The 57,011-nt window shown below is 66.1% G+C and carries 53 protein-coding genes and 1 pseudogene (2 of these 54 only partly in view); 32 read left to right on the forward strand and 22 right to left on the reverse strand.

Annotated features, from left to right (window positions below):
* The 6 genes from parE to queE form a co-directional block, all read left to right on the forward strand.
* Positions 1-1,617, forward strand: partial view of a DNA topoisomerase IV subunit B gene (gene parE / locus ACLBWL_RS13995; RefSeq protein ID WP_447794027.1) — the 3' portion only. 393 nt of this gene lie to the left of the window's left edge; 1,617 of the gene's 2,010 nt are visible here — the last part of the coding sequence; its start codon lies off the left edge, out of view; the stop codon is at positions 1,615-1,617.
* Positions 1,618-1,703: 86 nt separating this feature from the next.
* Entirely contained in the window at positions 1,704-2,894 is a 1,191-nt protein-coding gene (locus tag ACLBWL_RS14000) for an acetylornithine transaminase (RefSeq protein WP_447794029.1), read from the forward strand.
* A 141-nt stretch (positions 2,895-3,035) separates the two neighbouring features.
* Entirely contained in the window at positions 3,036-3,956 is a 921-nt protein-coding gene (gene argF, locus ACLBWL_RS14005) for an ornithine carbamoyltransferase (protein ID WP_447794031.1), read from the forward strand.
* 193 nt (positions 3,957-4,149) lie between these two features.
* On the forward strand, positions 4,150-5,052 hold the full coding sequence (gene hslO / locus ACLBWL_RS14010) for an Hsp33 family molecular chaperone HslO (RefSeq protein WP_447794033.1): 903 nt from the start codon (positions 4,150-4,152) through the stop codon (positions 5,050-5,052).
* 183 nt (positions 5,053-5,235) lie between these two features.
* Positions 5,236-5,940: a 7-cyano-7-deazaguanine synthase QueC gene (gene queC / locus ACLBWL_RS14015; protein ID WP_447794035.1), complete on the forward strand. Its 705-nt coding sequence runs from the start codon at positions 5,236-5,238 to the stop codon at positions 5,938-5,940.
* A 1-nt stretch (position 5,941) separates the two neighbouring features.
* Positions 5,942-6,574, forward strand: coding sequence for a 7-carboxy-7-deazaguanine synthase (queE, locus tag ACLBWL_RS14020; protein WP_447794037.1), 633 nt, complete (start codon positions 5,942-5,944; stop codon positions 6,572-6,574).
* Between the two features lie 131 nt (positions 6,575-6,705).
* Here the strand turns inward: queE and ACLBWL_RS14025 are convergent, their stop codons facing one another.
* From ACLBWL_RS14025 to lipB, 3 genes are all read right to left on the reverse strand, one after another.
* A complete protein-coding gene (locus ACLBWL_RS14025) occupies positions 6,706-7,410 on the reverse strand; it encodes a hypothetical protein (protein ID WP_447794039.1) in 705 nt (234 codons plus the stop codon).
* Between the two features lie 297 nt (positions 7,411-7,707).
* Entirely contained in the window at positions 7,708-7,974 is a 267-nt protein-coding gene (locus ACLBWL_RS14030; protein WP_447794041.1) for a hypothetical protein, read from the reverse strand.
* 88 nt (positions 7,975-8,062) lie between these two features.
* On the reverse strand, positions 8,063-8,728 hold the full coding sequence (gene lipB / locus ACLBWL_RS14035) for a lipoyl(octanoyl) transferase LipB (protein WP_447794410.1): 666 nt from the start codon (positions 8,726-8,728) through the stop codon (positions 8,063-8,065).
* Positions 8,729-8,842: 114 nt separating this feature from the next.
* On the opposite strand from lipB, the gene ACLBWL_RS14040 reads away from it, so the two are divergent.
* Complete coding sequence (locus tag ACLBWL_RS14040) at positions 8,843-9,664, forward strand: hypothetical protein (protein WP_447794043.1); 822 nt, start codon at positions 8,843-8,845, stop codon at positions 9,662-9,664.
* Positions 9,661-10,401 carry a hypothetical protein gene (locus ACLBWL_RS14045; protein WP_447794045.1) on the forward strand — a complete coding sequence of 247 codons (741 nt, stop codon included), beginning with the start codon at positions 9,661-9,663 and terminating at the stop codon, positions 10,399-10,401. Before ACLBWL_RS14040 ends, ACLBWL_RS14045 begins: the two co-directional genes overlap by 4 nt.
* Positions 10,402-10,525: 124 nt before the next feature.
* On the opposite strand, the gene ACLBWL_RS14050 is transcribed toward ACLBWL_RS14045, so the two are convergent.
* From ACLBWL_RS14050 to ACLBWL_RS14060, 3 genes are all read right to left on the reverse strand, one after another.
* Positions 10,526-11,119 (reverse strand): GNAT family N-acetyltransferase, encoded by a 594-nt coding sequence (locus ACLBWL_RS14050; protein WP_447794047.1) that lies wholly within the window; start codon positions 11,117-11,119, stop codon positions 10,526-10,528.
* A gap of 1 nt (position 11,120) precedes the next feature.
* Entirely contained in the window at positions 11,121-11,963 is an 843-nt protein-coding gene (gene hemF, locus ACLBWL_RS14055) for an oxygen-dependent coproporphyrinogen oxidase (protein WP_447794049.1), read from the reverse strand.
* A 181-nt stretch (positions 11,964-12,144) separates the two neighbouring features.
* On the reverse strand, positions 12,145-12,594 hold the full coding sequence (locus ACLBWL_RS14060) for a tRNA (cytidine(34)-2'-O)-methyltransferase (RefSeq protein ID WP_447794051.1): 450 nt from the start codon (positions 12,592-12,594) through the stop codon (positions 12,145-12,147).
* 192 nt (positions 12,595-12,786) lie between these two features.
* Between ACLBWL_RS14060 and petA the strand changes: the two genes are divergently transcribed.
* The 5 genes from petA to ACLBWL_RS14085 all read left to right on the forward strand — a co-directional run bounded on the left by petA (position 12,787) and on the right by ACLBWL_RS14085 (position 17,203).
* A complete protein-coding gene (gene petA, locus ACLBWL_RS14065; protein WP_447794053.1) occupies positions 12,787-13,353 on the forward strand; it encodes a ubiquinol-cytochrome c reductase iron-sulfur subunit in 567 nt (188 codons plus the stop codon).
* Between the two features lie 10 nt (positions 13,354-13,363).
* Entirely contained in the window at positions 13,364-14,674 is a 1,311-nt protein-coding gene (locus ACLBWL_RS14070) for a cytochrome b (RefSeq protein ID WP_447794055.1), read from the forward strand.
* A gap of 21 nt (positions 14,675-14,695) precedes the next feature.
* Entirely contained in the window at positions 14,696-15,538 is an 843-nt protein-coding gene (locus tag ACLBWL_RS14075; RefSeq protein WP_447794057.1) for a cytochrome c1, read from the forward strand.
* A 139-nt stretch (positions 15,539-15,677) separates the two neighbouring features.
* Positions 15,678-16,226 (forward strand): adenine phosphoribosyltransferase, encoded by a 549-nt coding sequence (locus tag ACLBWL_RS14080; protein ID WP_447794059.1) that lies wholly within the window; start codon positions 15,678-15,680, stop codon positions 16,224-16,226.
* A 281-nt stretch (positions 16,227-16,507) separates the two neighbouring features.
* Positions 16,508-17,203: a hypothetical protein gene (locus tag ACLBWL_RS14085; RefSeq protein ID WP_447794061.1), complete on the forward strand. Its 696-nt coding sequence runs from the start codon at positions 16,508-16,510 to the stop codon at positions 17,201-17,203.
* Between the two features lie 47 nt (positions 17,204-17,250).
* On the opposite strand, the gene ACLBWL_RS14090 is transcribed toward ACLBWL_RS14085, so the two are convergent.
* From ACLBWL_RS14090 to ACLBWL_RS14105, 4 genes are all read right to left on the reverse strand, one after another.
* A complete protein-coding gene (locus ACLBWL_RS14090) occupies positions 17,251-17,712 on the reverse strand; it encodes a MaoC family dehydratase (RefSeq protein ID WP_447794063.1) in 462 nt (153 codons plus the stop codon).
* Positions 17,713-17,725: 13 nt separating this feature from the next.
* The gene (locus tag ACLBWL_RS14095) at positions 17,726-19,027 is read right to left on the reverse strand and encodes an alkaline phosphatase family protein (protein ID WP_447794412.1); all 1,302 of its coding nucleotides are present in this window, start codon (positions 19,025-19,027) and stop codon (positions 17,726-17,728) included.
* Positions 19,028-19,301: 274 nt separating this feature from the next.
* Complete coding sequence (locus ACLBWL_RS14100; protein ID WP_447794065.1) at positions 19,302-20,900, reverse strand: hypothetical protein; 1,599 nt, start codon at positions 20,898-20,900, stop codon at positions 19,302-19,304.
* A 52-nt stretch (positions 20,901-20,952) separates the two neighbouring features.
* On the reverse strand, positions 20,953-21,267 hold the full coding sequence (locus ACLBWL_RS14105; RefSeq protein ID WP_447794067.1) for a hypothetical protein: 315 nt from the start codon (positions 21,265-21,267) through the stop codon (positions 20,953-20,955).
* A 319-nt stretch (positions 21,268-21,586) separates the two neighbouring features.
* Between ACLBWL_RS14105 and ACLBWL_RS14110 the strand changes: the two genes are divergently transcribed.
* From ACLBWL_RS14110 to ACLBWL_RS14135, 6 genes are all read left to right on the forward strand, one after another.
* Complete coding sequence (locus ACLBWL_RS14110) at positions 21,587-21,913, forward strand: hypothetical protein (RefSeq protein WP_447794068.1); 327 nt, start codon at positions 21,587-21,589, stop codon at positions 21,911-21,913.
* A 383-nt stretch (positions 21,914-22,296) separates the two neighbouring features.
* The gene (locus ACLBWL_RS14115) at positions 22,297-22,641 is read left to right on the forward strand and encodes a hypothetical protein (RefSeq protein WP_447794070.1); all 345 of its coding nucleotides are present in this window, start codon (positions 22,297-22,299) and stop codon (positions 22,639-22,641) included.
* Between the two features lie 7 nt (positions 22,642-22,648).
* Positions 22,649-23,833, forward strand: a complete 1,185-nt coding sequence (gene uxuA, locus ACLBWL_RS14120; protein WP_447794072.1) for a mannonate dehydratase — start codon at positions 22,649-22,651, stop codon at positions 23,831-23,833.
* Positions 23,830-25,242 (forward strand): glucuronate isomerase, encoded by a 1,413-nt coding sequence (gene uxaC / locus ACLBWL_RS14125; protein ID WP_447794074.1) that lies wholly within the window; start codon positions 23,830-23,832, stop codon positions 25,240-25,242. The genes uxuA and uxaC overlap by 4 nt, the downstream gene beginning before the upstream one ends.
* Positions 25,239-26,693, forward strand: a complete 1,455-nt coding sequence (locus ACLBWL_RS14130; RefSeq protein WP_447794077.1) for a mannitol dehydrogenase family protein — start codon at positions 25,239-25,241, stop codon at positions 26,691-26,693. Before uxaC ends, ACLBWL_RS14130 begins: the two co-directional genes overlap by 4 nt.
* On the forward strand, positions 26,690-27,694 hold the full coding sequence (locus ACLBWL_RS14135; protein ID WP_447794079.1) for a sugar kinase: 1,005 nt from the start codon (positions 26,690-26,692) through the stop codon (positions 27,692-27,694). The genes ACLBWL_RS14130 and ACLBWL_RS14135 overlap by 4 nt, the downstream gene beginning before the upstream one ends.
* 2 nt (positions 27,695-27,696) lie before the next feature.
* Here the strand turns inward: ACLBWL_RS14135 and ACLBWL_RS14140 are convergent, their stop codons facing one another.
* From ACLBWL_RS14140 to ACLBWL_RS14150, 3 genes are all read right to left on the reverse strand, one after another.
* Entirely contained in the window at positions 27,697-28,659 is a 963-nt protein-coding gene (locus ACLBWL_RS14140) for a 2-hydroxyacid dehydrogenase (protein ID WP_447794081.1), read from the reverse strand.
* Positions 28,660-28,757: 98 nt separating this feature from the next.
* Entirely contained in the window at positions 28,758-28,979 is a 222-nt protein-coding gene (locus ACLBWL_RS14145; protein WP_447794083.1) for a hypothetical protein, read from the reverse strand.
* A gap of 72 nt (positions 28,980-29,051) precedes the next feature.
* Entirely contained in the window at positions 29,052-30,695 is a 1,644-nt protein-coding gene (locus ACLBWL_RS14150) for a Na+/H+ antiporter (RefSeq protein WP_447794085.1), read from the reverse strand.
* A 169-nt stretch (positions 30,696-30,864) separates the two neighbouring features.
* On the opposite strand from ACLBWL_RS14150, the gene ACLBWL_RS14155 reads away from it, so the two are divergent.
* Complete coding sequence (locus ACLBWL_RS14155) at positions 30,865-31,920, forward strand: CaiB/BaiF CoA transferase family protein (protein WP_447794087.1); 1,056 nt, start codon at positions 30,865-30,867, stop codon at positions 31,918-31,920.
* Positions 31,921-32,156: 236 nt separating this feature from the next.
* Here ACLBWL_RS14155 and uraH read toward each other — a convergent pair whose 3' ends face one another.
* Both uraH and ACLBWL_RS14165 read right to left on the reverse strand, forming a co-directional pair.
* Positions 32,157-32,549, reverse strand: coding sequence for a hydroxyisourate hydrolase (gene uraH / locus ACLBWL_RS14160; RefSeq protein ID WP_447794088.1), 393 nt, complete (start codon positions 32,547-32,549; stop codon positions 32,157-32,159).
* On the reverse strand, positions 32,546-33,781 hold the full coding sequence (locus ACLBWL_RS14165) for an amidohydrolase (RefSeq protein WP_447794090.1): 1,236 nt from the start codon (positions 33,779-33,781) through the stop codon (positions 32,546-32,548). Before ACLBWL_RS14165 ends, uraH begins: the two co-directional genes overlap by 4 nt.
* Positions 33,782-33,882: 101 nt before the next feature.
* On the opposite strand from ACLBWL_RS14165, the gene ACLBWL_RS14170 reads away from it, so the two are divergent.
* Positions 33,883-34,737, forward strand: coding sequence for a LysR family transcriptional regulator (locus ACLBWL_RS14170; protein WP_447794092.1), 855 nt, complete (start codon positions 33,883-33,885; stop codon positions 34,735-34,737).
* Positions 34,738-34,772: 35 nt separating this feature from the next.
* Here ACLBWL_RS14170 and ACLBWL_RS14175 read toward each other — a convergent pair.
* Positions 34,773-35,117, reverse strand: a pseudogene (locus ACLBWL_RS14175) (chromate transporter); the annotation flags it as partial.
* A gap of 201 nt (positions 35,118-35,318) precedes the next feature.
* Between ACLBWL_RS14175 and ACLBWL_RS14180 the strand changes: the two are divergent.
* Genes ACLBWL_RS14180 through ACLBWL_RS14190 form a run of 3 tightly spaced genes read left to right on the forward strand, consistent with a single transcriptional unit; the run spans position 35,319 to position 41,501 of the window.
* A complete protein-coding gene (locus tag ACLBWL_RS14180; RefSeq protein ID WP_447794094.1) occupies positions 35,319-37,925 on the forward strand; it encodes a TonB-dependent receptor in 2,607 nt (868 codons plus the stop codon).
* Between the two features lie 55 nt (positions 37,926-37,980).
* A complete protein-coding gene (locus ACLBWL_RS14185) occupies positions 37,981-40,011 on the forward strand; it encodes a hypothetical protein (RefSeq protein ID WP_447794096.1) in 2,031 nt (676 codons plus the stop codon).
* 2 nt (positions 40,012-40,013) lie between these two features.
* On the forward strand, positions 40,014-41,501 hold the full coding sequence (locus ACLBWL_RS14190) for a tryptophan halogenase family protein (protein WP_447794098.1): 1,488 nt from the start codon (positions 40,014-40,016) through the stop codon (positions 41,499-41,501).
* Between the two features lie 4 nt (positions 41,502-41,505).
* On the opposite strand, the gene ACLBWL_RS14195 is transcribed toward ACLBWL_RS14190, so the two are convergent.
* A complete protein-coding gene (locus tag ACLBWL_RS14195; RefSeq protein WP_447794100.1) occupies positions 41,506-42,144 on the reverse strand; it encodes a DUF6445 family protein in 639 nt (212 codons plus the stop codon).
* Positions 42,145-42,162: 18 nt separating this feature from the next.
* On the opposite strand from ACLBWL_RS14195, the gene ACLBWL_RS14200 reads away from it, so the two are divergent.
* Complete coding sequence (locus ACLBWL_RS14200) at positions 42,163-42,405, forward strand: hypothetical protein (RefSeq protein WP_447794102.1); 243 nt, start codon at positions 42,163-42,165, stop codon at positions 42,403-42,405.
* On the opposite strand, the gene ACLBWL_RS14205 is transcribed toward ACLBWL_RS14200, so the two are convergent.
* A complete protein-coding gene (locus tag ACLBWL_RS14205; protein ID WP_447794104.1) occupies positions 42,402-43,430 on the reverse strand; it encodes a LacI family DNA-binding transcriptional regulator in 1,029 nt (342 codons plus the stop codon). The two genes, ACLBWL_RS14200 and ACLBWL_RS14205, sit on opposite strands and share 4 nt — an antisense overlap.
* Before the next feature lie 217 nt (positions 43,431-43,647).
* Between ACLBWL_RS14205 and ACLBWL_RS14210 the strand changes: the two genes are divergently transcribed.
* The 7 genes from ACLBWL_RS14210 (at position 43,648) to ACLBWL_RS14240 (ending at position 51,443) form a co-directional block, all read left to right on the forward strand.
* Positions 43,648-46,803 (forward strand): glycoside hydrolase family 2 TIM barrel-domain containing protein, encoded by a 3,156-nt coding sequence (locus ACLBWL_RS14210; protein WP_447794105.1) that lies wholly within the window; start codon positions 43,648-43,650, stop codon positions 46,801-46,803.
* 21 nt (positions 46,804-46,824) lie between these two features.
* The gene (locus tag ACLBWL_RS14215) at positions 46,825-48,057 is read left to right on the forward strand and encodes a glycoside hydrolase family 27 protein (protein ID WP_447794107.1); all 1,233 of its coding nucleotides are present in this window, start codon (positions 46,825-46,827) and stop codon (positions 48,055-48,057) included.
* Between the two features lie 159 nt (positions 48,058-48,216).
* Positions 48,217-48,471, forward strand: coding sequence for a GCG_CRPN prefix-to-repeats domain-containing protein (locus ACLBWL_RS14220; RefSeq protein ID WP_447794109.1), 255 nt, complete (start codon positions 48,217-48,219; stop codon positions 48,469-48,471).
* A gap of 150 nt (positions 48,472-48,621) precedes the next feature.
* Positions 48,622-49,224 (forward strand): RNA polymerase sigma factor, encoded by a 603-nt coding sequence (locus ACLBWL_RS14225; RefSeq protein ID WP_447794414.1) that lies wholly within the window; start codon positions 48,622-48,624, stop codon positions 49,222-49,224.
* Complete coding sequence (locus ACLBWL_RS14230; protein ID WP_447794110.1) at positions 49,217-49,651, forward strand: hypothetical protein; 435 nt, start codon at positions 49,217-49,219, stop codon at positions 49,649-49,651. The genes ACLBWL_RS14225 and ACLBWL_RS14230 overlap by 8 nt, the downstream gene beginning before the upstream one ends.
* Positions 49,652-50,101, forward strand: a complete 450-nt coding sequence (locus tag ACLBWL_RS14235) for a periplasmic heavy metal sensor (protein ID WP_447794112.1) — start codon at positions 49,652-49,654, stop codon at positions 50,099-50,101.
* Positions 50,102-50,279: 178 nt separating this feature from the next.
* Entirely contained in the window at positions 50,280-51,443 is a 1,164-nt protein-coding gene (locus tag ACLBWL_RS14240; protein WP_447794114.1) for an acyltransferase family protein, read from the forward strand.
* Between the two features lie 1,816 nt (positions 51,444-53,259).
* Here ACLBWL_RS14240 and ACLBWL_RS14245 read toward each other — a convergent pair.
* The 4 genes from ACLBWL_RS14245 to ACLBWL_RS14260 all read right to left on the reverse strand — a co-directional run.
* Complete coding sequence (locus ACLBWL_RS14245) at positions 53,260-53,721, reverse strand: DUF6527 family protein (RefSeq protein ID WP_447794116.1); 462 nt, start codon at positions 53,719-53,721, stop codon at positions 53,260-53,262.
* Positions 53,718-54,899, reverse strand: a complete 1,182-nt coding sequence (locus ACLBWL_RS14250; protein ID WP_447794117.1) for a ThiF family adenylyltransferase — start codon at positions 54,897-54,899, stop codon at positions 53,718-53,720. Before ACLBWL_RS14250 ends, ACLBWL_RS14245 begins: the two co-directional genes overlap by 4 nt.
* On the reverse strand, positions 54,874-55,626 hold the full coding sequence (locus ACLBWL_RS14255) for a multiubiquitin domain-containing protein (protein WP_137898427.1): 753 nt from the start codon (positions 55,624-55,626) through the stop codon (positions 54,874-54,876). Before ACLBWL_RS14255 ends, ACLBWL_RS14250 begins: the two co-directional genes overlap by 26 nt.
* A gap of 82 nt (positions 55,627-55,708) precedes the next feature.
* A protein-coding gene (locus tag ACLBWL_RS14260) for a UvrD-helicase domain-containing protein (protein ID WP_447794119.1) crosses the window boundary here: on the reverse strand, positions 55,709-57,011 show its 3' portion. 2,102 nt of this gene lie beyond the right edge of the window; 1,303 of the gene's 3,405 nt are visible here — the last part of the coding sequence; its start codon lies off the right edge, out of view — the gene reads right to left on this strand; it ends in the stop codon at positions 55,709-55,711.

Genomic DNA, 57,011 nt, shown 5'->3' on the forward strand with positions numbered 1-57,011 from the left:
CTGCACGGCGTCGGCATCAGCGTCGTCAACGCACTATCGTCCGACACCGTCGTCGAGGTAGCACGCGATCGGCAGCTCTACCGCCAGCGCTTCGCCAAGGGTCAGACGCTCGGCCCGATCGAGCGTCTCGGCCCGACGCCAAACCGCCGCGGGACGAGCGTCGCGTTCACGCCGGATACCGAAATCTTCGGCAGCGAACTGAACTTCAAGCCGCAGCGACTCTACAAGCTGGTCCGCTCTAAAGCGTATCTGTTCGCCGGCGTCGAGATTCGCTGGCACTGCGCACCCGAACTGATTGCGGACGACACCCCTCCGCAGGCCGTGTTCCAGTTCCCCGGCGGCCTCGCCGATCACTTGCGCGACCAGATCGCCGGCCGCGAATGCGCGACGTCCGACTTCTTTTCCGGTTCGCAAGATTTCCCGAGCGCGAACGGCGAAACGCAGGGTCGCGTCGAATGGGCGGTCGCGTGGCCGCTCTGGAGCGACGGCTCGTACAGCTGGTATTGCAACACCATCCCGACCCCTGACGGCGGCACGCACGAACAGGGCCTGCGCCAGGCGCTGGTCCGCGGCCTGCGCGCATTCGGCGATCTCGTCGGCAACAAGAAGACAAAGGATATCAGCGCGGACGACGTCATGGTCGGCAGCGAGCTGATGCTGTCGGTGTTCATCCGCGAACCACAGTTCCAGAGCCAGACCAAGGATCGCCTGACCAGCCCCGAAGCCGCCGGCCTCGTCGAAAAGGCCATTCGCGATCATTTCGACCATTTCCTCAGCCACAACATGGAGCGCGGCAAGGCGCTGCTGAACTATGTGCTCGAACGGATGGACGAACGCCTGCGCCGCAAGCAGGAGCGCGACGTCAAGCGCAAGACCGCGACCTCCGCGCGCAAGCTGCGTCTGCCGGGCAAGCTCACCGACTGCTCCGCCAACTCGCCCGAGGGCACCGAGCTGTTCATCGTCGAGGGTGATTCGGCCGGCGGCTCCGCCAAGCAGGCGCGCGATCGGAAGACGCAGGCGATTCTCCCGATCCGCGGCAAGATCCTCAACGTCGCGTCTGCCACCAGCGCGAAGATCTTCGCCAACCAGGAAATCGCCGACCTGACGCTCGCGCTGGGCTGTGGCACCCGGAAGGACTGCACGCCGGATACGCTGCGCTACGAACGCATCGTCATCATGACCGACGCCGACGTCGACGGTGCGCACATCGCGACGCTGCTGATGACGTTCTTCTTCCAGGAGATGCCCGAACTCGTCCGCCGCGGGCACCTCTACCTTGCGCAACCGCCGCTCTACCGCCTGACCGTCGGCACCAAGAGCGTCTACGCGCGCGACGACGCCCACCGCGCCGAGCTGGAACGCACCGTCTTCAAGGGCAAGAAGGTCGATGTCGGCCGCTTCAAGGGCCTTGGCGAGATGAACCCGAGCCAGCTCCGCGAAACCACGATGGACCCCGCCACGCGCGGCATGCTCCGCATCACGCTCCCCCAGGAATACGAAGAGCGCGCACAGGTGAAGGACCTCGTCGACCGCCTGATGGGCAACAACCCCGCGCACCGCTTCGCCTTCATCCAGGAGAATGCGGGCCGCATGGACGAGGAAGCAATCGACGCATGAGGTGTTGATTCGCGAGGCCGTCCGCTCGTATTAGGCCTTTCGGGCGGCCAGTGGGTCGCCCTTCTCGTTTCGAAGAGGAAGCGCTTGTGACCATCACCCCGCTCATGCCCGTCTACCCGCGGTGTGGCGTGCGTCCGGTCCGAGGCGAGGGCGCGTACCTCTATGGCGAGGACGGCCAGCAATATCTCGATTTCGCCAGCGGCATCGCGGTCAACGCGCTTGGCCACGCGCACCCGCATCTGACCAAGGCGATCGCCGAGCAGGCGGCGACGCTGATGCACGTGTCGAACCTGTACGGGTCGCCGCAGGGCGAGCATCTTGCGCAGCGGCTGGTCGATCACACTTTCGCGGATACGGTGTTCTTCACCAATTCCGGCGCGGAAGCGGTCGAGTGCGCGATCAAGACCGCGCGGCGTTATCACTTCGCCAACGGCAATCCGCAGCGGCATACGCTGATCACGTTCGACACCGCGTTCCACGGGCGTACGCTCGGCGCGATCTCGGCGACCAACCAGGCCAAGATGCGCGACGGGTTCGAGCCGCTGCTTCCCGGTTTTGCCTATGCGAAGTTCAACGATCTCGACGGTGCGCTTGCGCTGATCGACGACAACACGGCTGGGTTCCTGGTCGAGCCGATCCAGGGCGAGGGCGGCATCCGCCAGGCGAGCCACGAGTTCCTGACCGGCCTGCGGAAAGCGTGCGACGAGCATGGCCTGTTGCTGGTGCTGGACGAGGTCCAGTGCGGCTACGGCCGGACAGGGAAATTCTTCGCGCACGAGCTGTACGGCATCACGCCCGACATCATGTCGGTCGCCAAGGGCATCGGCGGCGGCTTCCCGCTCGGCGCATGCCTAGCGACCGAGGAGGCGGCCAAGGGCATGGTCGCGGGGACGCACGGCTCGACCTATGGCGGCAATCCGCTCGGGATGGCAGCGGGCGAGGCGATCCTCGACGTGATCCTCGAGGAGGGCTTTCTGGAGCACGTCACCGCAATGGGCGATCGGTTGCGGCAGGGGCTCGAGCAGATGATCCCGAACCACGATCATCTGTTCGACAGCGTCCGCGGGACCGGGCTGATGCTCGGGCTGAAGCTCAAGAGCGACAGCCGCGCGTTCGTCGCGTTCGCGCGCGACAACCACAATCTGTTGCTGGTGTCGGCGGGCGAGAACGTCATCCGCATCCTGCCGCCGCTGGTGATCGACGAGAGCCACATCGCCGAGTGCATCGACAAGCTGTCGGCAGCGGCGCGCGTCTACGTGCCGGCGGCCGACGACTGAAACTGATCCTCCCCGGTACGGGGAGGGGACCATGCGAAGCATGGTGGAGGGGGATCGCCTCGAAGTGTTGCGTTCGTGGAGGCCCCCCCTCCACCATTCGCTAATGCGAACGGTCCCCCTCCCCGTGCCGGGGAGGATATTATGACCCGCCATTTCCTGAATCTGACCGACGCCGGCCCTGACGGCATCGCCGCGATGCTGGCCGACTCGCTCGATCGCAAGGCCGCGCGCGCCGGTTTCCCCAAGGGCCGCGTCGATCCAGATGCGCCGCTCGCCGGTCACACCCTTGCGATGGTGTTCGAGAAGAACTCTACCCGTACGCGCTTCTCGTTCGACATGGCGATCCGCCAGCTCGGCGGCACGTCGATCGTGTCCGACGCCGGCTCGATGCAGCTCGGGCGTGGCGAGTCGGTCGCCGATACGGCGCGCATCCTGTCGGGCTATGTCGATGCAATCATGATCCGTACCGACGATCACGCGAAGATCGAGGAGATGGCGCACTACGCCTCGGTTCCGGTCATCAACGGCCTGACCGATGCGTCGCACCCGTGCCAGATCATGGCCGACCTGCTGACGATCGTCGAAAGCGGCAAAGCGCTGCCCGGCCTGAAGGTCGCGTGGCTCGGCGACGGCAACAACGTGCTCGCCTCGATCGTCGAGGCGGCCGGGCTGATGCAGTTCGACGTCGTCGCAGCGTGTCCGCAGGGGTATCAGCCCACCGACGCCGACGTCGCGCTCGGCAAAGGGCGCGCGAAGGTCGTCGCGACGCCGCGGGAGGCGGTCGAGGGCGCGGACATCGTCGTCACCGACACGTGGATCTCGATGGGGCAGGCACACGCAGAGACCAAGCTGGCGGCGCTCACCCCGTATCAGGTCGACGCCGCGCTGATGGCGATGGCCAAGTCCGACGCGAAGTTCCTGCATTGCCTGCCCGCGCATCGCGGCGAGGAGGTCACACCCGAGGTCATCGACGGGCCGCAGTCGCTGATCTGGCAGGAAGCGGAGAACCGACTGCACGCGCAGAAATCGGTATTGCGCTGGTGCTTCGGGCAGATCGGGTGAGGAACAGGCGTTAACGCGCCGTCTACGCCACCTCGGCCCTCGTCCGTCATCCTTTTCCCTGTCCGTCATCCCAGCGAAAGCTGGTATCTCCCGGTTCGAGCCGCGCTGCTCGCCAATGGGATACCTCAGCTTCCGCTGGGGTGACGGATGGGAATCGGGTTGACCCGCCGCCGCCGCTCCCCATCTTCCCCCGATGCACGATCCCAACATGACCGATCTCGACCGCGCGCTGGCCTTTGCAATCCCGACGCGCAACGCGCGCGGGCGGGTCGTCAGGCTCGGGACGTCGCTCGACCAGGTGCTCGCCGCGCACGCCTATCCGCCGGCAATCGAGAAACTGCTCGCCGAGGCGTTGACGCTGGCCGCGCTGATCGGCTCGACCTTGAAGGATGCGAGCGGCCAGCTCACCATGCAGACGCGGACCGACAACGGCGTCGTCCAGCTGCTGGTGTGCGATTATCGCGGCGGCGAGGTGCGCGGTTATATCGAATACGACGCGGACAAGCTTGCCGAGGCGCCCGCCGAGCCGAGCTTGTTTGCGCTGTTCGGCGCAGGATATCTGGCGATCACGTTCGATATGGCGACCAGCAACGAGCGCTATCAGGGGATCGTGCCCTTGGACGGCGACACGTTGTCGGAAGCCGCGCAAAGCTATTTCACGCAGTCGGAGCAGATCCCGACGATGGTTCGCACCGCCATGGCCAAGGGTCCGGACGGGCGTTGCGTGGCCGGCGGGCTGTTCCTCCAGCATCTGCCCGAAGGCGAGGACGGGCGCGAGCGTCTCCACACGAAGCTTGATCATCCGGAGTGGGAGCATGTCGCGATCCTGGGGGCGACGATGCGCGCTGACGAACTGACCGATGCGATATTGCCGCTCGATACTTTGGTGTGGAGGCTGTTCAACGAGGAACAGGATCTCCACGTGTTCGCCGATATCCCGATCTCCCGCGGGTGCCGCTGCGACGGCGCGTATATCGAAAGCGTGATCTCGAAGTTCCCGCTCGACGAGCGACGCGCGATGGCCGACGAAACCGGCTCGATCGTCGTCGATTGCGCGTTCTGTGCGAAGAAATTCCCTGTCCCGGTCGAGGCTTAGCCCGGATCGTTATAAAACAGGTAAGGAATTAACCGCTCATTTATCCTCGCGCGGTATAGGTAGGTTCGTGCTCGTATTCAGCACGTTTTTCTCCCTTGTGGCGCGACCACGCGTCAACCTCAGGGCCGCTCCACCGGGCGGCCCTTTCTTTTTGCCCGCCGCTGGCCTAGCGGACTCCGCATCATGACATCTCCTGCTCCCTTTGCGGTCGCGCTCGTTTCGGGCGGGCTAGACTCGATGATATCCGCCGCGATCGCGCGTGAATCCGGCCAACGCCTGCTCGCGCTGTCGTTCGACTATAACCAGCGCCACCGCGTCGAACTCGCCGCCGCACGGCGAATTGCCGAAGCGCTCGGCGCCGAACGCCACATCGTCCTGCCGATGGATCTGTCGGCGTTTGGCGGCTCCGCGCTGACCGCCGATATCGACGTGCCGAAAGACGGTGTCGGTACCGAAGACGGCGGCGGCATCCCGGTCACCTACGTACCTGCGCGCAATACCATCTTCCTCAGCCTCGCGCTCGGCTGGGCCGAGGCGGCTGGCGCGCGCGACATCTATATCGGCGTCAACGCGCTCGATTATTCGGGCTATCCCGATTGTCGTCCCGAGTTCATCGCCGCGTTCGAGGGGCTGGCCGAACTCGCCACCAAGGCCGGTGTCGAGGGCCAGCCGTTCCGTATCCAGGCGCCGCTCCAGCACATGACCAAGGCGGATATCGTCCGCGAGGGGACTCGGCTGGGGCTCGACCTGGGGTTGAGTTGGTCGTGCTACGATCCGGCGCCGGGAGGGCTGCATTGCGGTGAATGCGACAGCTGCCGTCTGCGGTCGCGCGGCTTCGACGAGGCCGGGATCGCCGACCCGACGCTCTATGCCGTAAAGCCGATTTGAGATGAGCTACGCCGTCAAGGAGATGTTCCTGACGCTGCAGGGCGAGGGCGTGAACGCGGGCCGCCGCGCGGTGTTCGTCCGCTTCGCCGGCTGCAACCTGTGGTCCGGCCGCGAGCAGGATCGCGCGACCGCGGTGTGCAAGTTCTGCGACACCGAGTTCGTCGGCACCGATGGGCTCGGCGGCGGAAAGTTCGCCGATGCGCAGGACTTGGCGGCGGCGGTCGCGGGATTCTGGGGCGAGGGGGAGCGGGACCGGTTCGTGGTGCTGACCGGGGGCGAGCCGATGCTCCAGATCGACGATGCCATCGTCGACGCGTTGCATGCCCAGGGCTTTCGGATCGCGATGGAGAGCAACGGGACGATCGCCGCGCATCCCGGCATTGACTGGGTGTGCATCAGTCCGAAGGCGGGCAGCGTCGTCGTGCAGCGGACCGGGGACGAGCTGAAGCTGGTCTGGCCGCAGCCGGGCACCGATCTCGACGATGTCGAGACCTGGGATTTCGCGAACCTGCTGCTCCAGCCGCTCGACGACCCGCGGGCGGACGCGAACCGCGAGGCGTGCGTGGAGATGGTGATGGCGCGGCCGCAGTGGCGGTTGTCGTTGCAAACGCACAAGTTGCTCGGGCTGCGCTGAGGAGAGCGCTACCAGCGGGTGATGAAAGTCGGGAAGTCCGGCGGCGAAAGCCGGGGGAACGCAGATCGGCATGACGCAAATCACAGCAGCGGGAGCGGGCCGCCAGTATCGGTGGTGCCCGCTCGTCCGTTTTACTGCCCGGCGATCCCGACACCCGCGGGCGGCCAGTTCTGCGCGCCGCACTTCTTGGTGACCCACTCACCCTTCTTGTTCCAGCAGATCGGGTCGAGCCGCGGCATCGTCGCGCGGTCGCGGCCGATATAGCGCGGGAAGCGCTGTTCGCCCCACGGGATCAGGCTGTTGCGGAGCTCGCGCGAGCGCGCCAGTGCGACCTCGAACAGGTGACCACGCGGCGCGAAGACCGCATCGCGGCCGATCGAGGCAGCGGTCTGGCAGAATCCGAACTGCGCAGCGACCGTGGCGAAGCTCGAATAGGTGCGCGTACCGAACTGGTCGAGCGCGGTCTGACCGGCCTTGACCCCGGCAGCCTTGTTGACGCGCGCGAAATATTTGGTGAGCGTGGTGAACGAGTTCTTCAGTTCCTCGCTGTGGTCTGCGATCATCGCGTTGTAGTTGGGCACGGTCAGCAGCGTCGGCTCGAACTGGCATTGCAGTGCCGCCACGTTGAGCGCGGCGCGCATGTGCCATACCAGTGCTGCGCGCACCTCATCCTGCGTCGCGCCGGGCAGGACCTGGCCGAGATCGGCCTCGTCCCCGGTCACCGCTGCGCCCGAAAAATCGCGCGACTGCAAAAAGAACTGCGCCGATGCCGACTGGGCTACGGCCAGTCCACTCGCCGCCACGCATAGCGCAAGCGCGGTACGCAACACCTTCATTCCAACCTCCCCGGGATCTTCAAGCCGTCGATTCTAAAGCGTTTCGACGCCGCCCCCAAGTGAATTTACCTATCGAAGCCGGCCACCAGGGTCCAGCGACACCGACCGCGGCGGATTTTCGTCGCAGCCGAAATGATTATGGCACGCTGGGGCGCTTTCAGGTCACGACCCGACGCACGTCGGACATCGCCACTGCGGCCGAAACGCAAAGGGCCGCCCGGTCGCCCGGACGGCCCTTTCGCAGCACGACATCCCTTTCGGAAATGCCGGGCCGCAGCAGTAATTTCCTTGCGGAAATTACATCGCGTTGTTGGTCATCATGGTGTCGTTCGACATCATCGTGTCGTTCGCCATCATGGTGTCGTTGGCCATCATGCCACCGTTCGACGCGCCGTCGACTGCGGTCATGTTGTCGGTCATCGTGTCCATGCCTTCGCTGGCATTCATGTCGGTGACCATCGTGTTGTCGGTCGTCGTCTCGGTCTTCGGACCGCACGCCGAAACGGCGAGCGCTGCGCTGGCGATCAGCGAACCGGTCAGAACCTTGGAAATGAGTGAACGCATGTGGAAGCTCCCTAGATAGAGGATTTGGCTGGCTGCTCGCCCTTAATACCCAAATCGTAGTGGACATTAATCCGATAACGGTTTGTCCTCAAGCCTCGTTTTCTCGAGGACAAGAAACTGTTTCAAGGAAAGCATCGGTCGTCAACGTCAGAGCGGCGTCGAAGGTTGCAAGGTCGGCGGAAATGCCGAGGGATTGCAGGCTGGTAACGCCATATTCGGACAGGCCGCAGGGGACGATACCGCCAAAATGGGCCAGATCGGGGGCCACGTTCACCGAAAAGCCGTGGAGCGTGACCCAGCGCTTCACCCGCACGCCGATCGCGCCGATCTTGGCTTCGCTGCCCCTATCGAGCGTCCAGATGCCGACGCGACCATCGACCGCGAACGCCTCGACGCCGAGTTCGCGGAGTGCCGCGATCACCCAGGATTCGAGCGCGTGAACGTAGCGACGCACGTCGCGACCACGTTTGGTCAGGTCGAGCACGACATAGCCGATCCGCTGGCCGGGCCCGTGATAGGTGTATTTGCCGCCGCGCCCGGTCGCGATCACCGGGAAGCGCGCGTCGATCAGGTCGCCGGCCTCGGCGCTGGTGCCCGCGGTGTAGACCGGGGGGTGTTCGAGCATCCACAGCAGTTCGCGCGCCTCGCCCGCGCCGACCGCGGCCGCGCGCGCCTCCATCTCGGCCAGCGCGTCGGCATAGGGCGTGAGGCCGGCGCTGGTCCGCCATTCGATGTCGGAAGAGGGAGAGTTAATCACGGCTCCCAATTGCGCACCCGAGCGGCGACTTGCAAGCCGACCCGCAACCTGTGGTCAAGCGCAGGGGCTTGGGCTAGTCCGCGCGGAACACGGAACCGGGGAGCGTGACACATGGTGAGAATGGGAACGGTCTGGGATCGCACGGTCGAGGTGCTCAACGGGCGCACCGGCATGATCGCGCCGATCGCGCTGCTCGGGATAGTGCTGCCGAGCGTCGTCCGGGACGGCTTCGTCGCGTTCTCGACGCCGGGGACCGCGATGTTCGCGCTGGTCGGCGGCGTGCTGGCGATCGTCGCGCTGGTCGCGATGCTGTGGGCGCAGCTCGCGATCGTCGCGATCGCCACTGATCCGGCGACCGATGCGGCCGAGGCGCGTCGCCAGGCCGGCGCGCGCCTGTTGCCGGCGTTCGGGATCACCGTGCTGCTGTCGATCGTCGCGGTAATCCTCGCGGTGCCGCCGGTGCTCGTGCTGATCCAGTCCGGCTTCGACATCACCGCCGCGGCCAACGGGTCGAGCGCGCAGATGACGCCGCCCAGCGCCGGGGCCGCCGGGTTCGTCGGCCTCTACAGCCTCGTCTACATGCTGGTGCTGGTCTGGATCGGGGCGCGACTGATCCTGCTCAATCCCGTCATTCTCAATGAGCGCCTCGGGTTCGGCGCGCTGCTGCGCTCGGTGCGGCTGACTAAGGGGCTGACGTGGCGGATCATCGGCGTGCTGCTGCTGTTCGGGATCGTCCTGATCGTTACCAGCTGGGCGGCGCAGTCGGTCACCGGGGTCGTGTTCCGCCTCGCGCTCGGCGCCGACGGGCTGGCACTCGCGACCTTCCTCGCCGGGATCTTCGCCACGATCGTTTCCACCGCCTTCACCGTGCTCGCCGCCGTCTTCACCACGCAGTTGTACGTCGCCGTCAGAGAGAGCCCCGACACCCTATGAAGCTCGATTTCGCGACTGTCCTCACCGATGCCTGGACCCTGTTCAAGCGTGACCGCGACCTGTTGCTGCGGATCGCCGCGCCGTTCCTGTTCCTGCCCGCGTTCGCGCTCGCCTTGGTCGTGCCCGATCCGCCGATGCCGGTGGCGGGGGCGGGCGACAACGAAGCACAGGCGATGGCCTGGGCCGACGCGGTGCAGACGTGGGCGTCGGCGCATGGCGGCTGGTACCTGCTCGCCTATGTGACGAGCTTTTTCGGGACGTCGCTGTTCTACGCGCTGTATCTCGACCGCGATCAGCTCGATCTGCGCGGGGCGTTGTCGCGCTGCCTCAAGCTGTTTCCGCGCTTCCTGCTGGCGATGGTGATCGTGTCGCTGCCGGCAGGCGCGGGGCTGCTGCTCTACGCGATTCCCGGCCTCTACATCCTCGGCCGGACGATGATGACCGGTCCGGCCCTTTTCGCCGAGGCGCCGCTCGGCGCGCTCGGTGCGATCCGGCGTAGCCTGACGCTCAGCCGCGGATCGGGACTGCCGCTGATGGGACTGGCGGCCTTCAGCTATATCAGCGGCTGGATCGTCGGTGCGCCGTTCATGATGGCGGACAAGGCGCTGCGCGACGGCGGCGAGGCGAACCCGGTCGCGCTGGTGATCGTCGATGCGGGCGCGGCGGCGGCGGCGATGGCGTCGGGAATCGCGATGGCGCTGATCGCGATCTCTGCCTACCGCCGACTGGCGCGGTAGGGCCAACCCCACCACCTCCGTCATGCCGGGCTCGTTCCGGCATCCACCGTTCCGCACGCTCGATAGAATTTGGTTTGCGGAAGGGTGGACCCCGGAACTAGTCCGGGGTGACGGAGTGGGCGAATTAGCCCCGCTTCCCCAGGTAAGGAACTTGCGGCGCTGTCTCCGGCGGCAGCAACCCGGAAGCTCGCGGATCGGGGAAGGTTTCGATCGTCCGCTTGATCGCCGTGAATCCCTGCGCGCGGTAGAACCCTAGCGCGCTCGGATGGTCGAGCGTGCAGGTGTGCAGCCACACCCGCCCGATCCCCTTGGCCCAGGCTCGTGCGGTCGCTTCGGCCATCAGCCAGCGGCCATGACCCTGTCCGGCGAGTTCGGGGATCAACCCGAAATACGAGATCTCGCACGCGCCGCCCGCGCGGAAGTCGAGTTCGAGCATGCCGACCTCGATCCCCGCGGGATCGAGCACCGCATACACCGCGATCCCCGGATCATGGACGATCGCCGCCAGCACGTCGTCCGCCATCACCAGCCGCGAGTACCAGAGCCATGGGCTCCCCACCCGCCGGAACAGCGCACGGTATTTCGCCAGCGCCGGCCGCTCCCAGCGCACCAGCCGCAACCGCGACCCTGGGCTCGGCCGCAGCGGTGGCCGCTTGCGCATTTCCAGCGTGGTGACGATCGTGGCCAGCGTGTCGTCCGCGACCGGGATCAGCGCCATCTCACGACCACGTCGCGCGCGGCGGCAGGCTCATCAGGATCGCGTCGATGTTGCCGCCGGTCTTGAGGCCGAACAACGTGCCGCGATCGTAGACTAGGTTGAACTCGGCATAGCGCCCGCGCCATTCGAGCATCCGGGCCTCGTCGGCCGCATCGAACGGCGTATCCATCCGCCGCCGCACGATCCGTGGATAGGAGTCGAGGAACGCCTCGCCGACATCGCGCGTAAACGCGAAATTCGTCTCGAAATCGCCGTCGAGATGATCGAAGAAAATCCCGCCGACGCCGCGATGGACCTTGCGATGGGGAAGGTAGAAATAGGTTTCCGCCCATTCCTTGAAGCGGGGGTAGTGCGCCGGGTCATGCGCGTCGCACGCCGCCTTCATGGTGGCGTGAAAGTCTGTGGTGTCCTCCTCGATCGGCAGCGGCGGATTGAGATCGCCGCCGCCGCCGAACCAGCGCTTGGTGGTGTTGAGGAAGCGGCAGTTCATGTGCACGGCCGGCACGTGCGGGTTGGTCATGTGCGCGACCAGGCTGATCCCGGTCGCGAAGAACCGCGGGTCGTCGCCCGCACCGTGGATCGACTTGGCGAAATCGCCCTCTAACGTGCCGCCGACGGTCGAGACGTTGACGCCGACCTTCTCGAAGATCTTGCCCTTCATCACCCCGCGGACCCCGCCGCCGCCGGGTTCGCCCGACGGGTCGACACGGTCCCAGGGGGTGTACTCGAAGCTCGCGTCCGAGCCTGCCTCGCGCTCGATCGCTTCGAACTCGGCGCAGATCCGGTCGCGGAGCGATTCGAACCAGTGGCGGGCGGCGGCTTGCTGGGGGTCGAGATCGGTCATGCGCGGGTCTCTACCAAATCCTCCCCGGAACGGGGAGGGGGCAGGCCAACCCGGAAGCGCGATCGTTCCCGAATTTCCGTCATCCTGACGAAAGTCAGGATCCAGAGCCACGAAAAGGCGGCGTTCGTTACCCTGGATCCTGACTTTCGTCAGGATGACGGGGAAGTACCACGCGCCATCGCTAAGCCGGCCAACCGCCCGTCTGGCGCAACGCCTCCGCCGCGACGATTCCGGTTGCGACGGAGATGTTCATTGACCGCAACCCTGGCCGCATCGGGATCAGCACGCGCACGTCGGCCCGCGCGTGGACCTCCTTGGGAACCCCAGCGCCCTCGCTGCCCATCAGCAAGACGTCGTCCTCGCGAAATTCGGCCACATCCAGCCGCACCGCGCCCTTCGTCGTCAGCAACACGATCCGCCCGCTCACCTGAGCCAGAAACGTCTCCCAATCGACATGCCGCACCACGTCGACCGCGCCGACATAGTCCATCCCCGAGCGCGCGACGGCCTTTTCGCTCCAGGTGAATCCCATCGGTTCGATCAGGTCGACGCCGATCCCCATGCACGCGGCGGTCCGCAGGATGGCACCGACATTTCCGGCAATATCGGGCTGGTAGAGGGCAATACGCATGCTGCGCGCTCTACGCTGCGAGTAACACAAAGCAAAATCCAGTTGGCAAACCGTCGTCCTGCCGTCTATCAGATCGCAGCCTCCGTGGGGACGGTCGGGCGGAATGGGGAGATGGTTTCGCGAAACCGCAAGCCCGGACCGCCACGAAAAAAATAACGTGCAAGGGCGAGATGAATGGCGACAGTGGACGATATGGTTCCCCCAGGCGAATCGCCAGAGCCGTTCCATGAGGACGCGCAAGATCCTCGCCGCCGTGATTTCATCAACATCGCCGCCGTCTCGTTCGCCGGGGTAGGCGCGGTCGCGATCGTTCTGCCGCTGATCAACCAGATGAACCCCTCGGCCGACGTGCTCGCGCAGTCGACCACCGAAATCGACCTATCGAAGATTCTGCCAGGCCAGGCGATCAAGACGTCGTTCCGCAAGCAGCCGCTGTTCGTGCGCAACCTGACGCCGAAGGAAATCTCGGAAGCCGACGCGGTCGATATCTCGACGCTGCGCGATCCGCAGACGCTGGAACAGCGCACCAAGGCGGGCAAGAAGAACTGGCTGATCACGCTGGGCGTCTGCACGCATCTCGGTTGCGTCCCGCTCGGCGCGGGCGAGGGCGAGAACAAGGGCCCGTTCGGGGGCTATTTCTGCCCGTGCCACGGCTCGGCCTACGACACCGCCGCGCGCATCCGCAAAGGCCCCGCTCCGTCGAACCTCCACGTTCCGGACTATGCCTTCAACTCCGACACCGTCGTCACGGTAGGCTGAGGAAAACGACATGAGCTTTCCCTGGGCCAAGCAATACGAACCGAAGCTGCCGCTGACGCGGTGGCTGGACGAGCGGCTTCCCGTTCCCCGGCTCGTCTATAACTCACTTGGCGGCGGCTACCCCGTCCCGCGCAACCTCAATTACTTCTGGAACTTCGGCGTCCTCGCCGGCGCTGCATTGGCGATCCAGATCATCACCGGCATCGTGCTCGCGATGCACTACGCCGCCAACGGCGCGGTCGCGTTCGACTCGGTCGAAAGCATCATGCGAGACGTCAACGCGGGCTGGTTCTTGCGCTACGCCCACGCCAACGGCGCCTCGATGTTCTTCATCGTCGTCTACACGCACATCTTCCGCGGGCTTTATTACGGCTCGTACAAGGCGCCGCGCGAGATGGTGTGGCTGCTCGGCGTGGTCATCTTCCTGCTGATGATGGCGACCGCGTTCATGGGCTACGTGCTTCCCTGGGGCCAGATGAGCTTCTGGGGTGCGCAGGTCATCACCGGGTTCTTCTCGGCGATCCCGCTGGTCGGCGACACCATCCGCATCTGGCTGCTCGGCGGATTTGCACCGGATAACGCCGCGCTCAACCGCTTCTTCTCGTTGCATTACCTGCTGCCGTTCGTGATCGCGGGTGTCATCATCCTGCACATCTGGGCGCTGCACATTCCGGGTTCGAACAACCCGACCGGCGTCGACGTGAAGGGCGAGCAGGACACCGTTCCGTTCCATCCTTACTACACCGCGAAGGACGGCTTCGGGCTCGGCATCTTCATGCTGATCTTCGCCAGCCTGTTGTTCTTCTTCCCGAACTATCTCGGCCACCCGGACAACTACATCCCGGCGAACCCGCTCTCGACGCCCGCGCACATCGTCCCCGAATGGTATTTCTGGCCATTCTACGCGATCCTGCGCGCCTTCACCGCGGACTTCATCCTGCCGGCCAAGCTCTGGGGCGTGCTGGCGATGTTCGGCTCGATCCTGCTGCTGTTCTTCCTGCCCTGGCTCGACAGCTCGCCGGTGCGCTCGATGAACTATCGTCCCAAGGCGCGGATCGCGTTCTGGGTGCTGGTCGCCGACATCTTCGTGCTCGGCTATTGCGGTGGCGCGCCGGCGAACGCGTTCTACGTGATCCTCAGCCAGATCTGCGCGGCCTATTACTTCGCGCATTTCCTGATCATCCTGCCGCTGATCTCGCGCTCCGAGCGTCCGCGGCCACTGCCCAACTCGATCACCGAGGCGGTGCTGAGCAAGCATGGCGGGACGAGCCCGGCGCACACTGCATTGTCGACGGGGTCCACTCCCGCCGCTGCGCATTGATACGAACTCGAGGATACACACATGGTTCGTCTCATCGCATCCTTCGTCGGCGCGGCTTTCGTGCTGGTGCTCGGCATAGCGCTCTTCGGCAGCATCTCGGGGGCGATCACCGACCCGGTCGCGCCGTCGGCCGAGAGCGTCGCACACAAGCACCCCAAGGAACTCGAACTCGCCTCCAACGGCGTCTTTGGCAAGTTCGACCGTCGCCAGCTCCAGCGCGGTTTTCAGGTCTACAAGGAAGTCTGTTCCGCCTGCCACTCGCTGCGCCTGGTCTCGTTCCGCGACCTGACCAAGATCGGCTATACCGAGCCCGAGGTTAAGGCGATCGCCAACCAGTGGGTCATCGAGCAGCCGACGATCAATCCGGAGACGGGCGAGCCCGCGACGCGGAAAAACATCCCGTCGGATCGCTTCCCGTCGCCGTTCGCCAACGAGATCGCCGCCCGCGCCGCGAACAACAACGCGCTGCCGCCCGATCTCTCGCTGATCACCAAGGCGCGCGAGGACGGCACCGCGTACGTCCACTCGCTGCTGACCGGCTATACGACGCAGCCGGCCGCGTTGCTGAAGCAATTCCCGGACATCAAGACGCCCGAGGGACTCCATTACAACCCGTATTTCGCGAACCTGAACATCGCGATGCCACCGCCGCTGACGTCGGATGATCAGGTCGCGTATGCGGATGGGACCAAGGCGACGAAGGAGCAGATGTCGACCGATGTGGCCGCGTTCCTGACCTGGACCGCCGAGCCCAACCTCGAGGCGCGCCATGCCGCCGGGTTCGCGTCGATCATCTTCATCCTGATCTTCTGCGGCCTCGCCTGGGGCGCGTACCAGAACGTCTGGCGCGACGTTAAGCATTGATGACGGCCGGGCTCCCGCGGTAAGGGCGCACGGATAGAGGGAGCGGCGGACGGGCGGACAGCCCGATCCGCCGCTTTCGTTTTGGCCGTAGCGCGGTGTCGCGATACGTCTGCCTCCCCGTGCGAAGAAGGGACCGTCCATGGCCGATACCGAAGAGCGCAACGCCGACCTCAAGGCGCTGATCCGCACCATCCCGGACTTCCCGAAGCCCGGTATCCAGTTCCGCGACATCACCACGTTGTTGCTCGACCCGAACGGCTGGGCGACCGCGATCGAGCGCATGGTCGAAGCCGTCTCCGGTCCCGTCGATCTCGTCGCCGGCATCGAAGCCCGCGGCTTCCTGTTCGCCGCTGCGCTCGCCGCGCCGCTCAAGGCCGGCGTCCTGCTGATCCGCAAGGACGGCAAGCTTCCCGGCGCCACCATCGCCGAGGATTACGCGCTCGAATACGGCACCGACCGGATCGCGATCCACGCCGATGCTTTCACCCCCGGTGCGCGCGTCCTGCTGGTCGACGACCTGATCGCCACCGGCGGCACCGCGCGCGCCGCCGTGCGCCTGCTCCACAAGGCGGGCGCGATCGTCACGCAGGCGCAGTTCCTGGTCGACCTGCCGGATCTGGGCGGTACAGCGGCGTTGCGCGAGGACGGCATCGCGGCGACCGCGCTGATCCACTTCCCGGGTCACTGATGATCGCGCGGTGGTAGGCAGCGCGACGTCCCAAGGCGTTCCCTCGCAGACGCAGACGCAGACGCAGACGCAGACGTAGACGCAGGGGCCGGGCTGGATAGCGCAGCGTCGCGGTACCCTGGGCCCCCGCGTTCGCGGGGGAACGCTCGCTCGGTCCGCTTATCGAGACGGACACCTCCCGGTGCGTCAGACCCCATTCATGGAACTTGCGATATACCGACTCCGTTATACGATGAATGGCGGCGCGTTTTGACCGCCCTCCACGTGTGGGAGGATTTTCCATGTTTTTGAAGCGCTTCGGCATTATCGGCCTAGCCCTTGGTCTCGGACTTGGCGTCGCGGGTTGCACCGACGGCTATGGATATGGCGGCGTCGGCGTAGGCTATGCCAGCGATCCCTATTATGGCGGCTATGGCGACGGCTATTACGGCGCGGGCTATGACGGCTTCGGCGGCGGCTATGGCGGCTTCGGATCGTATTACGGCTGGAACAGCGGGTATTATTATCCGGGTTCGGGCATCTACGTCTACGATCGCTATCGCCGTCCTCACCGCTGGAACGGCAGCCAGCAGCGCTATTGGCAGGGTCGGCAGCACTTTCGCGGTACCGTCAACGACGGTGGTCGCGGCAACTGGGGCGGGTTCGACCGCAACCGTGGCAACGACGGCAATCGCGGCTGGCGTGGCAATCGCCCGGGGTATCAGGGCAATCCCGGCACGCCCGGCACACCCGGCACCGTCCCGGGCCAGTTCGGCAACCGCGGGCGCAACTGGGGCGGGGGCCGTCCCGATGGCCAGGTCGGCCAGCCCGGCGCTACGCCGCCGCAGCAGCAGGGCAACCCGGCCTTCACCGGCGCTCGCCCGACCGGCGCCAACCAGGCGTACCGCGGCGGTGGCCAGCGCTTCGGCGGTGGCGGTCGCGGCGGCAACCACTGGGGCGGCGGCAATCGCGGCGGCCGCGGCCAACCGCGCCGGTGACGTCCGGACCAGCCTGATCCCCGGCTAGGACGATCAGGCTAGGACGATCAGGGTGCGGGCGCGTCGATCGGGCGCGTCCGCACCAGTCCGTTCGAGATGAACGTCATGACGACGACATCGTCCTGGTTGAGCACGGTCATACGGCTCTTGAAGATGCCCATGTCCGGGCGCTTGGCCGAGACGCGCTTTTCGAGGATCTCGGTCTCGCACCGTAGCGTATCACCGGGATAGACCGGCTTCACCCATTTCAGTTCGTCGATACCGGGCGACCCGAGCGCGGCCTGTCGGTTCGCCTTCAGGTGCGCGACCAGCATCGCCATCGTCATTGCGCAGGTATGCCAGCCGCTCGCCGACAGCCGCCCGAAATGCGTCTGTGCCGCTGCCTCGTCGGAGAGGTGGAACGGCTGCGGATCGTATTTCGCGGCGAACTCCATCACCTCTTCCCGCGTGACGGCATAGCGGCCGAACGACGCGGTCGCGCCGACCGCGATGTCTTCGAAATACTGCATGCGCGCTCTCCTCTTATCGGTGCAGCACCTTCTGGAAGGGCGCGTCGGTGCCGTCCAGCCCTGCCTCCGCCGGCAAGCCGATCAGGTCGCGCAGCAGCGGCTCGATCGCGACATTGTCGAAGCTCTGGATCGTCTTGCCGCGCGCGAACGCCGGCCCGTTGGCGAGGAACAGCGCGCGCATCTCCGGCGCCATGTTGTCGTAGCCGTGCATCCCGCCGACCGACGCCCTGGTCGGTGTGGTGAGTTCGACCTTCCAGCCGACATCGGCCAGACACAGGTAGCTCGGCACGCGCGGGTTGCGACCATAATGGAAGCGCGCGGGGATCTCGCTTTTCCGCCAGCATTGCAGGTGATCGTGCGGCGTCAGCAGCCGCGCCTCCAGCGCCGCCTCATGCCCCGGCACCGCGAACAGGCTGGCATAGGGCCCGCTCTCGATCACGCGATAGTTCGCCTTGTCCGCAATCGTATCGAGCGCGACGACGCGGGTGCTGCTGGTCGCCGCCATGCCGTGATCGGCGACGATGACGAGGTTGGCGGGCTGCCCCAGCGCGGCGAGGCCGTCGACCAGCGTGCCGATGCTCGCATCGACATCGGCCACCGCCTGCGTCACGCCCGCGCTGTCGGGGCCGCCCGCATGGCCGGCGCTGTCGACCGTGTCGAAATACAGCGTCACCAGCTTCGGGCGGATCGCTGCCGGACGCCGCATCCAATCGAGCACCGCATTGACCCGCTGCGTGCCCGACACCTGCTGGTTGAACTGCTGCCAGTCCTCGGGTCGCGTCCCGCCGTCGATCGCGCCGTGGCTGTCGGGTTTCAGCGTGCCGCCGACCGCGACGTTCGCACCCGGCCAGAACATCGTTGCGGTGCGGATCCCGGCCTTCTCGGCATCGACCCAGATCGGCGAACTCTCGTTCCACCAGAACGGATCGTCGGTCGCCATCGTGAAGGTCTCGCCCGGCCGTGCCGGATCCTCCATCTTGTTGCCGACGATCCCGCTGCGATCGGGGCGAAGCCCGGTGACGAGCGTCCAGTGATTGGGAAAGGTGATGCTCGGGAACGACGGCCGCATGCTCGCGAAGACGCCGCTGGTGCGCAGCCGGTTGAGATTCGGCGTTACGCCGCGATCGAGATAATCCGGGCGAAACCCGTCGATCGATACGAGGATCGTCACGGGCGCACGTGCCTCGCTGGGCATCGCCGCCGCGGCCGTCGATGTCGGGGCAGGGGCCGTGATCGGTGAAAGGGCAGGGGGCGTGGCCGGATAGGCGCACCCGGCCAGCGTCAGCCCAAGGAGTCCGAGCACCGTCATCTTCATCATAACCGTTCGTCCCGAGCAGGTACCGACTTCGCGCGACCCCTACTCGGCACGACCGGGGAGGGAAACCCGTTCGCGTTGTAGATCTGATCGCCCAACGAGCAGCACCATCCCGGCGAAGGCCGGGGCCCAGTTGGGGGACATCGCCGATACGCGTTGCGCGTCGTTACTCCAATCTAACCAACTGGACCCGGCCTCCGCCGGGGAGGTAAAGAAGGTGCCGGGGCAGTAAAAAAGGAGGTGGCCGCCCGCAGCACTCAGCGCCAGTCGTCCTCTACAACCCCACTGCCAGCTTGCTGAACAGCGTCCAGCTCACTGGCGTCTTGCCGTACGCCGCCTCCAGCGCCGCGGGTTTGTCATACGCCGCGACCGTCCCGCCCAGCGCCAGCCCGAGCGGCCCGACGATCTGGAGCCGATAGGCATAGCCGATCTCCGCCTTGGTCACGCGGAACTTGGTGTCGTGCAGCGGGTCCGCCTCGTCGGGAAACAGCTCGTCGTTGGCGACGTTCTCGACCCGGCCGAACACCGCGTGATGCGCCGACAGCTCATAGGTCGCCTCGGCGAGGAACGCGCTCAGCTTCGGTCCCGGCACGCGGTCCTTCAGGCTGTACGCGAACGTCGTCGCCAGCCCGCCCCGCGCGTACTGTACGCTGGCGGTGGTGCGGTTCTCGTCCTCGCCGGGATGCTGCGCCTCGGGCTCGGTCAGGTGGCCATGGCTGACCTGCACCGCCCAGACCGGCGACGGCGTCCACGTGCCCCGCACGCTCCACGAGTCGAGCTTGGGCGTTTCGATATTCCAGCGATGCTCGTCGGGCTCGCGGCCCTTGAATGCCGATGCCTCGAGCTGGAACGCGGACGTCGCATAGCCCCCGGTCACCACGCCGTAGGTGATGTGCGTCGAATCGAACCAGTGATGCGTGATCGGCGACATCGGCTGATAGCGCGCCGACCCGCGGTGCATGAACGCGCTCGGCCCCAGCGCCGGCTCGCCGACCGGGCCGCCATAGACGAACAGCGTCGCGCCGTTCCCCAGCCGGTAATCGACCTTCGCGGCCAGCTCCATGAACAGGTCGTGCGGGTGCTGCCGATCGACCAGCGGACGGTTATCGGCCAGCTCGCCGGTCGCGAATAAATTCGTGTAGCCACGCGCACCCATCAGCGGTTCGAGGCTGTTCATCGTCCGCAACTGGATATGAAACCGGTCCCCGAGATCGCGATCCGCCATCAGCATCGCCATCGACTGGACGAACGCCTCGCTTCGCCCACGCGGGCCGCCCTGGTCGGTCGCGACGCCCCAGGCATAGCCATGCGCCATCAGCATCCACTTGCCTGCTTGCGTCATATAGCCGCGCATCGGCCCCTCTGCCGCGGGGAGTCGCGAAGTCCCGCTACCCTGACTGTAAAAGCCGCCGGAAGTGCCCATCGCCATCGCCGCCATCGCCGCGCCTGTGGGAGCCCTGGCGAGCGCGGCGTCGGACGCCGCGCGATAGGCAGGGTCGGCGATCGTTACATGGCCTATCGCGGCTTGGCCCATCGAAGCGTGGTCCATCGCCGAATGGTCCATCGCCGCATGATCCGTTGGGGCACCGGGCAATGGCCTCTGGTCCATCTCCATTGCGGGCATCGCGGAGGGTGAGGCAGGCGTCGCAATGGGGGCGCTTGCGGTCGGCGTGCGATGGCGGTCGACAGCGCCCTGTTCGCCGGCCGCGCCGGACTCCGGTGCGTGCGCCGCTTTCTTGGTCTTGGTCTTGGCCGGTTGCGCGGGGTGATCCGGCATCGGCATCGGCATGGTCATCCCCGCATGTTGGGCGGTGGCGGCATAAGGCAGGCACATTGCCGCGGCGCTCGCCGCGAGCAGCATCGATCGTGTCATCGTCTGAAATCCCGAATACGCGTGAAAGACAGGGTGCGGATGCACCCGACGATCACGCGGTTCGGGGTGGTCGCAGCGCGGGTGCCGCAGTCCTGCCAAGGTCGAACACGGCGGCCCGCCCGATCGGCATCGCGATCTTGGCCGGCAGTACGTCGTCGATCCGTACCGCGGTCCAGGCCGAGGGCGGGATACAGCCGATACAGCCGTGCAGCGCGACCGCCTTGCGATCCGGAGCCGCATCCCCATGATTCGCAGCGCTTTCCGGCATCGCTTTCATCGCATGCGGAGTCGAGCCGCCATGACACGCCGCCGGTGCCGCAGCAGGCAGCGCGAACGCGGCAAGCAGAAGCGCGAGGAGGAACCGCATGAGCATATACTGCGGTTTAGAGCGGATTCGCGCACGATCAACCTCGTTGGATGGTGGCGGTGCCAAGGTGTGCCGGATCGTCGCGCGGCCTGGTCTTCAGTCGTGCACAGGAGGTGGTCCAGGCCCGCCGAGAGATGCGCGCGCTCCGCGTCCAGGATCGCGCGATGTTCGGCGACGACCCCGGACATCCGCGCTGCGTGCCTTTGTGTGGAGCAACGCACAGTCGTGCGAAGTCGCACGAATCCGCCAAAATCCCACGGCCGCAATCCCACGACCGCCGTTGGGTCGCGGCGTTGCGTGTCGCTACGGCGATCAGGAAATGGAAGTCGCGGTCGGCGTCCTCCGGCACCTCGGCCAGAAGGTTTCCCTGGTCGATCCGTTCGGCCAGCAGCGCCATTTAGGCGCGTTCGTCGCCGGAGACAGGGAGTGCGGCCATTGCAGCCGACCACATATCGCCCCGACGGCATTGGTCGACGAGCACGCCGCCCACGCGCTGGGACAGCCACCCCCCGGCCTTTGGCGAAGGATCGGCCAACGTATCGAAACCAACCGTCATCACAGCGATCTGCCTGACCAAAGCTTCAACTATGCAGAAAACCGTCAAGCAGGATTGGTCATTATCGGCTTACGCTTTCGCCTTCTATGATCATGCCAGTCACCGCATGAAGTCGACCCGTGCTGGCGTTTGGAACGGACGACGCTGACAGTCGAAGTGTAAAATTAACTGGTAAGGCCGATTTTGCGCCGCTAATCTCAGAGAATGACAGGGAGAGGGTTATGCAGGCCGGATATGTCGCGGCTGCGCTCGTCGGGGGGCATCGCCGCGCCCGCGACGCGGCAGGCCGAATCGCTCTGCCCTGGGGGAGTTCAAGCGCGGCGGCGAGGTCGATCCGGTACAGGCCGCGTAGGTCGCCAGATCCCGGGAGTCGCACATCTGTAACCGGGCCGCCTATTACTATCCACAACCCCCACACGCATCTGAACCACGTCGACACGATCGACGAATATCGGGGCGTCGGCTGGTACCGCATGATGTTCACGCCGATCGCGGCCTTCACCGTCAGGCGCGCCTGGCTGCAGTCCGATGCCGCCAGCCGCACCGCCGAGGTCTGGCTCGACGGACAGCAGATCGGCGAGCGTAGGGGCGGCTTTTCGCGGTTCCGGCTCGATGCCACGGCGAGCGTGATGGCGGGGACGTCGGCCTGGATCGGCGGGATGCTGTTCACGCTGCTGATCGGGCAAAGCGCGGACGCATGGGGATACGGCCCATTGTTCGCGGCGTTGGCGGCGCTCGACTTGGTCGCGGCGGTCGTGTTGGGGAGTTGCTGCACGGTACGCCGCGAACGGTTTCGAGGGTTTGAGAGAGATGAATAGCGTGGTGATGTCCCAGACCCTGATGACGCAGACGATGCGGTGGTTCGGGCCGAACGATCCCGTCACCTTGCAGGGTATCCGGCAGGCCGGTGCGACCGAGGTGGTGACCGCGCTGCACGAGGTCCCGAACGGCGCGGTCTGGACGCGCGATGCGATCGCGGCGCGCAAGCAGCTGGTGCAGGACGCCGGGCTCGACTGGACGGTGGTCGAGAGCCTGCCGGTCGACGAGCGCATCAAGACGCGCTCGGGCGAGTGGGACAGGCTGATCGAGGCGTACCGCGAGAGCCTGCGCAATCTGGCGGCGTGCGGCATCCGCGTCGTCACCTATAATTTCATGCCGCTGCTCGACTGGACGCGGACCGATCTCGCCTGGGAACTGCCCGACGGATCGCGCGCGCTGCGCTTCGAGGCGATCGCGGTGGCGGCGTACGACCTGTTCATCCTCAACCGGCCGGGCGCCGAACTCGACTATGATGCTGGCGTGCGCGCGGCCGCGGCGGCGCGTTTCGAGGGCATGGATGCGGCGGCGCGCGTGGATCTCGAACGGACGATCATCGCAGGCCTGCCGGGCAGCGAGGAGGGTTTCACGTCCGCGGCGTTTCTCGAGGCGATCGGCAGCTATGCCGACATCGATGCCGCTCGCCTGCGCGACAACCATGTCGCGTTTCTCGAGGCGGTGTGCCCGCTCGCCGATGAACTCGGGATCGCGCTGGTCGTCCATCCCGACGATCCGCCGTTCCCGATCTTCGGCTTGCCGCGCGTCGTCAGCACCGAGGCGGACGTGACCGATCTGTTCGCGCGCGTGCCGAACGTATCGAACGGTCTGTGCCTGTGCACCGGATCGTTCGGGGTGCGCGCCGACAACGACCTGCCCGGCATGGTCGACCGGCTCGGGTCGCGGATCGGCTTCCTCCATCTCCGCTCGGTCCAGCGCGAGGCGAATGGCGCGTTCCACGAGGCCGATCATCTCGAGGGTGATGCCGACATGGCGGCGGTGATGGCGGCGGTCCACCGCCTGTCGGTCCGCGAGGGGCGGAGCATCCCGATGCGGCCCGATCACGGGCACCAGATGCTCGACGACCTGACTCGCACGACCAACCCCGGCTATTCGCTGCTCGGCCGGATGCGCGGCCTCGCCGAACTGCGCGGACTTGAACGCGGCATAGCGTATGCGGCAGGAGTATCGGCATGACGCGTCCTCTCGAACTGCATCCGGACCGGCTGTTCCCGGCCGATCCGACCACCCGGAATATCGCCCGCGCGCTATATGCGGAGATCGCCGACCTGCCGATCGTCAGCCCGCACGGCCATACCGATCCGACCTGGTTCGCCGACAACCGCCACTGGACCGACGCGAGCTCGCTGTTGCTCGCGCCCGATCATTACCTGTTCCGGATGCTCTACAGCCAGGGCGTCGATCTCGATGCGCTGATGATCCCGCGCAAGGATGGCGCGCCGACCGCCGATCCGCGATCGGCATGGCGGACGCTCGCCGCGCATTACCCGCTGTTCCGCGGCACGCCGTCGCGGATGTGGCTCGATCATGTGTTTGCCGAGGTGTTCGGGTTCGACGTCGCGTTCGAGCCGGCCACCGCGGACCTGTATTTTGACACGATCGGCGAGAAGCTCGCGACCGAGGCATTCCGGCCGCGCGCGCTGTTCGACCGGTTCCGGATCGATTTCCTCGCCACCACCGAAGGCGCGCACGACAGCCTCGATGCACACCACCGCATCCAGGCCAGCGACTGGAACGGTCGCGTCGTCACGACCTATCGGCCCGATGGCGTGATCGACGTCGAGCACGAGCAATTCGCGGGCGCGCTGCGGCGCTTCGGTGAAATCACGGGGGAGGACGTGTATCACTGGCAGGGCTATCTCGCCGCGCACCGCAAGCGTCGGGCCGATTTCCGCGCGGCCGGCGCGACCGCGACCGATCACGGCCACCCGACCGCCGCGACCGCGAACCTGTCGACGGCCGAGTGCGAAGCTCTGTTCGCGCGGATCGTCGGCAACACGTGGACCGCCGCCGACGCCGAACTCTTCCGCGCGCAGATGCTGACCGAGATGGCGGCGCTGAGCATCGACGACGGCATGGTCATGCAGATCCATCCCGGCTCGGTCCGCAACCACAATGCCGGGCTGTTCGCAAGCCACGGCCGCGACAAGGGCGCGGATATCCCCGGGCGCACCGATTACGTCCATGCGTTGAAGCCGCTGCTCGATCGGTTCGGCACCTCGACCGAGTTGTCGATCATCCTCTTCACGCTCGACGAGAGCGTCTACGCGCGAGAGCTGGCGCCGCTCGCGGGCCATTATCCGTGCCTGAAGCTGGGGCCGAGCTGGTGGTTCCACGACAGTCCGGAGGGGATGCGGCGGTTCCGCGAGATGACCACCGAGACCGCGGGCTTCTACAACACCGTCGGCTTCAACGACGATACGCGGGCGTTCCTGTCGATCCCGGCGCGGCACGATGTCGCGCGGCGGGTCGATTGCGGCTTCCTCGCGCGGCTGGTCGCCGAGCACCGGCTGGAGGATTGGGAGGCGGCCGAACTCGCGCACCAGTTGACCAGCGACCTCGTGCGCAAGGCGTACCGGCTGTGAGGCTGTCCCGCGCCACTCTGGCCGCACTCGCCGACGACGTCGCGCAGCCCGCTGCGTCGGATGCGCCGGTGCGGCGGATCGTCCATCTCGGGATCGGCGCGTTCCACCGCGCGCATCAGGCGGTCTACACGCAGGATGCGATGACGCCCGACGATGGCTGGCGGATCACCGGCGTCTCGCTGCGATCGCCGCAGGTCCGCGATACGCTCGCGCCGCAGGACGGTCTGTACACTGTGACCGAGCGGGCGAACGGTGCGACCTCGACCCGGCTGATCACCGCGATCGACACGGTGCTGGTCGCGGCCGAGGAACCGCAAGCGGTGATCGCTGCGCTCGCGGACCCAGACACGCATGTCGTCACGCTGACCGTGACCGAGAAAGGCTATTACCGGCACCCGGCAAGTGGCGCGCTGCTGAGCGACGATCCCGCGATCGCCAACGATCTCGGCGGCGGCGTGCCACGGACTATCTTCGGCTATCTCGCGGCGGCACTCGAGCGGCGGCGCAACGCCGGGGCAGGGGGGCTGACGCTCGTCTCGTGCGACAATCTGTCGGGCAACGGCGCGCTGTTGATGAGCCTGCTGACCGCATTCGTCGACCACCGCGATCCCGATCTGGGCGCGTGGGTCCGCGCGCATGTTGCCGCCCCCGATACGATGATCGACCGGATCGTGCCGGCATCTACGCAAGCCGAGCGCGCAAGCGTGGCGGCGGCGATCGGCGTCGACGATGCCGCGGCGATCGTCACCGAGCCGTTCCGCCAATGGGTGATCGAGGACCGCTTCGCCGGCCCGCGCCCGGCCTGGGAGACCGCGGGCGCGCAGATCGTCGACGACGTCGCGCCGTTCGAACTCGCCAAGCTGCGGCTGTTGAACGCGAGCCATTCGACACTTGCCTATGTCGGTCTCCAGCTCGGCCACGCGTTCGTCCACGAGGCGATCGCCGACCCGGTGCTGCGCGCGTTCGTCATGGCGCAGATGCAGGAGGAGGCGGTGCCGAGCCTGACCGCCGCGGCGGGGCTCGATCCAGACGCGTATATCCACGCGATCCTCGATCGCTTCGGCAACGCCGACCTGCATCACCGGCTCGATCAGATCGCGATGGATGGATCGCAGAAGCTGCCGCAACGCTGGATCGCGACGGTGACCGACCGGCTGGCACAAGGGCTGGACAGCCCGCGGCACAGCCTGAGCCTCGCCGCGTGGATCGCCTACACCGCCGACGCCCCAGGTATCTCGGACGATCCGTTGCGCGATCGCTTCGCCGCGATCTGGGCGGAGGCCGCAGGCGATCCGCGGCAGGTCGTTACGCGCTTCGTCATCGAGCTCGGCATATTCCCCGCACAGTTCGACGACGCGATCGTCGATTCGCTCGCCCAGTCCGTTGCAACATGGCGTGCGGAAGGTCCACGGGCCGCGCTGCAAGCCGCGGTAGGGGAGTTTGGCGCATGACCGGCACGGTGCTCTGTTTCGGCGAGATGCTGTTGCGCCTCGCTGCCCCTGATCGCGGGCATCTGTTCCAGGAAGCCCGGCTCGACGCGCATTTCGGTGGCGCGGAGGCCAATGTCGCGGTCGCGCTCGCGCGGCTCGGCGAATCCGCCGCGGTGATCACGACGCTGCCGCACGGATCGCTCGGCGACGCTGCGCTCGAATCGGTCCGCGCCGCCGGTGTGGATGTCGCGCGGGTCAAGCGCACCGACGGTCGGTTGGGGCTGTATTTCCTGTCGCCGCCGAGCGGTCCGCGCGGCGCGCACATCGTCTACGACCGCCTAGACAGCAGTTTCGCGGTGGCGCCATCCGACGCCTATGACTGGCCCGCGCTGCTCCAGGGCATGGAATGGCTGCACCTGTCGGGGATCATTCCCGCGATCGCCCCCGAGGCGGCACGGCTGTCGCTCGACGCGATCGCTGCGGCTAAGGCGGCGGGCGTGAAGGTTTCGTTCGACGGCAATTTCCGCGCGAGCATGTGGGCGCGCTGGTGCGTCGATCCACAACAGATCCTGCTCGACCATGTCGCCGGCGCGGACCTGCTGTTCGGCAGTCACCGCGACATCTCGCTGCTGCTCGGCGAGGATTTGGCCGGCGACACGCCGGACACCCGGCGGCGCGCGTGCGAGGCGGCGTTCGCGCGGCTCCCGGCGCTGACCTGCATCGCTTCCACCGCGCGCCGTGTCATCGATGCCGACACGCACGAACTGTCCGCGCGAGTCGATCGCCGTGACGTCGCGTTCGAGACCGAGACGATCCTCGTCACCCAGATCGTCGACCGGATCGGCACCGGCGACGCCTTTGCTGCGGGCGTGCTGTCGCGCCTGGACGAGGGTTGCGAAGCCGCGGCTCGCTGCGGCCTGGCGATGGCGGCGCTCAAGCATGCGACCGCCGGCGATCACAGCCGGACCACGCGCGCCGACCTCGCCGCCTTCACCGGAGCGCCCGCCGACGTGCGCCGCTGACCTCAGCCCGGGTTCGGCGTTTCCGCAACCGGCGTGAGCGCCTTGCCGGTCTCGAACCAAGCGCACAGATTGTCGACGACCAGCGTCCCCATCGCCGCGCGCGTATGCTGCGAGCCCGAGCCGATATGCGGCAGCAACACCGTGTTGGGCAGGTCGCGCAGGCTGTCGGGGACGTTGGGCTCGTCGGCATAGACGTCGAGGCCGGCCGCCAGAATCGTCCCGTCCTGCAATGCCGCGATCAGCGCGTCCTGATCGACCACGCTGCCACGCGCGACGTTGATGAAGATACCGTCCGGGCCGAGCGCGGCGAGAACGGCGGCATCGACCAGATGCTGCGTCCCCTGACCGCCGGGCACGATCGCGATCAGCACGTCGCAGGCGGCGGCCAGCGCAACAGGTGTCGCGTGATAGTCATAGCCGATGTCCGACTGCCGCGAGCGGCCGTGATAGGCGACCGCGACGCCGAACGCCTCGAGCCGCCGTGCCACCGCCTTGCCGATCGCGCCGAGTCCGAGGATGCCGATCCGCCGTCCGCGCAACGTCGGCGACAGCGGAAACGGCTTGTCCGCCCAGGCGCCAGTGCGGACGTGGCGATCGGCCTGCGGGAGGCGGCGCAGCGTTGCGAGCAACAGCCCGACGGTCAGGTCGGCGACCTCCTCGTCCAGCACGCCCGGCGTGTTGGTGACGACGATCCCGCGCTCGGCGGCGGCCTGCGCATCGATCCCGTCATAGCCGACGCCGAAGTTGGCGACGATTTCGAGCGCGGGCAGCCGGTCGAACCAGTCACTGCCGATCCGGCCGGCCAGCGAACTCGCGGCCAGGCCGCGGACGCGCGGGGCCACGGTCGCGAGGAGGGCGTCGGGATCGGCCTGCTCCCATAACCGGTGGACGATAAACCGCTCGCTCAACGCGGCGGCGACGCCCGGAAGCATGGGCGCGGGGATCACTATTTCTGGTCGGGTCATGCCGGGCCTCTAGCAATAAAGCGGCCGACAGGCATCCCTTGCGCCGGATCGGTCACCGCAGGGAGCGCGCAACGTCGTGAGTATCGAGCGTCGACGGCTCAGCCCGGAATGCCCCAGTTCGCCTCTTCGTTGGCCGCCTTCGCGGTCCGGACGAGGTGCTCGACATAGTTCTGGAAGACCGGGACGGTAAACGTGACCAGGGTCGGCTCGCCCTTGGGCTCCTTGAAGGTCAGGACGACGAACCGCTGGCCATCCTCGTCGAGCACGAGGCCGGCTTCCATCGCGCCGGGGCCGCTGGGGGTGATGACGGTCGCTGCCATGTGTTTTGCCTTTTCCGAAAAATCCGTGATCGTTCCAGAGCCCTTAGCGACGCTTGCCGCCGAGCAGAAGGATCACACCCGGTAGCGCGCTTCGAGCAGGTCCAGTTCGCGCATCATCTTCTGCGCGGTGGCGCTGCCGATGCTGCGGTCGCGTACCCTTTCGACGACCGTGGCGCGTTCGGCCTTGATGCCCGCCAGCCTGAACGTGCGCTCGAGCCGGTCCTGCAGCCTCGCCTCCGCCGATGCCTTGGCGGACCCGCTGCGGCTCTCGATCCGCTCGCGGTACAGGTCCATCACGCGTGTCCCCGCAGCGGAGTAGAAATCGGCGTTGCCGTCGCGCTCGGCCAGTTCGTGTTGGGAGGCCTCGATCGCGCCGATCGCGGCTTCGGCGGCCGCCACCCGCGCGGCATCCTCCTCGGCCTGCAACGACGGCTCGGGCGGCATGGTGAGGCCGTTCAACAGGATCGGCAACGCGATGCTGGCGATCGCGAGCGATACGATGATGACCCCGGCGGCAAGGAAGATCGCGAGGTCACGCGCCGGGAACGCGGTGCCGTCGGTCATCGTCAGCGGGATCGTCAGGACACCGGCGAGAGTGATCGCGCCGCGCACGCCGGCCAGCGACATCGCCGCCACCAGCCGCCAGTCGGGGCTGTATTCGGGCTTCTCCGAGCCGCGGTGGCGGCGGCGCAGCAACGTCAGCCGCAGCGAGATCCACACCCAGCCGAACCGGAGCGTCGCGAGCCCGGCGACGATCGCCAGCACGTACAGCCCGAGCCACCACGGACCGCGATGCCCGGTCAGCAGCACCGTCGCTTTTGCCCCGGCGAGAATCGCGGGAAGCTGTTCGCCGAGCAGCACGAAGATGATGCCGTTCAGCGCGAACTGGATCGTGTCCCACACCGAATTCCGGCGCATCCGCGTCGCCGCGAGTGCTTGGCGCGAGATCTCCGCGAAGGTCATCGTCACACCCGCCGACACCGCCGCGAGAATGCCAGAGGCATGGAGGTGTTCGGCCATCAGATAGGAGCCGAACGGGATCAGCAGGCTGACCAGGATCTGCGAGCCGGGCTCTTCGCCGAAGCGTTGCGATACCCAGGCTTTCGCGCGCGTCGCCGCGAGCGTGACGAGGACGCCGACCGCGAGGCCCACGCCCGCGACCCACGCGAAATTGGTCGCCGCCGCGGATGCGGAGAACGTGCCCGTCAGCGCCGCGGCGATCGCGAAGCGCAGGCACACCAGCCCCGAGGCATCGTTGAGCAGCGACTCGCCTTCGAGGATATGCATCATCCGCTTGGGGATCGGTACGCGCGCGGCGATTGCCGACACCGCGATCGGATCGGTCGGCGACACGACCGCAGCCAGCGCGAACGCGACCGCCAGCGGCATCGCCGGGATCATCCAGTGGATGAAGAACCCCATCCCGACCACGGTCAGCAGGACGAGCCCGAGCGCGAGTTCGACGACGGTCGACAGATCCTTGAGTAGTTCGTCCTTGGGGATGCGCCAGCCATCGAGAAACAGCAGCGGCGGCAGGAACAGCAGCAGGAACAGCTCGGGATCGAGCACCACGCGGTAGGAGGTCGAAAGGCCGATGACCGCGCCGAGCAGGATCTGCACCAGCGGGGTCGGCACCGCGACGGGGATGATGCGCGACACCGTGCCGCTCATCACGACGGCGAGCAACAGGAACAGGACGATCGATACGGCTTCCAAACGGCACTCCCAGGGTAAGCCAGGTCGTCACTACCGGGCGCGAGCGGGACAGAACAACCCTGCGCGCGATTGTTCGGGCAAAAGGAACGCTTGGCGTTCGCGGGGGCGTTGGGGCAGACCCTGATAATCGGGCACATGCTGGCCGCACGCATAAGCGATGGGATAGCGCATGGTTGAGGGCGATTCAGGCACGGGGTCGGGAATGGCGGGGCCGCTCGCGGGCGTCGTGATCCTCGAATTCGACGCGATCGGGCCGGTGCCGTTCGCCGCGATGATGCTCGGCGACATGGGCGCGGAGATCGTCCGCATCGTCCGGCCGGGGCGTGCCTATAGTCCCAGTGCCGATGGGCCGGCATTGGGGCGTGGCCGACGGATCGTCGAACTCGATCTCAAGACCGAGGCGGGCCGCGCCGAGGCGCTGGCGCTCATGGCGAAGGCCGATGCGCTGCTGGAAGGGACGCGGCCCGGCGTGATGGAACGGCTCGGTCTAGGCCCTGCCGACTGCCATGCCGCCAACCCCAAGCTCGTCTACGGCCGGATGACGGGATGGGGGCAGAGCGGGCCGCTGGCGCAGGAGGCGGGGCACGACATCAATTATCTCGCGCTGAGCGGCGCGTTGCACGCGATCGGTCCGGCGGAGCGACCGGTGCCACCGCTCAATCTGGTCGGCGATTACGGCGGCGGGGCGATGATGCTCGCGCTCGGCGTGGTCGCGGGCGTGCTGGCGGCGCGCGGCGGCGGGCCGGGCCGGACGGTCGACGCGGCGATGACCGACGGCGCCGCGCTGCTGTCGAGCCTGTTCTACACGTTGAACGCAGCCGGCCAGTGGCGTGACCGACGTGCGGCCAATCTGCTCGATGGCGGCGCGCCGTTCTACCGCTGTTATGCGTGCGCGGACGGCAGGCACGTCGCGGTCGGCGCGATCGAGCCGCAGTTCTTCGCCAAGTTGCTGGAGGGGCTGGACTTGGGGCCGGAGAGCGCCGAGTGGTGCGCGGTGCAACACGACCGCACCCGCTGGCCCGAGATGGCGGCGGCATTCGACGCCGCGTTCGCCACGCGCCCGCGTGACGCCTGGGCGGACCATTTCGCCGGCACCGACGCCTGCGTCACAGCCGTCCTAGATTTCACCGAAGCACCGCTCCATCCGCACAATGTCGCCCGCGCGACGTTCGTCGACGGCTATCCTACGCCCGCCCCGCGCTTTGCCGTGCCAGTGTCGATCTAGGGCTTGGCGGCAGCCGTCACGGCGTGCCACCCGCGGGTCCGACCCCGCGATCGTAATCGATATCGTAGACGCTTTGCCACGGCGCCGGATCAGAAACTGTCCAACAGCGACCCAATCACGCGCTTGTCCGCCTCAGCCGCGCGCGATCGGTGCCAGGAGAGGCTGCGGTCGGGCGTCTGCCTGCCGTCAGCCCTCGATCGCGATCACCATGGCCGCAAGCCTGGAGTTCGCCATGGTCAATTTCCTTGGTACGTCGAATAGCCATAGGGGCTGACGATCACCGGAACATGATAATGGCCAGCGTTGTCGGTAACGCGGAACGTCAGCGTGATCTCCGGAAAGAACGGCGACGCCGCGGCATCCGGGTAGCCGGACATGTCGAACTGCAGCTTGTAAAGACCGGGGTCGAAGCTCTTGGGATCTCCGAAGCTGCGGACTCGACCATCGGCATCGGTCGTCGCGGTGCCGACCTTCTGCCAGGTTCCGTCTGCACTGCGCCTGGAGAGCATGACGGGCACGGCCTTGCCGCCGACGCCCCGGCCGAGATCGAGAACATGGGTCGAGATGTCCGCCGCTGCGGCTGGCGTGGCGGTGACACCGATCAAGAGTGCGAGGGCAAAGGTCTTCATGCGTAGGATCCTGGTTGATGGTCGGAGGAGGAGGAGAGGAGGGTGTCGAGCCGCGACGTCGCTGGCGCAGCGATCACGCCGCGCTGAACCAACCGGCGGTGGCGAGGGGGAGCGGCGACTGCGGCGGCAGCGTTTTCCGCATCGACAATAACGAACGTCGCCTCGTCGCCGGGGGCAGAGCCGTAGTGTTCGCGGCCCAGGACGGCGGCGGCGTCCGTGGTCGCCATCTCGAGCGCGTGCATAAGGTCGGTGTCAGTGAAGAAGCCCGATCGAGACCCGATCATCATCGCGCGGCCGAGCATGTCGGCATCGCCATAGGGCCACCAGGCGTCGCGGATATTGTCGTTGCCGGCGAACACCCGGACACCTGCGTCGCGCAGCAATGCGATAGGTGGGAAAGCCCGGTCGCCGGGGGCATTGGTCATGATCGCGACGCCGGCGTCCGCAAGCAGATCCGCCGTGCGCGACGCCTCATCCCGATCAACGTCGCCCAGCGCATAGGCGTGGCTGACCACGACGTTGCCGTGCATCGCAGCGGCCACCGTCCGTGCGGCGATGCGACGGAGCTGTTCGATACCCTGACGGTCCGGTTCGTGAAGATGGATGTCGATCTTCACGCCGTGCCGCTCGGCGATGCCAAACACGACGTCGAGATGGGCATCGGCGTCGCCGTCAAAGGCAGATGGATCGAGGCCACCGATAACGCCGGCGCCTTCGCGGATCGCGGCGTCGAGGAGATCGGCTGTGCCCGGCGAGGCGAGAATGCCGGCCTGAGGAAACGCGACGATCTCGACATCGACCCGCCCCCGCCACGGTTCGCACGCAGCCATCACGGCATGGAAATTCGCGAGCCCAAGCGAGGCGTCGATATCCACATGGCTGCGCATCGCGATCGTGCCGAAACCGTGTGCTTGGGCCAGCAAGGCATCGGCGCGCTCTGCGACAGGCAGTGCTTCTGCGAGAAGCCGCTTCTCGATGGTCAATCGGTCGGCGAGGCCAGCGGCCGGACGGTGCGAGCGCCAGCCGTCACCGACGAAGCTCTTGTCGAGATGGATATGTCCATCGATGAACGCGGGGAGAACCAGCAAGCCGACTAGATCGGTGACCTCGGCCTCGTCCCCGAGCAGGTCGCGTTCGACGATCCGACCGGCGCGGACCGCCACGTCGCGGATCCTGCCATCCTGGCAAATCGCGTTGCAAAACAGCCTCGACGCCGCAACGGGATCGGTCACTAAGGTCGTCCTTGCCTGGTGGATGCCGAAGATGGCCATCCAATCATGCATTTGCTAACGCTATGTTTGAATGATTATCATTCACGGATGGAATGGTAAGTATGCTCGACCTGAGGTTGCTCCGCACGTTCGTCGCGGTCGTCGACACCGCAAGCTTCACGGTCGCCGCTGATCGGCTGAATTCCACGCAATCGACCGTCAGCCAGCATCTTGGACGCTTGGAAGCCGCGATCGGGCGCCCCCTGATCGACCGGTCCTCGCGACCAATTGCGCCGACACCGTCAGGCGAGCGTCTGCTGGGCTACGCGCGCAGATTGCTTGCGCTGCAGGACGAGGCGCAGGCGCTGCTCGCCGATCCGTCGGGAACAGTCACGGTTCGTGTCGGGGTGCCGGACGACCTCGTCACGTCGGCCATGAGCCGTCGGTTTGCCAAGTTCGCCAAGCGCCACCGCAATATTCGGCTGGATGTGACGACGGGGCTCAGCCGCGACCTGAAGAAGCGCTTCCGGGCCGGGGAGTTCGATATCGCGATCGTCAAGGAGGCGGTGACCGACGGCGATGCCCGCGCCAGCTTTCCCGAACCGCTCGACTGGTTCGAGGCTCAGGGTAGCGAGGCCTGGCCGGATCCCATCCCGCTGGTGACGTTTCCCCCGGGCGGATTGTACCGCGACGTGATGATCGATCGCATCGAACGCGAACGACGCCATTGGTACATCGCGTTTACCGGCAACAGTCTTGCCAGCGTCCTGTCGGCGGTCGAGGCCGGTCTCGGGGTGTCGGTGCTGCCGGTCCGCACGACCAGCGCGTATGCGTTTCGCGCCAGCAGCCTCTTCTCCGCAGAAACACCACTTTCGCTCTCGATCTATGCGTGGGAGGTGGACGGGCCGGTCTGCGAGCTGTTGAACGACATGATCGATGTGACCACTGCTCGATCAGGGGGCATCGGGCCACCGTGATCGTACTGGGTCGTGCGCAAAGCGTTGGCCGCGTCCAGCCAGCTCAGCGCCATGAGCGACAGCAGGCCGGGCATAATGCACAGACCGCCGGCGACGATCCCGCCGCGGGTGCGATGCATCAGCCAGCCGATATAGGTCGCGCGCTGCTGCGCTTCGGGCCCCAGCAGCAGCATGCAGTAGTTGAGGGCGTGCAGGAACCGATGCTCGCCGATCCACCATTTTTCCTCGACCAGCACCTGGTGCATCATCGCGATCTGCCCGGCGGGTCCGCCGAACGATAGCGACGCGATGCGCAGCCAGACCCAGAAGGCGGCGCTGAGCGTCACCGGGGCGGGCCGTTCAAGCGGCACGGAGCCCGCGGATTGCGACGTGGTCGGCATTACACGAGCTCTTTCGATCGGGCAGGGCCATGCGGAGTCCAGATGATCGCCCGATGAGGTTCGGCGGCCAGGGTTTGTTGTTGATTTGCCACACTAAGCGATTGTTTCGCTGTCGAAATAGCAATCGAGAAAAGGATCCAATATGATCCAGGTTAGCGGTAGCCGACCGGAAGATCGACACTGCGTCAGGAGAGGAATGCCATGATCGCTTTTCGTTCGTCCTTCCGCGCCGCGCTGTTTGCCAGTGGCGCGCTGGTCGTCAGCCCGGCGCTGGCGCAACAAGCCGCACCGCCCGCCGATGCCGCCACGCAGACCCCAGGCGAGGCTGCTCCTGCCGCAACCGATCCGGCGAGCCCCGATGACGGCGGGATGCAGGAGATCATCGTCACCGGGAACACGTCGGGCAAGCGCACGCTGTTCGACAGCTCGTCGAACGTGACGCTCGCCGACTCCGCCGACATCGCGCGGAAAGCGCCGCGTTCGACCGCCGAGACGCTCGAGCTGGTACCGGGCGTGTTCGTCGAGGGAACCGCCGGACCGACGTCGAACAATTATTCGGTGCGCGGCCTGCGCGGCGGTGCGCAGACGTTCGTGACGCTCGAAGAAGACGGCATGCCGATCCTGTACGGCGGTGGCGGTGCCGATTTTTATTTCCAGAACGACATCACGATCGCGCGGCTCGAAGCGGTCCAGGGTGGCACGTCGGGCGTGCTCGCCCCCAATGGCGCGGGCGCGACGATCAACTTCATTTCGCTGAAGCCGAGTTACGACAAGGCGACCGCATCGATGCGCTTCACCGGTGCGACGTACGGCGATTTGCGCAGCGACGGGTATTTCTCGGCGCCGATCGCGGATAATCTGGCGTTCAGCGTCGGTGGCTATGTCACCTCGCAAAAGGGCGTGCGGCGGACGCCGTTCACGTTCGAGGGCTATAACGTCAAGGCGATCCTCGAGAAGCGGTTCGACGATGGCGGCACGGTGCGGCTGACCTACAAGCGGATCGACCAGCGCAATCCCTATTATGCCGACATGCCGTTCCAGGTGAGCAGCAGCGGCAACATCAGCAGCGTGCCTGGCCTCGACCTGAAGAAGGACGATGTCGGCGGTCGCTATTTCACGCAGTTCCTCGTGCCGAACAGCCCGAATACCGGTAACGCGATCCGCCCGTTCAGCTCCACGCTCGGCAACCAGGTCAAGGCCAATACCTACCGTATCGACATCGACAAGCCGGTATCGGACGCGGTCAGCCTGTTCGCGCATGTCCGCTATCTGGACGGCAAATATGATTTCAACGGCATCTTCCCGGGGTCTGGGTCTGGCACCGCCGGCCTGACGTCGGCTGCGAACTATCTCAATCCCGCCGTATCGCCCCTTGCCGGACTGACACCGATCCAGGGTGCGACCTTCACCTATTTTCAGGCGGCACAGTTCGCCTTCCCCGGCACCGCGCAATACGGCCTGCGCGATATCCGCACCGGCGCGGTGATCCCGGCGAGCAATACCGCGGCGCTGTCCTCGCTCAACGGCAACGGCCTTCTTCAGCAGACCGTGCTCAATCACCAGACGCTGGCGACCAAGGACTTCGGCAGCGATTTCGGGGCGAAATGGGACTATAAGAGCGGCTCGATCGACAACTCGCTGACCGTCGGCGGGATGTATTACAACGTCCGCCGCAAGAACGATCAGTCGGCCACCGCGACCGTGATCAACGACGTCACCGACGACTCGCACGTCTACGATCTCGTCGCGATCGATGCCGGCGGACAGGTGCTCGGATCGCTCACCAACAACGGCATGGTGAACTACGGCAACTGGGGGCAGGGGATATTCGAGGACGAGGTCAACTCGATCGCCGGCTATTTCAACGACGAACTGCGCATCGGCGAAAACCTCCACATCGATTTCGGTGCGCGGTACGAGCATCAGCGCGTCTCGGTCGACATCGGTAACCAGGCGGCGGTCAACGCAGCGGTCCCTGCGGGTACACCCGGCCTGTACCAGGACGTCGGCGCAACCTTCGACGGGACCTATACGCACCAGTCCGACAGCTTCGACAAGCTCGCCTATACCGGGGGCATCAACTACACGCTGACGCGCAACATCTCGCTGTATGCGCGCGGCGCCTACGGCTTTCAGACCAACGGCGGCGACACCGGCGGCACGCACAAGCCGACCGGATTGACGCTGTATGAGGGAGGAGTGCGCTTCCAGTGGCCTGGCTTCAACGCGTCGGTGATCGGCTTCCGCACGCAGATCAACGACCTGTCCTACCAGATCATCAACCCCGACAATCAGAGTCAGCAGACCAACGCGCTGGCGGACAGCCGTACCAACGGCGTGCAGGTCGACGCCGATATCCGTCCGGTCCGGTTTTTCAGCCTGAACGTGATCGGCGTGTACCAGGATCCCAAGCTGACGAACCTGACGTTCAGTTCGCCGATCACCGGCAGCTATGACGGCAACACGCCCGAGCGCACGCCGAAGAAGCTGCTGACGGTCACGCCGTCGTTCATCCTGCCGAACGGGCTGGGCGAGATCTACGGTCGCTGGAAATATGTCGGCAAGATCTTCGCCGACGCGGGCAACGGGATCGCCCTGCCGGAATATAACGTCTTCTCGGCGGGCATCAGCGTGAACGTGACGCCGATGATCAACCTCAATGCGAGCGTCGACAATCTGACCAACGCGAAGGGCTTTACCGAAGGCAATCCGCGGCAGGGGCAGACGCAGACGATCGTCGACGGGTATTTCTACGGCCGCGCGATCTATGGTCGCAACGCGATCTTCAGCGCGACGATCAAGCTGTGATCGGTCCGACGACCGGGTGCTCGCGCCCGGTCGTCTTCTTGCGTATCGGACGACCATGACCCGCACCCTGTTTCTCGCCGCCGCGATCCTTGCCGCCACCGTGTCCAGCCCCGGCGCAGCGGCTTCCGGCCAGGCTGCGCAACGCGAGGGACTGAACCTCAACAGCTTCACGCAGGACGGTCCCGTGGCGGCCCACGTCGTGCTGCGGTCGGGGAAAAATCCCCGTGTGCTGGTCGCGTTTCCGGCGGGCAACAGTGGCGTCGGCCTGTGGTTCGATCCGGTGCAGGGCTCGGCGGAATGGCGCATGCCGTCTCCGGCGCGTCCGCTGTCGACGACCGATGGCAAGGGACGCGCGCTGCACGGCGTGACCTTCGCGGCGACCATTCGCGCACCACGGTTGAGCGTGAAGCGCGCGCTGCTGACCAGCATCCGCGTGTTGCGCGATTATCAGGCGCTTGGGACAGCACCTGCTGAACTGGACACACCGGTACGGAGCCAGGGCGGTGCGCTGATCTGGGCGCGTGATCGGCTGGATGGCGCGGCGGGGTACCGGCTTTCGGTCCGCGTCGATCATGGGACGTTGAACGGAACGACGCTGATCGCGGCCGCCGACGGCACGATCGGCGTGACGGTGACCGCGCTGACCGGGGAAACGCCGCTGACGCCGTTCGCGCCCGGCAGCCTGCTCGATGCATCAGCGGCGCGCGATCCGCAGGCACGCGCGGCGCTCCAGTTCCTGAGCTATCACGAGAAGTTCCTGGCCGGATCTTGGCGCTTCCTCACCTATTTCGGGCGCGATACGCTGATGTCGGTGCGGTTGCTAATGCCCGCGCTTCAGCCCGCCGCGGTCGAGACGGGGCTGCGCTCGGTTCTCGAACGGCTCGCACCGGACGGCAATGTCGCGCACGAGGAGGATCTGGGCGAGTTCGCGATCCTCGATCATCGCCGCGACGACAAGACCAGTTCGGCAGCTCCCACCTACAATTACAACATGGTCGACAGCCCGTTCCTGCTCGCGCCGGTCGCGCAGGCGTGGCTGCTCGACGACGCCCGGGGACAGGCGCGGGCGAAGGCGTTTCTGAACGAACGGGATGGCCGCACGCAGCTCGGTACTGCGCTGATGACGAATATCCGCTTCGTGATGGCGCAGGCGGCGCCGTTCGCGCGTGATCCGCGGTGGCGCAATCTCGTCGCGCTGAAGCCGGGCATGGACGCGGGCGAATGGCGCGACAGCAACGACGGGCTCGGCGGCGGGCGCTATCCCTATGACATCAATGCGGTCCTCGTTCCCGCTGCGTTGCAGTCGATCGACGCGATGAACCGCGCCGGATTGCTCGCGCCCTATGCGACGCGAGAGGATCGGGCCTTGCTCGCCAAGGTGTCGGCGATGGCGGATATCTGGTCGTCCCGTGCATCCGGGCTGTTCGCGCTGACGGTCGCCCCGACCACCGCGCGCGCGGCGATCACCGATTATGCCGCACGCGTCGGGGTACCGGCCGCCCCGGCGCTTGCTGCGGTCGCAAACCAGCCGCTCCGCTACAATGCGATCGCGCTTGACGGTGCGGGCAAGCCGGTGCCGATCCTGCATTCGGACGAGGGCTTCGCGCTGTTGTTCGGCCACCCCGATGCAAAGGCGCTCGATGTCGCGACGACGACGATCGCGCGGCCGTTCCCGGCTGGCCTGATGACCGGTGTCGGCATGCTGGTCGCCAATCCGGTGTTCGCCGATCGCACGTGGCAGGCGCGCCTGGGTCCGGCGGCGTATCACGGCACCGTGATCTGGTCATGGCAGCAGGCGCTGGTCGCGGCGGGCCTAGCGCGGCAGATCGCGCGGACCGACCTGTCGCCGTCCGTCTGCGCCAGCCTCGTCGCGACGCAGACCAAGTTGTGGGATGCGATCGACGCGGGGCGCAGCGTGCAGAGTTCGGAACTCTGGTCGTGGCGCTACACCGGCGGTGGCTACCGGATCGCGGCGTTCGGCGAGAGCGGCGCCGACGCCGACGAATCGAACGCGGCGCAGCTCTGGAGCACGGTCTATCTCGCGGTGAAGCGACCGGCGTCGACCGCGGGCTGCGGCGCGCGCTGATCATGGCGGAGCCGGTTCGCCGCGTCGTCATTCTGGGAGGCGGGACGGCCGGCTGGATGACCGCGGCCGCGTTATCGAAGGCGTTGGCGCGCAGCGGGACGGAGATTACGCTCGTCGAGTCCGAAGAGATCGGTACCGTCGGCGTTGGCGAGGCGACGATCCCGACGATCCACTGGTTCAACAGCCTGATCGGTCTCGACGAAGCGCAGTTCATGGCGGACACCGGCGCGACCCATAAGCTGGGGATCGAGTTTCGCGGCTGGCAGGGCGATGACAGCGCGTATTTCCACCCGTTCGGGACCTATGGCGCGCCGGGCGACGCGGCGATGATGGCGCACCGGTTGGCGCGGGCCCGACTGGGCGGCGACGCGACTTCGATCGAGGACTATTCGTTGACGACGCAGGCGGCGCGCGCGCGCCGGTTCGCCAAACCCGTCAACGATCCCCGCTCGCTCCTCTCGACGCTCGGCTACGCATTCCATTTCGACGCGGCGCTTTATGCACGACACCTGCGAGGCCTTTCGGAAAGCCGCGGCGTGATCCGCATCGAGGGCAGGGTCGCCCGCGTCGAACGACAGGACAACGGCGACATTCGCGCGCTGGTCACCGAGACCGGCCAGACGGTGCCGGGCGACCTCTTCATCGACTGTTCGGGGTTTCGCGGGCTGCTGATCGAGCAGGAGATGGCGGCGGGGTATGAGGACTGGTCGCACTGGCTGCCGTGCGACGCCGCCTGGGCCGCACCGTCCGCGCCGGAGCTCGATCGCACCCCCTATACGCAGGCGATCGCGCAGGAGGCGGGGTGGCGCTGGCGGATCCCGCTCCAGCACCGCGTCGGCAACGGCTATGTCTTCTCGACGCGGTTCCAGTCGCCCGATACCGCGCGCGATACTCTGGTGAAGGCGATGGACGCCGCGCCGACCGCCGAGCCGCGGCTGATCCGCTTCACGCCGGGACGCCGCCGCAAATCCTGGGTCGGTAACGTCGTCGCGATCGGGCTGGCGAGCGGCTTCATCGAGCCGCTCGAGTCGACGAGCATCCACCTGATCCAGAGCGGCATCGGCAAGCTGTTGGCGCTGTTCCCCCGCCGTACCGGCACCGCGTTGCTCGCCGAGCAGTATAACCGGATCGCGGCGCGCGAGATCGAGGAGGTGCGCGATTTCGTCATCCTCCACTACCACCTGACCCGCGGCCGGTCGGAGCCGCTGTGGCGCCATTGTCAGGCGATGCCGATCCCCGAGACGCTCGCCTACAGGATCGACCAGTTCCGCCATTCGGGTCGCATCATGCTGTCGCCCGACGAACTGTTCCGCGACGCGAGCTGGCTTGCGGTGCTGACCGGACAGGGCGTCCGCGCCCGGGATTACAACCCGTTGCTCGACACGATGAGCGACGCCGACAATGCGGCGCAGCTGGCATCGGTGCGCCGTGCGATCCACGAAACCGCGGCCAAGCTGCCGAAGATCGAAGCGCTTCGACCCGCGGCCTGAACGGTCAGGCGCGGGGGCGTCCGCGCACGAAGAAATTGGCAGTCAGCCGGCCGACCCGCGGGTCTTCGCTAAAGCTCAGGTCATCGGGGATCGTGCCCGAATGCAACAGGCTTCCCTGATACACGATCACGCGATCCGGCACCGCCGCGATCGCACCGATTTGCTCGAACGACGGGTTCGACGTTCCGATATAACCGTCCCAGTCCGCAGCATCCCGCAGCGCGGCGCTGATGAAGGCGGCGCGGTTGGCGTCGGTCACCCGCTCGATCCCGGTCGCGCGCTGGCGGTAGAATGCCGTGCCGCTTCCCGCGGTGCCGCCGATGTAATGCAAGACCGCCAGATACAGCGGATCGGTCGAGTCGAAATGCGGCGCGCGCTGGATCGGCACAAGCGTTTCCGGACGCGCCGTGACCATCGAAAAACTTGCGGTCAGCAGATCGAACCCGTCCACCGCGAAGGTCGCGTTGATCGCCGGGGCAAGCGTGCGCAGAAGAGTCCGGGCATAGTTCGCCGCTGCGGTGTCGACCGATCCGATGACCCGTCTCAAACCCGGATATGCATTGCCACGCGCGGGCGGGAAGGGCGCCATTGCATCCGCAATATCGATGACGCCGGCTTGGTCGCCGAAAGCGGTGTCGATCACGAGCAGTGGGCTGAGGGTATGCCCGAGAGTCTTGACCTGGCGGTGGGTGATGTCGGCCTCCTGACCGTCGCGCTCGACCGGGCATACCGCGCTTTTTCAGTGACCTCTACGCGGATTGATACCGTGAGCCGAGGTCTGGAAACGGATCTGGCGCTCGATGTCGGCCTGTACCCCGAGACCGCCGATCTGAATTTCGACCGCATCGGCGAACACCTCGCGAAGCTGGGCATCGAGGATGCCCCGTCGTCGCGTCTGGCTTAGGCGGGCGCGGGGCCGGTCGACTGCCGCTCGATCAGCGAAAGCGCGATACGGTGGTCGGGCAGACAGGTGATGCTGCGGTCCGCGATCATCCCGATCAGCCGCTCGGTCGCCTCGTGCGCCATCGCCAGTAGCGGGCGGCGAATGGTCGTGAGGGCAGGCGATACCATCGATGCGATGTCGCTGTCGTCGAACCCCGCGATCGACAGGTCGCGAGGCACCACAAGGCCGCGCTCGTGCGCCGCCTTGATGGCCGCTGCGGCCATGATGTCGTTGCACGCGAAGATCGCGGTCGGCGGGTCCGCCTGATCGAGCAGCGCCCCGGCCGCGGCATAGCCGCTCGCGAAGCCGTAATCGCCCTCGCGGACATACCGGGCGGGCAGGGCCATTCCGTGTGCTTCCAGGGCGCCCCGAAAGCCCTGTTCGCGCTCGGTCGCGGAGTGGAAGGCGAGCGGCCCGGTCACGATCGCGATCCGCCTGTGCCCCAGTCCGATGAGATGCTCCGCCAGCACGCCGGCGGCGATCCGTTCCTCGCTGACCAGCGCCCCCGGATAGCCCGGCACGCGGACCGAGGCGATGCCGATCGCGGGCACCCCCCGTTTCGTGAGGGCAAGCGCGATCGACGATGCTTCCGAGATCGGCGGCAGGACGATCAGCCCGTCGATCCGGGAGCGGCGGGCGAAGTCCTCGATATTGCGCGTCAGGTCGGGATCGTCGAATTTTGCCGGGTGGACGACGAGTTCGTATCCTTTTGCCGCGCACACGTCGACGATTCCGCGCTGGAAGACGCCGATGACATGGGCGTTAGGATCGTCCTGGACGACGCCGATCAGCGACGAGCGCCCCGAGGCCAGCGCGCGCGCACGGCTGCTGGGACTGAAGCCCATCTCCTCAATCGTCGCCTGAATTTTCTCGCGCGCGGCGGCGGCTACCTTCGGGGAGTTGTTGAGGACGCGCGACACCGTGCGGATCGATACCCCGGCGGCCTGCGCGACATCGGTGATCGTGATCGATCGATAGTCGCTCATGCCTCGTCGCTCTCCCGTTGATCGGACTCTTCGATCGGCCCCTTCGATCGGCCCCTTCAATCGGCCCCGTCCATCGGGCGCCTATAAGCCAGATCGCGCTGTAAACCATCTGTGCCACCGCTGGCATAAATCATTGACAGTCATCATGCCGCTGGCGAAAGACTCCGCGAAACCGGCGACCGATCGATGCCATCGGAATGCTCAGAGGAGAGGCGCGATGACCGCACGACCGTTTCGAACAACGATTCTGGCCGGTGCGGCGGTCTTCGCGCTGGCGACGATGGCACAGGCGCAATCCGCGGCGAAATCCGACACCGTCCGGCCGGGGTCCACCGAAACGGACCGGTTGATGCTGTCCGGGCATGGCCCCGACGATGCGGTCCTCTGGGACTTCACCATCGACGGCGACCGACGCGCCGGCGAGAAGGCCAGGATTCCCGTCCCCTCCAACTGGCAGCAGCACGGCTTCGGTGCGTACCAGTATGGCGACGAGAATCCCGGCCGGCGGAAGAACCACGGCATCTATCGACGGCATTTCACCGTGCCCGCGACCTGGGCCGATCGCCGTGTCCGCCTGGTTTTCGACGGCGTGATGACCGACACGCGCGTCACCGTGAACGGCGTCCAGGCGGGGCCGGTCCACCAGGGCGGTTTCTACCGGTTCTCGTTCGACGTCACGAAGCTCGTCAAGATCGGTGGCGACAACGTCGTCGAGGTCGATGTCGCCGAGGCGTCGGCCAACGTGGACACCAACAAGGCCGAACGCTTCACCGATTACTGGGTGTTCGGCGGGATCTTCCGTCCGGTGTGGCTCGAGGCGACGCCCGCGCAGGCGATCGAGCACAGCGCGATCGATGGCCGCGCGACCGGCGACCTCACCGTCGACGTGACTCTCGCGGCACCGCGCGAGGTGACCCGCGTCGAAGCGCAGGTGCTGGATCCCGGCGGGCGCCCGGTCGGCATGCCCTTCAGCACGCCGATCCCGCCCGGCGGCGCCGGCCGCGTCCGTCTCGCGACGCGGATCGCCGGACCCAAGCTGTGGACCGCCGAGACGCCCAACCTCTACGGCCTCGCGCTGACGCTGTACCAGGGCGATACGGTCATCCATCGCACGCGGGAACGCTTCGGCTTCCGCACGTTCGAGGTGCGGCCGGGGCAGGGGCTCTATCTCAACGGCCAGCGCATCCTGCTGAAGGGCGTCAACCGGCACAGCTTTCGCCCCGACACCGCGCGTGCGCTGACCCGCAAGGACAATTACGACGACGTCCGCATGATCCAGTCGATGAACATGAACGCGGTCAGGATGTCGCACTACCCGCCCGACGAATCCTTCCTGGAGGCGGCAGACGAACTCGGGCTCTACGTCATCGACGAACTCAGCGGTTGGCAGCACGCGCACGACACCGAGGTCGGGCGCCGGTTGGTCCGCGAGATGATCGAACGCGACGTCAACCGTCCCAGCATCATCTTGTGGGACAATGGCAACGAAGGCGGCTGGAACCGCGAACTGGACGGCGACTTCGCGCTGTACGATCCGCAGGGTCGCAAGGTCATGCACCCTTGGGAATTGCACGACGGCGTCGATACGAAGCATTATCCGCTCTACGCCGACGTCGTCAGACGGCTCGCGACGCCCAACCTGCTGATGCCGACCGAATTCATGCACGGCCTGTTCGACGGCGGGGCCGGGTCGGGGCTCGACGATTATTGGCGGGCGATCGCGGGATCGCCCAAGGGAGCGGGCGGCTTCATCTGGGTATACGCCGACGAAGGCATCGCGCGCACCGACCAGAATGGGCGGATCGACAATTTCGGCACCAATGCGCCCGACGGCATCCTCGGCGCGCGGCACGAGAAGGAACCGAGCTATTACACCGTGCGCGATATCTGGTCGCCGGTGCAGATCGCCGCGCCCAAGCTGGATGCTGCGTTCGACGGGCGCCTGAGCGTCACCAACGGGTATGACTTCACGCCGCTGGATGCGGTGCAGTTCCAGTGGACGCTGATCCGCTTCGCCAGACCGGACGATGCCGCGGTCACCCCGCGCGTCCTGCATCGGGGCGTGGCGACGGCATCGATCCCGCCCCATGCCACGGGCGTGCTGCCGCTGGCCTTGCCGAGCGACTGGCGCGAGGCGGACGCCTTGTCGATCACCGCACGAAACGGGTCCGCCGAACTTTGGACGTGGGTCTGGCCGATCCAGGGCGGCGCCGCTCCGACACCCAGGCTCGCGACGCGCCACGTGGCGGGTATCCCGCAAGCGGTCCGCAACGGCGACACGATCGACCTGTCCGCCGGTGACGTCGTCGCGAGGTTCGATACGAAGACCGGGCTGCTTCGCGATATATCCCGTGGCGGGCAATTGCTGGCGCTCGCCAATGGTCCGCGGCTCGTCGCGATCGGCCCGAAGACGAAGGACGAGCCGGTCTGGACGCCGCTTGTCGGTGACGGCATGCTTTATCGCCCGGCGAAACCGACGATGACGAACCTCGTCGAGGTGAAGCTGCCCGACGGTCGCAGCGATGCCTGGGCTGGCTTCACGCTCGAGACGTCCGCGGATGGCGCGACGTGGAGGACGATCTACGCGGGCGAGCGCGGGACACGCGACCCCGATCGCTTCGCAATGCCGCCAGGGCCCATCGCGGCGATCCGTATCACCAATGTGCACGGATCGAGCGGCAAGCCGTTTTCGGTCGCGTCGGTAAGGCTCGGCTACGAAGCTTCGCGCTTTGCCCGCGCCGCCGCGCCTTCGCTTGCGCTGACGTCGGGCATCGGCCGCGATGCTGCGACAGGGCAGGCGCAGGCCTGGGTCGAGGCGGACGGGGCGGGTGGTCTCGACCGCGCGCGCTGGACGCTCGCGGCGGACGGTTCGCTCGCGCTCGACTATCGCTACACGCTGGCAGGGCGCGTCCTCTATCACGACGTCGGCTTCGATCATCCGCTCGCCGACGTAACGCACGTGCGCGGGTTGCTCGACGGACCGACACCCGTCTGGCAGAACCGCCTGCGCGGGACGACGCTCGGCGTCCATGATATCGCCGTTCGCAACGACCCGACGCTGCCGACGCCCGACCGTGCCGGCTATTTTTCGGGATTGCGCTGGGCGCGCTTCGACACGCCAACTGGCGCATGGGCGGTGTCCAGTGCGACGCCCGCGTTTCTGCGCGTCGGCATGCGGCGCGACGACTTTCCAAACACGACGGTGGATTTCCCCGCAGGCGACATTTCCGTCCTGAATGCGATTCCCGCGATGGGCTCGAAGTTCATCAGCCCCGAGGATTCGGGACCAAGCGGCGAACCTGCGGTGGCTAGCGGCAGCTATTCGGGGCGATTGACCTTCTCGTTCGCCGCCGCGAACCGTACCCGCCATTAGCCGCACACCCAGGACATCATCATGATCAAAACCCTCAATCATACGGCCATCCTTCTGGGTCTGCTCGCGTCGGCGAGCGGCGCCGCGGCGCAGGACCAGCTCGTCGATCCCAATACCGTGCGCCCGTCGCGCGAGGCCGGCCGCACCGCGAACGGGCTCGCCATGACGCCGCCGATGGGCTGGAACAGCTGGAACAGATATGGCTGCAAGATCACCGAGCAGACCATTCGCGACGCCACCGACGCGATCGTGAACAGCGGCATGAAGGCGGCGGGCTATCAGTATGTCGTCATCGACGATTGCTGGCACGGTGAGCGGACCGCCGATGGCGTCATCACCGCGGACCCGGCCAAATTCCCGTCGGGGATCAAGGCGCTCGCCGACTATGTCCATGCGAAGGGGCTGAAGTTCGGCATTTATTCCGACGCCGGACGCAAGACCTGCGGTGGCCGTCCCGGCAGCCAGGGCCACGAATATCAGGACGCGATCACCTATGCGCGGTGGGGCGTGGACTATCTGAAATACGACTGGTGCTCGACCGGCGTCCGCAACGCCGAGGAGGCCTATGCGCTGATGGCGGACGCGCTCCGATCGACCGGTCGGGCCATCGTCCTCTCGATGTGCGAATGGGGCAACAACCGCCCGTGGGAATGGGGCGCGAAGATCGGCAATCTGTGGCGGACGACGGGGGATATCCGCGACGCCTGGAAGGGGCCGGTGACCTATTCGCTCGGCATGATGGATATCGTCGACAAGAACGAGCCGCTCTATCCCTATGCCGGCCCCGGCCATTGGAACGATCCCGACATGCTGGAAGTCGGCAATGGCGGGATGACCGACGTGGAATATCGGACCCATTTCAGTCTGTGGGCGATGATGGCCGCACCCCTGATCGCGGGGAACGACGTTGCTGCGATGACGGCCGATACGCGGTCTATTCTGCTCAACAAGGCCGTCATCGCGGTCGATCAGGATGCGCTCGGCGCGCAGGGACGGCGGGTTAGGGACGACGGCGACAGCGAAGTCTGGGCGCGTCCGCTGGCGAACGGCGATCGGGCCGTGGCGCTCGTGAACCGGGGCGAAGCGCCGGCCCGCATTTCGGTCGCGTGGCCGGAGATCGGCTATCCTGCACGTCTGGCGATGCGGATCGACGATCTGTGGACGGGCGCGACCACGGCGTCAGTCAAGGGCAGCTTTTCGGCGGTGGTCCAGCCGCACGGCGTCACGATGGTGCGGATGGCGCCCCGCTCGTGAACGCCTTCTGGAGCGCCCTCAGGTTTGCCGCGGGCCGTCGTCGCTCCAAGTGAAAAAAAACCGCGCTTTTTTTCGGAGGCGCGACGGAAACGGTGTCTTGCGTCGTTGAACGCTCCATGACGCCGCGCCATCGGCGTCGCTCACGTCAGGAGGTATGTCATGAAAAAGCTCTTGCTGGCCGCACTGGCGGTCGGAACCGCCATCACGACGGCCATGCCCGCCGACGCGCGGCAGGGTTGCGGCCCCCGGTTTCACCGTGGCGCTTACGGTCGCTGCATCCCCAACCGCGTCCGGCGCGTCGTGGTCGTGCCCGCCCCGCGGGTCGGCGTCTTTTACCCGGGGCGCGGGTATTGGCATGCCAACCGCTATTGGGGGCACCGCTATCGCCGGCACGGCGGCTGGCGATACCGCTGATCGACGGTTTCCGGGAGCGTACGCTCCCGGAGCGCAGGCTGTAGCTCGCGCCACATGCGGTCGTATGCCGCCTCGCCCGTCCGGATGGCGACCGCAACCGGGGCCGGCGTCTGTGGGAGGGGCGGCGGCGAACTCGGGTGAAACCAGCTACTGACGCGACGACGGAAATCATGGCGGCGCGAAAGATCAGGCTTGCACGATCACGATCCGGATACCGCTCTGCTCGCACGGATCGGCCGCGGCGATACGGCGGCCGCGCGGCTGCTGGTCGCCGCGAAACTGCCCCGCATCCTCGGCCTGGCGACGCGGATGCTGCACGATCGTACGGCAGCGGAAGACGTTGCCCAGGACGCGTTTATCCGCGTCTGGCGGACCGCCGCCAACTGGCAGCCAGGCACGGCGCGATTCGATACCTGGCTCCATACGGTCGTGCTCAATCTGTGTCGCGACCGACTGCGTCGCCGCCGCGAGATGGCGGGCGACGCTGTACCGGACATGCCCGATCCTACCCCGGATGCGGAGGCGAGCCTGATCGAGGCCGAGCGCGATCGGACGATCGGCACGGCCATCGCCCGCCTCCCCGAACGCCAGCGCGACGCGATCCTGCTGGTCCATTACCAGGACCTGTCGGGGGCGGAGGCGGCGGCCGCGCTCGACGTCAGCATCGAGGCGCTGGAATCTTTGCTGGCAAGGGGACGGCGCACGTTGCGCGCCCGGCTTTCCTCGTCGCAGGAGGACGACGTCTATGACTGATCCGCTGACTATGAACCGCTTCCGGGATCTGGCCGATGCTTACGGCGCCGTCGTGGCCCGCTGGCCCGATCGGTACCACGAGCAGGCCGCCCGCCTCGCCACGACGCGCGAGGGTAGCGCGATTCTCGCCGAAGCCGCCTGTCTGGACGCGCGGTTGGACGGCTGGCGGGTCGAAGGTCGTGCGCAGGACCTTGCCGCGATGATTGTCGCCAGCGGGACGATCGCGACCCGTCGTGCCGCGTTGCGGCTGCGCTGGTGGTGGTCGGGAGTCGGGATCGCGGCGACGCTTGCAGGGGCGGCTGCCGGTTCGGCGGCGGTGGCGATCAGCGTGCCGATCGATCTCGGCCACGGGGTTGGTGCCGCTGCCGATATGGGCGCGATAAATGGCAGCACGTCTTTCGGCTACATCACGGGATCGGATCGCTAGATGACCGCGAAACTGCGTATCGGGCTGCTCGCCTCGGTCATTCTCAATCTGTTTCTCGCAGGCGCCCTCGTCGCCGGATACGCGTGGCTGCGCACCGACGGGCGCTTGCTAAACGCGGGTTCGCTGCGCATCGCGGGGGCCGAATTGTCCGCGGCCGCCCGCCGGCCCTTCCGGCAGGCGTTGCGACAGGCGCGGCAGGCGATGGGGCCGACGATCGCGGTTTCCCGCACGGCCAAGGCGGAGGCCGCTGCGCTCCTGCGGCAAGACCCGGTGAATCAGGCCGCGGTGATCGCCGCACTGGATCGAGCGCGAAGCGCGGACATGACGGTGCGCGCGGCGGTCGAGCGCCGCGCCGTCGCCTTCGCCGCAGGTCTGCCCGTTGCGGATCGTGCAAAGCTCGCGGAAGCAGTCGAACGTCGCGCGGGCAGGGCGATACCCGGGCGAGAATAACCGTGCGATGTTTTTTTGAGCCAGGGCATCGGGCGGATGCTGGGCCAGACGCGCACGGACTTGATATAAGGTTAGAGTTCATCGCGAGCCACGAAGTAAATTGAAGAATCGGGCCTGCCGCGTCCACTGCGGCCGTCGGTGTCGCAGGCATGCGTCTTCCCTTTCCGCGGTTGCGAGAATGAAGCTGGTCAATTCCAGCATAATTCCAGCACAAGTGCAAAATAGAGATCAATCCCGTTATAACAAAAATATTATTGTCTGTAATATTAATATAATCTCTCATGTGACTTGGGGTGGTCGCTTGAGCAAGATTGACAAATCAGAGATATTTTTCGGGCTTGATGCCTTGCGGGGCTACGCAGCGGTCAGTGTTGTGATTTTTCACTGTATAGATCTGTTTGGAATGCCGTGGTTATTTCCATCCGGCGGTCTTGCTGTGGATTTGTTTTTTACGATGAGCGGGTTTGTAATCGCGCATTCCTACGAGCGGCCGATACTCGAAACGGGATGGCTCTGGTTTATGCGGGTGCGGCTGATACGGTTCATGCCACTGTACGTTCTGGGCGGAGCGCTAGGCCTCATCCGAGTGGCCGGGTTGATCGCGGTCGGCAGCGATACACCCGGCTGGATATCCGCAGCGCTCGCGTATTTTGTTTTTCTCCCCGCGCCCGACACGACGTTCTCCGCCGGGGCCGTGTCGCCGCTCAATGGCCCAAGCTGGTCACTCTTGTTCGAACTCTACGCAAATCTCGGGTTTGCACTTGCCTTGCCATTCATTACCACTCGTCGGTTGCTGACGTTTGTGGCGGCCGCCGGCGCAATGTTGACGGGGCTTGCGTTGGCAGGGCAGGATCTGGGTGGCGCCATGCGCGCAGACTTCGCCGCGGGGCTTTTACGGTCAAGTTTCTCGATCGCACTCGGCGTCACCCTCTACCGGTTCCGAAACCGTTTGCCGCGGTTTACGCTGCACCCCATCGCGCTGGGCGCACTAGCGTTCGGCGTTTTCCAAATGCCGTCGAGTGTGATGTGGAATATCTGCTTCGTTCTGGTCGGGTCCCCGCTGATCTTGCTGGCAGGTCTAGCAACGCGCTCGCAAAATTGGGCGTCGCGGTTCGGCGCCACCAGTTCCTTTGCGATCTATGCGATCCACCAGCCCCTGCTCTCCCTAGCGGCTGGCATCGGGGCGAGAGCCGATCTTTCACCCGCCCTTTGCGCAGCGGCGATGGTCGTCGTCTGCATCTCCATTGCGCCCATGATCGACCGCTACTACGACCGCCCCCTCCGTCGGCTGCTTCACCTACTATTTCGGCGCAGTGGCCCGGAGGGGGCTACTATTACGTAGCGGTACCCATCTTTTGCCGCGTCGATTGCGCTCGCCGAATCCCCCGTCTCGCGAGAAGCGCCCGTTTTACAAGCAGGACGATGCCCTCAGGCACGGGTCCAACTCCGCTGGTCTCGATGTGCCCCCCAGGCTGAGTCTCGGGTCCTCCTTCACGATAGCGCTCGTCCAACGTCGCACCACACCCCAAGGGCACGGTCATCATCGTGCTGGCCGGCAAATGGGGGCGCTACGGTTAACCGCCGGGTACCGATGATCCACTCGCGAACGAGGCGGGCATACTGCCTCGTGCTCAAGTGGCCCCCCATATTATTTGACGGTCACTGAGTGCTACGTTGGTGTGCTACGCGCAGCGCTTCTTAAAATCTTTAAGTGTTTGCAAGTACACGATTTTACAATGATGGTCGGGAAGACAGGATCGTCAACGACGTCATGGAATTCTACTCTTCGTTTTGCGCGCCTACAAGACCCGTAGATCGCCGAAAGGCTACGTAGGCGTGCGGGTCGCCAACGACAAAGATTTGCCCCTCCACAGGCTTTAAACCGCGCTCCTGGAACGGCTGCGCCGGCGGGCTGTCGATCATTTGAATTAACCGAGATCGCGGACGACAACTGCGAGACAAAAGTGTGAGACTTTTGTGCCTCCGACCCTGCTAAGTCGTTGAAAAACCAACGATGGTGACCCCTACGGGAGGCGTCAGCGAGAACACACATCCAATAAAAACAATGACTTAGCGAGGCGCGGATTGGCGACTTGTGTAGCATTTGTAGCACCAACCGATGGCGGCTAAAAGCGGTTTGTTGACCCGCTGGCCTGCGTGTTGAGAGACCCCGGATTACTTGATCGACGCTGGAAGCGATATGCGGTTCGGACCAATGGATTGGTTGAAGGTTGTCTACGGTCGAGAGCTGCTTGTCCGGTTTCGAGCGGCTAACTCATCCTAGACGGAGATCGTTCGGGTGGCAGGCAATGATCGCAGGTTCTTGCGCTGACTGACACGGACCGCTGGTTTTGCATGGTTGCCGTCAGCTGAACCTCCAGCCGCGGCACCATCTCGAAGATTGTCGCCTCGTCCGGATCTTGACCACCAACTTGGCCGCGCCGAAAATCTTATTCTGAAGTTCTTAGGACGCAAGAAAGTCTGGAAGTGTCGTGCTGAAGAGGCCAGCCCGCTCCCGGTTGAAATGCCCAGGCAGGCCTCGCGCGAGCGTGGTAACCGCCGGATGCGTGGCGACGCGATCTACTCCCGCCTCGTGACTGTTCAACAATTTCGGAACGTGCGACCAAAGTCAGGGCCTAGCAGCAGCGCAAGATGTTCAAAATATGATCCATAACGAGATCACATTCTGTTTAACGCTAGTAAGCTGTAGAAGTATCTCAGTGCGAGGTTGATGTCCGTCTGAAGCTGATGGGAAATAGCGGCCAGGCCGCTTTCGGGCGCCCACCGTCATAAAATTGACGTTCGTTTAGGCGGGCGGGGCAGCGCCCGAAGGGTTGCTTTTTGGTGGATAGCGGCTTGTCCGGTTTCGGGCAGCGATCCTCGTAAACAGACGTTCGTTCAGAAGGTGGGCAGGGTGCCGAAGGGCCGGTTCTGGTGGAGAGCCGCCGGTCCGCTTTCGGGCGCGCAGACAACGTAAGCGGACGCTTGTTCATAAAGCTCGCGACGGCAGCTACGCGCTCCAATTTCGGTCACGCGCCGCTTCTGTGAACGAGTCCTAAAGCTGCCATTCGCTCCGGTCGCTTGGATCGACTCATCGAATGAAAATTGGTTGGGTTCTGCGCGCGGTTGAAGCGCGCAGAACCCTGACAAGCGGTCGCCTAAGATTTTGATCCCATCAGCCAACCGAGGAAGCGCTTTTTCCATCCGGAGGCGGCTGGTAGTGTTTGAGATCGTTCGACATTCACCTTTGATACGGCCACCTCGGAAACTTCATTCAAACCATAATGCGCCGCCTTCGCCCGACGGTCGCGTCGACGTTCAGCTGCAACTTCCGCATCCGACCAAGGAGGCGCTTCGATCACCCGATTGCGGCGGATCACGTAATGCGATCGGCATGGGAGCGTCCAACTACCGACCGACGGGTGCAGCGTGATCGTCTCGCCGTCGTAGCTGATGTTCCAATCCGTCGGCGTGAGCGGTGTCACGACCTCCTCGCCACAGCCGCAGCAGCAGCTGTGCGCAGCGCTTCCGAACTCCATCGACACGTAGAGCACGCCAGGTTCAAGCGTTTCCGGAAACGTCTCGACGAACCGGTGTTCGAGGTCGGAATGCCGCATCATGACTGATCCTCGTTCAGCAGCATGTTCCCATCGAGCGTATAGGTCGAATGATGCTCGTTCTCGAGGTCGCAGTAGAAGCCGCACAGCTTCTTCCACTTGATGACCGCGAACACTGCGTTCAGCGCATTGAGGTCGGCGACTTGGATGTTGGACGCGTAGATGTCGCCGGCACCGCCCCCGGCGAGCGGGATCCGTTCATGCGACGCGACGGTTTCCCGCGTCTCCGGGGTGCTGGTCGTCACGCGAAGGATCCCGCTGAGGCCTCGGTGGCCTAGCTCCAGCCCCATGCCGATGTCGATGAAACCGACGCCTCGCGCGTGGAGCCGCTCGACCAGCGCCGCCTTGGCCTCGCCTGCGTCGAGGCTCAGGAACGCGAAGTCGATGCCGTCGAGCAGGTCGAGATTACCCGGCGCGATCGCGACTGGCACCGCGGTGATGCCGCGATGCATGCGCTCGTAGATCCCCTTGAAGTGGTCCACCTTGAGCGGCGCCTCGCGGAGTTCGTCGAGGCTCGGCGCGCCGGGTGCCCGGAAAGCATTGTGTTGGAGGAACTCGTCGGCATCGAAGATGCGGATCTCCGCCACCGGCGTCTTCGCGACCATGTCGAGGATGTAGCTGCCCGAGCCGCCGAGCCCAATGATTGCGATACGGTGCCCCGCCAGCTTCGCCGTCAACGCGCCGATGCCGACGCGGTCCGACGCGGTCTCGACGTAGTTGAACACGCTGTCGGCGTCCTCCTCGTCGAGCGCGCGATAGGGCCGGGGTGTCGCAGTTGCATCGAGCACCGCGGCCGGCCCCGCGATGATCGACGCGTATGTCGTCATCTTGTGGTGATAGTCGCGATAGCCGCCGTCGGGCTTGCTCGAGAACGCATGCTCGGCGGTCAGACCGTGGCCGAGGTCGAAGTGGGTCGTCTGGTTGGCGATCGCGGCGATGCGGGCGCCATCGGCGAAGCAAGGGTACTCGCCGTCGAAATGCACGACGTGCGTGTCGGGCGGCCTGGTCTGGTCGCCGGCCAGCGCCAGGCTTGAGATCAAGGTCCCCTTGCGCACCTTGCGGTCGGCGTCGACGTAGGGGACCTCGCGCATGATGAGGAACCCTCCGACGATCTGGACGAAATAGCCCTCCTCGCGCAGCTTCGCGAGGTCGGCGTTACGACTGAACAGTGCGCGTGACATTGAAGACCGTCCCCTGCTTAATGGTGACCGAGCCGTGGGCGCCAAGCTCCCCGGCATGCGGCGTCGAGGCCGCCTTGCGGTAGGTCATGGAGAACACGACGTTCGGCTCGTGCGGACCGGGGAAGGCCATTTCGACGATCTGCTCGAAGGTCACCTCCGGCCCCGGCACGGTGCGCGGACGGGTGTTGACGATGATCTCGATCTCCACCGTCGGGCGCTTCGCGTTGTAGAAGCGCTCGATGCCCGGCGCGCTGAGGTCGACCAGCATCGCGGGCTCGATCAGGACGTCCGTCCCGCCGCGAACCTCGAGGAAGACTGCTTCGTCGGGGCCCGGCTTGGCGAGTTGCTCGAGGATACGGCCGCTGATCGTCGGCTTGCCCCAGCGTTCCTCGTGGTCGTTGACCTCAAACTTGAAGTCGCGGTCCGTCAGGAAGGCGACAATGCGCTCCGCGCCGGCCCCGCGGAGGTCGAACGTCTCGTTGAGGCGCACATCCTCGAAATCGCCGGTGTCGAGGATCGCGAAGATGCTGTAGCCGCGCTCGGGCTCGAGGCCCGCGGCCTCGAGGATCTGGCGGCCCACCGGGATCGGGTCGGCGATGCCGAGCGGGCGGAAGTCGAGGCCGTCGAGCGCGAACTGGATGCGGTAGGCCTTTGCCGCCAGCAGGGGGCGGCCCTCGCGGATCGCGTCGCCGACGTCGTCGTATTCGGGGAGTTCGGGGGTGTTCATCTTGCTTTTTCCTTCGTGTCTAGCCGGGTCAACCCTGTCACGAAGGGACAATCGGAACGGACACTGCCGACCGGAAAGGCGATCAGAAAACTTTCTGCAGCGAGCCGCTGGGGACGGGCCCGCAGATGAAGAAGGCGGGGCACCCCGGGCAGATGCGCTGTGACGGGGATGCGGGGAACGAACCGTCGCGGATTCCCGCGACGACCTTATCCAGCAGCTCACGTCGGTTGCCGAGCACGCGCGTCGTCATGTCGAGCGCGGTGACCTGATCGCTCATCAGGTGCACCACCTCCGCGGCCGCGCCAGGTGCACTCTCCGCGAGGGCGAGCAGCGCGGTGGCTACGCCGAGGTTCTCGGTGTCCGACTTGCGGTAAGCTCCCGTTCGGATGCGCCGGTAGATCCGGACGCCCCGCGCGTCGACAAGGACATCGTCGGCGTTGAAGACGATCTGATCGGAGCCGATATTGAGCGGCACCGCTGCCGGGATCTCGGCGGGGTGGGCCAAGCGAGACTGCCGGAACCGCGTCACCAGCGTGATCGCCATCGTCCGCAGCTCCGCGAAGCTGCCGGGAGTGTCGAGACCATGATCGTCGCAGGCCTGTTCGACGGCGGCACGGAGGTGCGCGTCATCCGACAGGTCGAGCCCCTCCCGCACCGCCGCGCGGACGACGGACCGAGCCGCCTCGTGCATCCTCATGTAGTCGGTCTCGGTCCGGCGCCCCCCAATGCCGAGCACGTGTGTGTAGAAGAAGCGTCGCCTGCACTTGTCCTTGTCCAGCATCGCCACCTGCGAATCCCGCAGCCGGATCGTCCCGTCGATCACGAGCGTGACCGGCTCGTCCTCCGGGGCGGGAGGCAGCTTGCGGAGCAGATCGGGCGTGGACCGCGCAACGGCCGCCCCGAGGCGGTTGAGGAACTCGGACAGGGGTCTGGCGGAGTGGTTGGCCTTCTCCGTGGCCGCATACATGACGAGTCGGTCGCGCGCGCGCGACAGCGCGACGTAGAATAGGCACTCCCGCTCCTCCGCGTCCCCATCGCGCAAGGCCGTCTTCACATCGCCGGTCAATCCCGCGATGACGCCCTCCGGCGGGAGGCATGCGGGCGCCTTTGACTGACTTGGGAGCGTGTCCTGGTTGAGGCCCGAGAGGTGGACGCACCGGAACTCGAGGCCCTTGGCGCCATGGATCGTCATGAGCCGCACCGCGTCCAGTCCCTGCGCGGCGGCAGGTAGCTGGCGAAGGTCGCGATCGTCGCCGATCGCCACGAGCCGCCTGATCCGGTCCAATAGGCGGGGAACGGCCTTTCCCTGCTCGCGCGGCTGCACGCGGAGGAAGTTCATCAGCTGCCAAAGCGCGATGCCCTGGCTGCGTTGGCCGACCGACTGC

The organism is Sphingomonas sp. M1A8_2b (assembly GCF_053345535.1).

Bases quoted from the DNA above. Each gene is read 5' to 3' on its own strand.
- ACLBWL_RS14100 (WP_447794065.1), bottom strand. From the start codon at position 20,900: ATGACACGATCGATGCTGCTCGCGGCGAGCGCCGCGGCAATGTGCCTG.
- ACLBWL_RS14210 (WP_447794105.1), top strand. From the start codon at position 43,648: ATGACCGCACGACCGTTTCGAACAACGATTCTGGCCGGTGCGGCGGTC.
- ACLBWL_RS14050 (WP_447794047.1), bottom strand. From the start codon at position 11,119: ATGGCGCTGATCCCGGTCGCGGACGACACGCTGGCCACGATCGTCACC.
- ACLBWL_RS14155 (WP_447794087.1), top strand. From the start codon at position 30,865: ATGGTTGAGGGCGATTCAGGCACGGGGTCGGGAATGGCGGGGCCGCTC.
- ACLBWL_RS14215 (WP_447794107.1), top strand. From the start codon at position 46,825: ATGATCAAAACCCTCAATCATACGGCCATCCTTCTGGGTCTGCTCGCG.
- ACLBWL_RS14045 (WP_447794045.1), top strand. From the start codon at position 9,661: ATGAAGCTCGATTTCGCGACTGTCCTCACCGATGCCTGGACCCTGTTC.
- ACLBWL_RS14230 (WP_447794110.1), top strand. From the start codon at position 49,217: ATGACTGATCCGCTGACTATGAACCGCTTCCGGGATCTGGCCGATGCT.
- ACLBWL_RS14030 (WP_447794041.1), bottom strand. From the start codon at position 7,974: ATGCGTTCACTCATTTCCAAGGTTCTGACCGGTTCGCTGATCGCCAGC.
- uxaC (WP_447794074.1), top strand. From the start codon at position 23,830: ATGACGCGTCCTCTCGAACTGCATCCGGACCGGCTGTTCCCGGCCGAT.
- ACLBWL_RS14070 (WP_447794055.1), top strand. From the start codon at position 13,364: ATGAGCTTTCCCTGGGCCAAGCAATACGAACCGAAGCTGCCGCTGACG.
- ACLBWL_RS14205 (WP_447794104.1), bottom strand. From the start codon at position 43,430: ATGAGCGACTATCGATCGATCACGATCACCGATGTCGCGCAGGCCGCC.
- ACLBWL_RS14115 (WP_447794070.1), top strand. From the start codon at position 22,297: ATGATGTTCACGCCGATCGCGGCCTTCACCGTCAGGCGCGCCTGGCTG.
- ACLBWL_RS14200 (WP_447794102.1), top strand. From the start codon at position 42,163: ATGCCCGAGAGTCTTGACCTGGCGGTGGGTGATGTCGGCCTCCTGACC.
- uxuA (WP_447794072.1), top strand. From the start codon at position 22,649: ATGTCCCAGACCCTGATGACGCAGACGATGCGGTGGTTCGGGCCGAAC.
- ACLBWL_RS14105 (WP_447794067.1), bottom strand. From the start codon at position 21,267: ATGCGGTTCCTCCTCGCGCTTCTGCTTGCCGCGTTCGCGCTGCCTGCT.
- ACLBWL_RS14025 (WP_447794039.1), bottom strand. From the start codon at position 7,410: ATGAAGGTGTTGCGTACCGCGCTTGCGCTATGCGTGGCGGCGAGTGGA.
- ACLBWL_RS14090 (WP_447794063.1), bottom strand. From the start codon at position 17,712: ATGCAGTATTTCGAAGACATCGCGGTCGGCGCGACCGCGTCGTTCGGC.
- argF (WP_447794031.1), top strand. From the start codon at position 3,036: ATGACCCGCCATTTCCTGAATCTGACCGACGCCGGCCCTGACGGCATC.
- ACLBWL_RS14080 (WP_447794059.1), top strand. From the start codon at position 15,678: ATGGCCGATACCGAAGAGCGCAACGCCGACCTCAAGGCGCTGATCCGC.
- ACLBWL_RS14235 (WP_447794112.1), top strand. From the start codon at position 49,652: ATGACCGCGAAACTGCGTATCGGGCTGCTCGCCTCGGTCATTCTCAAT.
- ACLBWL_RS14190 (WP_447794098.1), top strand. From the start codon at position 40,014: ATGGCGGAGCCGGTTCGCCGCGTCGTCATTCTGGGAGGCGGGACGGCC.
- ACLBWL_RS14095 (WP_447794412.1), bottom strand. From the start codon at position 19,027: ATGAAGATGACGGTGCTCGGACTCCTTGGGCTGACGCTGGCCGGGTGC.
- hemF (WP_447794049.1), bottom strand. From the start codon at position 11,963: ATGACCGATCTCGACCCCCAGCAAGCCGCCGCCCGCCACTGGTTCGAA.
- ACLBWL_RS14145 (WP_447794083.1), bottom strand. From the start codon at position 28,979: ATGGCAGCGACCGTCATCACCCCCAGCGGCCCCGGCGCGATGGAAGCC.
- ACLBWL_RS14180 (WP_447794094.1), top strand. From the start codon at position 35,319: ATGATCGCTTTTCGTTCGTCCTTCCGCGCCGCGCTGTTTGCCAGTGGC.
- hslO (WP_447794033.1), top strand. From the start codon at position 4,150: ATGCACGATCCCAACATGACCGATCTCGACCGCGCGCTGGCCTTTGCA.
- ACLBWL_RS14085 (WP_447794061.1), top strand. From the start codon at position 16,508: ATGTTTTTGAAGCGCTTCGGCATTATCGGCCTAGCCCTTGGTCTCGGA.
- ACLBWL_RS14250 (WP_447794117.1), bottom strand. From the start codon at position 54,899: ATGTCACGCGCACTGTTCAGTCGTAACGCCGACCTCGCGAAGCTGCGC.
- ACLBWL_RS14060 (WP_447794051.1), bottom strand. From the start codon at position 12,594: ATGCGTATTGCCCTCTACCAGCCCGATATTGCCGGAAATGTCGGTGCC.
- ACLBWL_RS14170 (WP_447794092.1), top strand. From the start codon at position 33,883: ATGCTCGACCTGAGGTTGCTCCGCACGTTCGTCGCGGTCGTCGACACC.
- ACLBWL_RS14245 (WP_447794116.1), bottom strand. From the start codon at position 53,721: ATGATGCGGCATTCCGACCTCGAACACCGGTTCGTCGAGACGTTTCCG.
- ACLBWL_RS14110 (WP_447794068.1), top strand. From the start codon at position 21,587: ATGGAAGTCGCGGTCGGCGTCCTCCGGCACCTCGGCCAGAAGGTTTCC.
- ACLBWL_RS14255 (WP_137898427.1), bottom strand. From the start codon at position 55,626: ATGAACACCCCCGAACTCCCCGAATACGACGACGTCGGCGACGCGATC.
- ACLBWL_RS14135 (WP_447794079.1), top strand. From the start codon at position 26,690: ATGACCGGCACGGTGCTCTGTTTCGGCGAGATGCTGTTGCGCCTCGCT.
- queC (WP_447794035.1), top strand. From the start codon at position 5,236: ATGACATCTCCTGCTCCCTTTGCGGTCGCGCTCGTTTCGGGCGGGCTA.
- ACLBWL_RS14240 (WP_447794114.1), top strand. From the start codon at position 50,280: ATGAAGCTGGTCAATTCCAGCATAATTCCAGCACAAGTGCAAAATAGA.
- ACLBWL_RS14040 (WP_447794043.1), top strand. From the start codon at position 8,843: ATGGTGAGAATGGGAACGGTCTGGGATCGCACGGTCGAGGTGCTCAAC.
- ACLBWL_RS14140 (WP_447794081.1), bottom strand. From the start codon at position 28,659: ATGACCCGACCAGAAATAGTGATCCCCGCGCCCATGCTTCCGGGCGTC.
- queE (WP_447794037.1), top strand. From the start codon at position 5,942: ATGAGCTACGCCGTCAAGGAGATGTTCCTGACGCTGCAGGGCGAGGGC.
- ACLBWL_RS14185 (WP_447794096.1), top strand. From the start codon at position 37,981: ATGACCCGCACCCTGTTTCTCGCCGCCGCGATCCTTGCCGCCACCGTG.
- ACLBWL_RS14075 (WP_447794057.1), top strand. From the start codon at position 14,696: ATGGTTCGTCTCATCGCATCCTTCGTCGGCGCGGCTTTCGTGCTGGTG.
- uraH (WP_447794088.1), bottom strand. From the start codon at position 32,549: ATGAAGACCTTTGCCCTCGCACTCTTGATCGGTGTCACCGCCACGCCA.
- ACLBWL_RS14220 (WP_447794109.1), top strand. From the start codon at position 48,217: ATGAAAAAGCTCTTGCTGGCCGCACTGGCGGTCGGAACCGCCATCACG.
- petA (WP_447794053.1), top strand. From the start codon at position 12,787: ATGGTTCCCCCAGGCGAATCGCCAGAGCCGTTCCATGAGGACGCGCAA.